Here is a 53,168-nt window from a genome sequence, read left to right on the forward strand (position 1 = left end):
GGGCGTGGCGTAGCGGACCGTCAGGTTTTCCGGCGTGATCGACGCGCCCATTTTGCGACCAGGTGTTCAACGGCTCTGTTGAGGTCGGCGAACGCAGCATGGTTCGGGTCGAAGTCTTTGGCGCCCCACCATTCGGCAAGCTCGGCGTGCCGCTCATGAGCGGGATCGGCAAGCGCCTCGCGGAACTCCTGGTATCCCCAAGGGCCGCCGACGTCTTCCGGCGGGCAGCGCCCCGTCGCCTCGATCAGCATGGGGTCTGCCAGCGCAACGATGGGGAACGTGCGCTCGATCTTGATGCTGTGCGTCCAGCCGTCACCGAAGTCGTAGTGGTATTTGAAGGATTTCGCGCCGGTGTCCTGGATTGCCGACAGGAGCGAGACCTTGCGCGCATCGATTGGGCCATCCCCCCATTCCTGGTCGGGCAAACCAAAACCGACATCGCGGATCTGGAACTCGTAGAGGTGGGTATTCGTCCAGCCCATCGCGGCTTGCAAGACCTCATGCAATCGGCTGAGCCGGATGCGCCAGGGCACGACAATGCGCCGCATCACCGTTGGTTCGACATGATCAAGAGTAACCTTCAAACGGACCAGGGAAGCTGCCATCGTCAGGCCGCCAGCATGAGGGCTGGACTTTCACCCTGGCGTAGCCGCTTCCACTCCCACGGAAGCAATTCCGGCAGACGCGAGATCGGCAGGTCAGCGATACGAGCAAGGATATCGGCGAGCCAAGCCTTGGGATCCACGTCATTCAGCCGTGCGGTCATGATGAGCGTGAGCATGATGGCCGCGCGATCGGCGCCACGGTCGGAACCGGCGAAGAGCCAGGCCTTTCTTCCGCAAGCCACACCGCGCAACGCTCTTTCCGCGCAATTGTTGGTCATGCAGATCCTGCCGTCGTCGGCATAGCGGGCAAAGTCGGCCCAGCGCGACAGCATGTAGTCGATCGGCCCAGCCACCGGCGATGAACGCGAGAGGCCGCCCCGCTCGGCGCGCAACCATTCCTCCATATCGTTCAGCAAGGGCTTGCTCTTCTCCTGCCGGACGGCAAGCCGCTCTGCCGCGCTCTGGCCGTTGATATCGCGCTCGATGGCGAACAGGGCATCGATGCGCTTCACGGCTTCGAGGGCCGCCGGCGAGATCGGCTTGGCCCCTTTGCCGCGCCGGGCGTTTCGCGCGACATCGGCCAGTTCGAAGAACTTCCGGCGCGCATGGGCGAAGCAGAAGGCGGGCGTTGCCGGCATTTGCTTTCTCGTCCGGTCGAACAACGGATTGAAGCCGTTGTAGCAATCAGCCTGAAGGATGCCGCTGAAGTCGGCCAGATGCCGTTGCGGGTGCTCGCCGCGCCGATCGCTGGAAGCATAGAAGACCACAGCCGGTGGTGCAGGCCCGGCGAATGGCTGATCGTCACGCACGTAAACCCATATTCGCCCGGTCGTGCATTGGCCCTTTGCCAGGATCGGGATCGTCGTGTCGTCGCCGTGAAGCCGCTCGGCCTGGAACACATGCGTCTCGATCAGGTCGAAGACCGGTTTGAGGGCGAAGGCGACGTGGCCGACCTGATCGGCCAACGTCTGGGTCGACAGGTCAATGCCCTCGCATTTGAACCGGGTGCTCTGCCGGTTCAGCGGGATATGCTGCCCGAACTTGTCGAAGACGATCGTCGCCAGAAGGTTCGGGCCAATAAAGCCGCGCGGTGTGGCATGGAACGGCGCGGGAGCCTGGCTGATCGCCTCACAATCGCGGCAGGTAAATTTTTCGCGCACCGTCTCGATCACCTTGAAGCGGCGCGGGATCTCCTCCAGCGTTCTCGTGATGTCCTCGCCCAGCTTCGATAGCCGCGATCCACCACAGCAAGCGCAGGCTGTCGGCGCGTCGAGGACGATGCGCTCGCACTCGATATCCTCCGGCCAGGGCTGGCGCACTGGCCGTTTACGCGTGAAGGCACGCACCGCCTGCGTTTTGGCCGTGGCCTCTTCGGCCGCCAGTTTGTCCTCGGTCGCCGACGCGGCGAGTTCTTCGAGCTGCAATTCCAACTGGTCGATCAGCCGCTGGGTGCGCTCACGACTCGGCCCGTGCTTGGCCCGTTCCAGCTTGCCGATCAGTAATTGCAGATGTGCGATCAGCGCCTCGGTGCTCGACAACCGCGCCTTTGCATTGGCGGCTTCCGCCTCGGCCTGCACACGCGCCGCGCGCTCGGCCAGCAGCGCCGCATGGGCGCTGGTAAGGTCCGAAGGCAGGGAAAGCGGCGGCAATGTCATGACGACATTCAACCAGATTTCCCAATAATCTCAATGCTTAAATGCAATCATACTCGCGTTGGTCGCCAAGTTTCCTGAGGCGCGCGCCAATCAATTCCGGAGAGCAGGTAGGAGAGCTGTGCCGACGAGATTGCCACCGCGCCACCTTCGGCCGAAGGCCAAATGAACCTTCCTCGTTCCAGCTTTTTCGTAAACAGGCAGGCACCCTGACCATCGTGCCAAACGATCTTGACCAGATCGCCGCGCTTGCCTCTGAAGCAGAACAGGTGGCCACCCAACGGGTCATGCTTCAGCACCTCCTGCACCCGCAGCGCCAGCGACGGGAACCCACACCGCATATCCGTATAGCCCGTCGCAAGCCAAACCCGAACACCTGTCGGGATCGCGATCATTCCAGCCCCTCAAGGCCACGGACGATCCGCAGCAACGCATCCACATCGACATCACGGTCGACAACAACGCGCCGGCCGTTCGCGATCACGACCTCCATGCGACCAGAACCAGACGCCGAAGGCTCCAGATCAGCAACCGGAACAGGATGCTCGGCCGCCGCGTCATAATCCGCAACAACGGGAACGAAACCAGCCAATGAACCACCCCCGAGCCGTCCTTCCCGCACCGCCTTGCGCCAGCTATTCAACTGAAAGCGCGTAATCTCATGGCGACGAGCCGTCGCCGATACCTGCTGGGGTCCGCTATAGCTCTCCGCGACAATCGCCAGCTTGGCTTCGTCACTAAAGTGCCGGCGACGACCTTTCTCTACAATCTCCAGCCGACTGATCTGCGGGCGACCGCTGCGAATGATATCCATGGGTAAAACACTGGCTATATTGACGTCGATATAGCCGGAGCCTCACCAAAATTCTCAAAACAGCAAGGCGTCCTTCCCCGGATGCGTACGGCCTTCGCAATGACGCTGAGCTTTGGGGCGCTTCTCATCGTCACACGCCGTAATCGAGCCCTGAATCTCATTCACGTGAATGCAGCAGGGGCGGCGTTGGGTGCGATTGCGGCATTCCCATTCTCATCCGGCCAGCTTCCGGGGGGCGGTGCGCTCGGATTGATATTCATGCTGGCCTTTCTCACGACCGCGCTCGCATTCCTGTTATTTCTTGCAGGTGGACGCCATGTCGCTTCGTCGGAGTCGGCTTTGATCGCACTTCTGGATGTGGTTCTCGGTCCGCTTTGGGTTTGGTTGGCGTTCGCCGAAGATCCGGGGAAATCGGCGATCGCAGGTGGTCTTATCGTAGTGGCAGCAGTGGTCTGGTATTTCTGGCCGTCCCTGCGCCGGTCTCGATCCTGAAGCGATCGACTATGCGCCTGATCGCGGGAAGCGCCTGCTCAAGATCTTCAGAGGATGGCGCACCGATACAAAGACGGATTCCGGAGCTAATGCCGTTTGCGGAGGTTGAAGACGGCGGCGTAACCAGAATGCCCAAGGCCTTCGCCGCAGTCTCGAGTGCCTCGGCATCGGAATGGCCTAGCGGAACCCACAGATGATAACCGACATGGACAGGTTGGCGTACAGCTTGCCCCAACAAGTCCGTTGCCATCGCACGGCGGCGAATGGCTTCTTCCTGTATAGCCGTGCTGATGGCATCGGCCGTTCCATCGAGGAGCCATTGTTCCATGACCGAGCAACTCAGCGGACTGATCATCAGCCCGCTGGCATGCATCGCGGTTTCCGCGCGGTCCAGCCATGCCGGCGGAACCACGAGACCGCCAATCCGCAAAGCCGGGTTGAGGGTCTTCGAAAGGCTGTTGATATAAAAGACATGCTCAGGCGCAAGGCTTGCGATCGGCGGATAGTCCGGGTCGGGCGCGAGGGCATAAACGTCGTCCTCGATCACGATGATGCCTGACTTGCGGCAGATTAGCGCGATCGCGCTCCTTCTCGCTTTGCTCATCGAACTCGTGGTCGGGTTCTGCATCGTCGGCGTGAGATAGACTGCCGCGTTGCTGCCGCGACTTGTCGCGAGTTCCCGTTCAAGCTGATCCGGCAGCATGCCTTCGTCATCCATAGCAATTGAAGTGAGCTTGACGCCGAGATGGCGCGCAACGTTGATCACACCGGGATAGGTCTGATCCTCCACATAGAGCGTACCGCCGGGACCACAGAGCGTGGAGAGGCTGACGGACAGCGCGTGCTGCGCACCATTGGTCAGAAGCAGGCAGGCAGGCTCGGCGTCCAGACCGAGACGGCGAAACCAGCGCGCCATTTCTTGGCGGAACCTCTGATGCCCGGTTACGGGCGGATAGGTATTGAAAACATCCGCGTCGATACGCCTGGCGATCGCGTTGAGAGATCGGGACAGAAGCCTCTCGCTAATGACGGCGGGCGGCGCGTTGCGCGAAAGATCGATGACGTCGCCTCTGCGGGCTTCGGTAACGGCCACGAACGTGCCCCGTCCCTTTACCGAGCGCAGCAGGCCGCGCCGCTCCAGGATTCCGTAGGCCTTCGTCACCGTGCCAAGGCCGATGCCGAGACGCCAGGCAAGATCGCGGTGGGCCGGAAGCCTGTCTCCAACCTCCAATCGCCCGGCTGCGATGTCCTCCGACACGGCGGCGACGAGCCGATCGCATGGAGAGTCCATGTCACCAGTAAGGCGAGGTTGCCAGGGTGATTGTAGACGCATGTGAGTAGCCCGATAGTGTCATGTTACGCTTTTGCATTTTACGGGAAGTGTAACATCAAATACTATTGGCTATCACGAAAAATCTTTTGCTCCGAGAAGAACGACATGGAGAACGCATCGAAACCCGGTCCTTTTGGCAAGGGTGTCCGCCTATGCGGGACATTGTTGGCGAACCGAGTTCTGAAAGTTGTCGATGAGGCTTTGGGTAAGAGGGCCAACGCTCCATTGGGCTCCAATCGCTGGCCCCTTGAGTTCGACGACGGGCTGGATCTCGATCGAAGTGCCGACAACGAAGACTTCATCTGCCGCGCACAACTCCTCCAGCGAGACTTTTCGCTCCTCGAGTTCCAGGCCAGCCCTCTGCGCGAGAGCGAAGACATGGCGTTTGGTGATGCTGTCGAGAAAACAGTCTGCTACCGGGGACACGAGCTTGCGACCCTCGACCAGTATGATGTTCGTCGCGGTCGTTTCGGCAACATCTCCGTCGATGTCGAGCAGCAGGGCATCGTCGAAACCCTCGTCATTTGCGGCATGCCGCGCGAGCGTGCCGATCATGTAGAGGCCGGAACATTTGGAGGCCGTCGGCGCCGTATCGGCACGCGGACGCCTCCAGGAGGAGAGCTGAAGGCGAATACCCGTCGTGCTCCTTCCCTCGGCGGCCGGCGTCGGCCAATCCCAGGCGGCAATCGCAACGTGGATAGTGGCGTTGCGGGCGGCCACCGTCACGCTCTCGCTGCCGCGCCAGGCAATGGGACGGATATAGGCATCCTTCAATTCGTTCGCCCAGAGAACGGCTTCACATGCTTTGAGGAGCTCAAGGCTAGAATAGGGAAGCGTGTACCCGACGATCTCGGCAGAACGCTGGAAGCGGGAGAAATGCACGTTGGACAGGAATATACCTCCGTCATAGGCCCGAATTCCTTCGAACACGGCCCCTCCGGCATGCAGCGAATGGGTCATGACATGGAGCCGGGCTTCGTTCCAGGGAACGAGTGCTCCATCGAGCCAGATCAGGCCATCGCGATCATCGAAAGCAAGCACGTCACTCATAGCAATTTGGCCCCTTTGAAAGACACCCCATTGTCACCCAACATCCGTGCCTGGCGAGTGAGCAATCCTCAGAGAAAGCTGAGATTTCGTTGTTCGATGCCAAGTGCAGGAGGAGAACGGCGGCATCCGGAGAGGACGGAAAATACGAGAGCGAGCGCGCCATGACCGAAACGATGCGATTGTCCGTGCCGCTGAATGCCCTGCGCGCTTTCGAGGCCGCCGCACGCCACATGTCGATCAAGGATGCGGCCGAAGAAATCGGCGTGACGCCCTCCGCCGTCAGTCATCAACTCAGGATCCTCGAGGATCTGCTCGGGGTAGAGTTGATGCGCCGCGTCGGACCGCGCCTTGAACTGACGGAGACCGGACGACTGTTGTCTCCGGATCTCACCGTCGGCTTCACGCGGATCATTCAGGCTGTCGCGACAGTGAAGCAGGAACGGAAGCTTGGTCCCTTGCGCCTGTCCATGCTGCCGACATTCGCGGTTCATTGGCTGTCGCCACGGATGGCGTCCTATCCATTTGCGAGGTCCGGCTTCGAACTTTTGATCTCTACGACCCAAACCGCCGTCGATCTTGGCGCCGGCGTTGCAGATGCTGCTGTGCGCCATGGTTCGGGGCAATGGGCTGGTGTTCTCTCCGAGCGCCTGTTCGACGAAAATGTGACGTTGCTTGGCCGTCCGGATGACTGGCAAACAAATGACGAAATCGATATTCGCCAAGCCATCTCGCAAACCAACCTGTTTCTGTCCCAGCATCGGCGCGAGGACTTCCAGCGGTGGAACGAAACGCTCCCGGGCGGTCCGACCCGCCCTGCGGCAGTCACAATCGTCGACTCTTCGGGCCTTGGCCTCAAGGCCGCGATCGACGGCGCAGGAATTACCTTTGCGGGCATCGAAATTGCCGCATGCGACATAGCCGCCGAAAGGCTCGGCCCGATCATGCCGCACCAAGTGCCGGCAAACGCAGGCTATTACCTCTGCTATCCGCCGGCCCTTGAGCGCGACCGCCGCATCAGGAATGTCAGGACCTGGATGCTGGCAGAGGCCGCAAAGACATGCCGACCAGCGGAGCGAGAGAAACGATAATGGCACCGGAGGAACCCGCCAACGCCACGCATCTTCCTGATTTTCCGATCTACTTGTCCTATTGGCGGGCGGCGCTGCTTCTTTTCTTTACGCTGCCGTTCCTACTAGGTGCTGTGAGCATGCCCATCGCCGTTTTCAAAGCCTGCTCTCTTTCAGAGTTTGCGATGGCGGCGATCTCGGCGGCTTTTTTTATGACAGGGACGCTGATGTCCCTGTTCGGGGTGTTCAGGTGCCGCCGGAGCCGTGGCCCGATGTATGTTTTTAAGGCCAACGGCCTCATCGTCGGGCGGTATTTTGGCGGCAAGCCCTTACCTTGGAAAGACGTCGATATCTCAACACCAACGCTGCTGTGGTCAGGACCTCTCCTCGTCAATGTGGACTATCGGAAGGCTGAGTTCCGGTCTGATCCAAACCGCCAGCCAATCACTTCCTTCTGTAAAGACAGATATAAAACCACCCGGCGTATTGTCATGCCGAACATTGCTACACTTGGGGGCAGAAATCTGGAACGCACCCTGATCGAGTACATCCGGGCCAGCGGCTGCTATGAAACCGAATAGCTCCCTATCTGAACATTTGTCCGCTGCACTGGTACGCCTTCTCGCGGTCAGCGCGGGTGCGACCGTCGCCAACAGTTACTATAATCAGGCATTCCTCGGTCATCTGACGGCAGATTTTGGGCTGGCCGCCGGCACTGCTGCCATCGTGCCGGTTCTCACCCAGGCAGGTAATGCCTTCGGCGTGTTGCTTCTCGCCCCACTCGGAGACCGGCTGGAGCGCAAATCTCTCATTCTCCGTACTTTCGTTGCGTTGGTGATCGCGTTGATTGGTGCGGCCTTGTCTCCGAGTTTTGTGTGGCTGGCGGTCGCCAGTCTCGCCGTCGGCTTATTTACCACCGTCACGCAGCAAATCGTTCCACTTGCCGTGCATCTTGCCCCACCTTCCGAGCGTGGACGCATTCTTGGCAAAGTGACGGGCGGCATATTGATCGGCATCCTGCTTGCCCGCACGGTCAGCGGCACAATCTCGGACCTTTGGGGCTGGCCCTTCGTGTTCTGGTTCTCGGCGGCAATGATGACGGTAATTGGTGTGGCGCTTGCGCTCTGGCTGCCTCGTGTGCCGCCAACAACTGACTTGAGCTATCTGCGACTGCTTGGTTCCTTATGGACGCTTCTGCGAACGCATGGTGTTCTCCGGCAAGCAGTCGCAGTGCAATTCCTGATTTTCGCAGCCTTTATTGGCTTCTGGTCGAATCTCGCGCTGCTGCTATCCGAACCACCTTATCAGCTTGGAGGAACGGCGGTCGGCCTTCTGGCGCTTGTCGGAGTCTGCGGGGCGCTTGCCGCGCCAATTGCCGGGGGTTTTGCGGATCGACGCGGACCCGCCGTCGTCGTGACAGTCGGCGCTGGCCTCGTAACGCTCGCCTTCTTCGTCTTCGGGCTTTGGCAAGGTTCTCTCATCAGTTTGGTATTCGGTATCCTAGTTATGGACCTTGCCGTACAGTCCTCGCAGGTTGCGAACCAGACGCGTGTCTATGCACTCGACCTGACCGCCCGCAGCCGGCTTAACACCGTGTTCATGGCGACCATGCTCGCTGGGGGGGCAGTCGGTGCCGGCGTTGGAGGCGCTGCGTATGCGACGTGGGGTTGGACTGGCACATGCGCCTTCGGCGCAACTTCGGCCGCCATGGCGTTCTACCTGTCGCTAAGATCATGACCCTTTTGCAGGGGTGAAAGGGAAGGGCTTCGATGAGGTAGATGCCCGCAAACCTTCTGAATAAAAGACTGAAGATATTCTCCCTCACCAAGGGGCGCTATCGCCCAACCACAACGCGTAGCTTTTCCAGGATGCTGCTTTGGCAAAGCGCTCATAGGTCCGAAGTGCAGCTTCATTGTCCTCTGGCACAAGCCATCTCAGATGAACCCAGCCGCGCGCTCTGCCGATCGCTGCGACCGCCTCTACCATTCGCTGGGCCAGACGTTGGCCGCGAGCGCCAGCAGCCACATAGAGGTCGTCGAGCTGTCCGGCGCGTCCGTTTGAAATTGCTTCCGGTAGATCGAAGAAAACGGCGAATGCCGACAGTTTACCGTCCAGGAAACCGCCCATCACCTCGGCCGTCTGGCTGGACAGCAAGGCGGCGGCAGCTTCCTGGCGGGGGGTCTCTGTCTGTGAGGCTGGATACATCTCCGCGCGATAGGCTTCGAGGAGCGGCGCGAGTTGGGCAGCGTCTTTGCTGGAGAGACGGCGTATTAACGGGCCTCTCGCGGTACCATCTTGTGAGCCCGACATTTTTCCACCTGGGATCTTTTTCTCGACCGCGCTTTGGGCTTATCGTCCAAAATATCCACTGATGCTTGTTTTGGCGAGCAAGTGGCTATTGATCATGAAGCCTGCCATCGCGCCTGAAGATAAATTATCCAGCGGCAGGCTGTCGACATCGAGCGCATAGACGGTGATGACGTAGCGATGCGGTTCAGCGCCGACCGGCGGACAGGGGCCGCCGTAACCGGCCATGCCAAAATCAGTCCTCGTGGCGATTGCCTTGCCCGGCCGTGCGCCTTCGGCCAGACCGGTCGCATCGGCGGGAATATTGACCAGCACCCAGTGCCACCAGCCGCTCCCGGTTGGCGCATCGGGATCGAACATGGTCACGGCAAAGCTCTTCGTCGCCTCTGGCGCGTCTTTCCAATGAAGGGCAGGCGAGACATTCTGGCCAAGACATCCGAGACCGCGCAACGCATGGCGGCCAGGAATCCTGCCGCCGTCATCGAAGGATGGACTGGTCAGTTCCATCGCAAGCGCTGATGTGGGCAGTAAAGCAGTGGCGGTGAGAAGCGTCAGAACCCAAACCGCAGGAATGGTAAAAAGTTCTCTTTTCCTGTTCTGACTCCACTTCATTCCTCCCCCTCCCAATATCCGACAGCAGCATTTTTCTTCACGGTTAGTTCCAGGCTTCGGGCTGCTTTTTCACCACCCGGCGCGGAGCCCGCGAATACCGTCACCTTGTTGCTATCGGGATATTCCAGGACGTCGGGCTCATTCATTGTGCTGACCGCTAGGTAGCGCAGCGGTTTGGAGCCTGCTGCCCGCAGTTGATGAGCTGTTTCAACGCCACCGGCGGGGCAAACGACGACATCACCAGCGCTTACGTCGTGTTCTTCCTCGCCATATCGCAGCACACCGGCCCCCGCCAGAATGACAAAGAGCTCGTCATTTGCATGGTGGCAATGAAAGGGCCAAGCCTTCTTGCCCGGGGGTATTTCAACGTAGCGAGCGCCAAGCCGCTTCGCGCCAGACGGCGCTGCGACGGCAGCCATGTGCGCTTCATAAGCTCCACCATGCGATTGTGTCTGAAGCGGTAGTTCTCGAAGGCGAACGATTGGATGCATCGACTTTCCTTGGCTGATTTCAAGCTTTTCGCCAAATGAGCCTGCAATCGATAACGAAAACAAATGAGCGCTTCTCACGCCATATGGAGGGATGCTCATTCGACAATCTCCATCCGGGCGAAGAAAAAACGGATACTTGAAAGTAACAATCGAGAGGCGTCAGCGTGATAAACCACGGACGCGGAACAGAGGTTGCTGGTGTCCGGGAGATGCCGAACCAAGCATTGTCAGTGTGCCTTGAAACAGACGATGGCCGGCTTCTCGGCGGGTTTCTATGGCGACACGGCGGTGTTGCGGCCGCGCGCCCGATCGTGATCATCAGCGCCGCGACGTCTGTAAGGTGCCGCTACTACTCGCGCTTCGCTGACTACCTGTTTCTCAACGGATTCGATGTGCTCACCTTCGATTACCGGGGGATCGGCGAATCCCGGCCAAAATCCCTGCGCGGTTTCCGTGCCGACTGGGTGGATTGGGGCGCGCACGATCTGGAGGCGGCGCTCGCATACGCTGAACGCACTTTTCCGGGGCAGGAAATCCATGTCGTAGGCCATTCGATCGGGGGCTTTGCGATCGGGCTTGCGCCCTCGAACCGGCGGATCGGGCGCATTCTCACCGTCGGATCCCAATTCGCCTATTGGCGGGATTACGGCGAAGCCGAACGCCCGCGCATGTATATCAAGTGGCACATCGTCATGCCGCTGCTGACACGGATGTTCGGCTACTTTCCGGCCAAACGGCTTGGCTGGATGGAGGATACGCCCGCAGGCGTGGTCCGGGACTGGAGCCGAATGAAGGCCCGGTTCGAGCATACCGTGCGGCAGGATCTTTTCATCGGTGGGGAGCGGGAATCCGAAATCATGCAAAGACGCTTCACCAGGGTGACGGCGCCCATGCTCGCGATTGGCCTTGAAGACGATCCGCACGGCACCCCGGCAGCCCTCAACCGGCTGCTCGCCTATTTCACGTCCAGCCACCGGCATCATTGGCGCATTGCCCCAGCGGACATCGGCGTATCATCCATCGGACACTTCGCCTTTTTCCATGACCGGTTCAGGGACAGTCTGTGGCCACTCGCGCTTGGCTGGCTGCGCGCGGGCGAGATCCCGGCCGACGCGCCCGGCCTTCTGCTCGATGAAGCAACTCCAGGGACAACGACATGACGATAACGATCAAGGCCGCAAGCCACGCAGACAGAAGCGGCTGGGAAAAACTCTGGGCAGAAAACCGCGCGCATTTCGGTGCTAGGGACATGGACGAGGCGGTCATCGCCGGGCTGTGGCAGCGCGTACGCGATCCTTCCTCACCGATGAATGCCTGGCTCGCGTTTCAGGCTGGAGAACCTGTGGGGCTGGCGCATACAATTCTCCATCCCCACACATTCTCGCTCCGCCTCGTCTGCTATCTCGAAGACCTTTGGGTTTCTCCCCTGCACAGGGGCCGGGGCGTTGCGACGAGGCTCATCGAACATCTGGAGGTTCTGGGCAGGCAGGAGGGCTGGCGTCGCCTCTACTGGGAAACGGCCGAGGACAACGCGGCCGCCCGACACCTGTATGACCGCGTGGCGACGCTGAGGCCGATGGCGACTTACCAGATCGAGCTGGCTAACTGAGGGTTGCCAATGGCGAGAACCACCCATGACCCATGCCACCGCCATCTTTGATCTGAGTCTTGCGTTGGAGGCGTATGGCGCCGGTCGCCTCGGCGAGGCCGAAAGTATCTGCCGCACTATCTGTGTGCAAGACCCGCCGCCAGTCGACGCGATGCACCTTCTCGGACTGATCGAAATGGCGCAAGGAAGGCTGGAGGCAGCAGTCGAAACGCTGACAGCCGTGACCAAATTTCAACCCGACGACGCAACGGCCCGGAACAATCTCGGCATTGCGTTGCGGAAGCACGGCAGATTGCCGGAAGCGATCGCCGCGTTCGAGAACGCCGTCGCCTGTCGCCCGACCTATCCGGACGCTCTCTACAACCTGGCTGTCGCATTGACCGACATGGGCAACAGAGGCTCGGCAATCGAACCCTTGCGCCGGTGCCTGTCACACGCGCCCGGCCATGCCGGCGCCCGCTTCCTGCTCGGGGATCTGCTGGTCGATGCCGGCGATCATGAAGAGGCCATCGCCCATCTGGAGAGATATCTGGGCGAAAATCCGGGTGATGTCGATGGCGCCCGGATGCGTCTGGCGCAAATGAACAGGGGGCCGGTCCCCTTTAGTGCTTCCGCGGCGCAGCTCGACCAACTCTATTCCTCCAGGGCGCGCGACTGGGATCGGGCGGAGGGCTATCTGGCGCATCGCCATGTCGGCGACGCGCTCGCCCGGCTGTTGCCCCGACACGGCAACCGGATTCTCGACATAGGATGCGGAACCGGACTGGTCGGTGGCCTGCTGCGAGATCGGGCCGCGCATCTGGCGGGCATTGATCTGTCCGAGGCGATGCTGTCAGTCGCAAGACAAAAATCGCTTTACGACACACTTGTCCGCGACGATCTGGCGTCGTTTCTCTCTGCCACCGCGCTTCGGTTCGATGCGGTCGCGGCTGCGGCCGTCCTGATCCATTTCGGAGACCTAGCCACAATCCTCCAGAGCGTCGCCAATATCCTGGATCCCGGAGGCCTGTTTGCCTTCACAGTCTATCCAAATGACAAAGGAGACCGTCTTGGCTTTGGTCCCTGCATCAACCCGGAACTCGCCAATGCGGGCTGTTTTTCCCACGGCTCCGCCTATATTGAGGCGATAGCCGAGCGCTCAGGCTTCAAGCTTCTTGAACAAGGCGAGGTTGTGCACGAATTCAGCGCAGGGCATATCGAAATGGGGCTGCTGACCGTTTTACAGTGCCGCTGATCGCACAACCTGATCACCAGAGGCAATTTTGCGTGACGATAGCCGTCGATCCAAGCTCAAGCCCCCCAATTCGTTGGGTCGGCGGGGTAGCGGTCACCGGATGTACTTGGGCTGGATGAGAGCAGGAATATAAGATCGGAAACGTCGTCGTTTCTGACCCAGTGCGGTTGCCCGGCCGGTATATGCATTCCTTGGCCCGGACTAATGAGAGTGACGCCGATGGGGGTGAGGATCGTCATTTGCCCATCCAGCACATAAAAGAATTGATGCGCCTCACGATGTACATGGGGCTCTTCAGCCGTCGCCGGCGGCATTGTTTCCTGCCTCACCTGAAGGTGCTCGAGGTCGAGCAGGCGCCAGCCCGAACAGCCGTTTCCCCAACGATAGAAATTCTCGCTTGAAGGTTCGACGGGTCTCATTGCGACGGCTCCGCAACATCCGCGCCATAAAACGCCTCGCCATAAACTTGCAGTCCATTCTCGAACCGCATGAGTTCGCATGCTCGAAGAGTCTTTCCACCGGCATGCGACACGTAGTGGACCAGAACGGTTTGCGCGTTCTCGTCACAGGTGATGGATTCAAGTCCAAATTCCAGGTCGGGAACGGCGGCGAGGGCTTTCGTCCAGTAGTCATAAAGCGCATCTCGGCCTCGCACCGTTGCGTCTCCGGTCACGATTGCCGCCCTCGGGCTAACGAATACAACCGACTTGGAAAATGGCGTGATCACCGCATCGACGTCGTGGCGGTTCCATGCTTCGATCCATGTAGTTGCATGATTTTCGAGATCTTTGCGTGAAAGAAAATTCATAGCCAAAACAATCCTGCTGTCAGTGCCGCGAGCGCGGACATGCTGCGATTTATGAGAAGAAGTTTCGATGGATCGTGAAGCACTTGTCGCAGTCCAGCCCCGAAGGCCGCCCACACTGCCAAGCATGGAATGCCGACAACGGTGAAAATCGCTGAGGCAAAGACAAGCTGGATCAGATAGCCGTTATCTGGAGAAATAAAGGCCGCGATGACGGTTACCGCAATCAGCCAGGCCTTGGGGTTTACGAACTGGAATGCGGCAGCCTGGAAAAAAGAAACCGGCTTTGCCAAAGAGGCATCGGGCATCTCGGCGGCACGCCAGAGTTTGTAGGCAAGCCAGAGCAGGTAAGCCGTGCCAATAATTTTCAAAAAAATCTGGATACGGGGTTCAAGTGCAAAGACAGCCCCAAGGCCAGCGCCGACCGACATCAATTGAACGGCAACACCAAAAGGAATTCCGAGAATATGTGGCCATGTTCGTGCCATGCCAAAGACAAGGCCTGATGTGGTGAGCATCAGGTTGTTCGGCCCCGGCGTGATCGTCATCACTAAAGCATAAAGTGCAAGGCCAGTAAGTGTTGCGGTTTCCATCCAGAGATCCGTTTGCAGGCCATCTCGATACTGAAAAATGGCCATACATACCTGTCATTGAATGGAGAGAGACGCTGCTGAGAATTCATCATGCAAAGATGAGCCTTTCTCTCTCGCTTGCCGGCCAACCAAATGCACGATGTCGGCAACACAATGAATTTCCAGCGCTTTCAAGGATCAGATGGACCCATGCCATTGGTTATAGCTGCACGATTGGACGATCACCTTTCCAAGACAATAGACCGGTTAAGGTACGATCTCCTCGTTCGGGCTCCGAACGCAGAAAAGCAGCTGGACTATCCACCACACATCACCTTGGCAGTGATAGAGGACGGTGAACGCGTTGATCCCATGATTCAGCAAATCGCCGCAGCTTGCCAAGACATTGGCCAGCTCAAATTAAAAATGAGTCACTTTGGAATATTTTCAGGGACCCCATCCTATGTTTTTCTTGCACCTGTCGTAACTCAATCGCTCCTTGCACTTCATGAGAATATTGTGGAAGCCGTTCGAGGGCAGCAAATACACGAACATCATTTGGTTGGTAGTTGGGTACCTCATGTCACGGTCGCCACGCTAAAAGGAAAGCCGGAGAAGGCTTTGGAAGCGGCGATGCGCAATTTCGACCATCACGACGGTCATATCACGGCGATCGAGCTTGTGCAGTTTCCGCCAGTCGAACTTCTGGCAAGTTTCCCTCTCCAGTAGAACTTTCAACGACGATGGTGGACGGAAAGAACCTGAGTTTTTCTCAGCATCCTGTCAGGGCTTTTCACTCCAGTATGTCGCCACCTCCCGGTAGTTTTGGCATCCAGGGTCATTGCTCCGGAGGTGTCATGAAAAGGGTTATTGGCAGTGCCGTAGACGCGAGCGTTGAGCAGCGGGTTCGTGACAGCTTTCGTCGCCAAGGGCTGATGAGCCATTTGGGCGCGACACTGTCCGAAATTCGCCAGGGACTGGTATCTGTCCAGATGCCTTTCCGGCCTGAGCTTTCGCAGCAGCACGGTTATTTCCATGCAGGAGGAACTTCCGCAATCGCGGATTCTGCCGGCGGCTATGCCGCTTTTACGCTTTTCCCAGAGTTCAGCTCGGTTCTCACCGTGGAATTCAAGATCAATCTGCTGAACCCGGCTCTAGGCGATAAACTCGAAGCGCTAGGCAAAGTGATCAAGGCCGGAAAGACGCTCACAATCTGTCAATTGGAAGTGTTTGCCGACTCTGCGGATGGCCGAACGCTTGTGGCAATTGGTCAGCAAACGCTCATTTGCATGATGGGCCGCCGGGATTCGCTGTCGCACGCTAACCCCAAATAGGTGGTTGCATTGTGTGTAGACGCAGGGTCTGAAAGGAACGAGTTGTGTGTGAAGTACCCCTTTCCCCCTCCTTGACACAGATGCCGAATGCCATCGCGCTACGTCACCTACGATACTTTGTTGCCGCAACGGAGGAAGGGAGCTTCCGCAAAGCGGCGCTATCATTATCGGTGCAGGAGTCATCCGTCAGTAGACGAATTCGTAATCTCGAGGATCAAATCGGCGCTTCGCTCTTTCACCGCCACAGCTCCGGCGTAGCTCTTACCGTAGCTGGTGAACGCTTTCTTCCTGCCGCCCGTAAGGCTCTCAGAACCCTGACGGAGGGAACTAGAGACATCCAAGTCATCGCGCGAGGCGACCTGGGATCGGTAAGGATCGGCATATTTTCTTCGCTGGCATCGGGATTTCTTGCAGACTTGTTCCAAGCATATGGAACCAATCACGTTCAGGTTCGGATGGACTTCATTGATGGCAGCCCTGCGGATCACTTATCAGCTATCCGCCGCCTTGAAATTGACGTGGCCTTTTTAACTGGAACTTCCAAACGTCCGGATTACGACTCCGCAGAGTTGTGGTCGGAGAAGGTGTTTGTCGCTTTGCCCGAGCATCATCACTTGACTGCCAAAACCGAAGTAAAATGGACTGATCTGACTGATTCAACGTTTATTGTCAGTGACGCGCCGCCAGGCCAGGAAATTCACGATTTTCTCGTGATGCGGTTGGCCGAACTAGGACATCATCCGCAAATCGAGCCCCAACGTGTAGGGAGAGATAATCTACTACCTTTGGTGGCATTCGGCCGCGGACTCACGGTTACAAGCGAATCCACGACAGCTGCCTGTTTTCCTGGTGTTGCCTACCGCCCTATCCAAGGAGAACGTCTGCCATTTTGTGCCGTATGGTCTCCTCGGAACGACAATCCAGCTTTTCGCAGGTTGTTGAGCTTGGCCAAGCATCTATCGAAATCAAAGATCTCTAGGCAGACGAACTTTGGCGCTTGGCCTTCGCAAAACCCCGGTCTGTCGCAATGAACCGCTCCAGCATGGGCACGATCAAGCGGACGGGATCGGCGGGCGCGTGCCCTCCCTCCCTGCCGAGAATTTCGGCATAGGCGGCGAGGTCGCGATGGAGACTCGCAGGCAGTTCCACCGTGACTTTGACCGGCTTGTCATCAGCGATCGGACCAAGTTTCAACTTCGCCATGTCAGCCTCCATAGGGTTCGAGCACGAGATCGTGGGTGACGATGACGCGAACGGGGAAGCCCGGTCGGATCGTCAGCGTCGGCGCGATGTTGAGCTGGCGGCTAACGATCTGCTGGCCGGTCTGACTGATACTGTCGCCAGCGCCCTGGCGCAGGGCACGGACGATTTCGCTTTCCTCGTCCGACGAACCGGCTTGCGAACCGATGCTGAGCAGCGTCGAGAGCGCGGCGGCCTTGAACAGTTCTCCCCAGTGATAATCGACGCCATCCTCCAGGCCGGCATAGCCTTGCGTATCCGCGCCCGGCTGGCGTTCCAGCACGATCGAACGGCCGTTCGGGAAAATCAGCCGGTTCCAGACGAGCAGGATGCGGCGCTGGCCGAAACCGATGCCGTTGTCATACTGACCGATGACGCGCGTGCCCTGAGGGATGAGCAGGATGCGCCCGGTCGGGCTGTCATAGATGTTCTCCGTCACCTGCGCCGTGATCTGGCCGGGCAGGTCGGAACGAATGCCGGTGATGAGCGCGGCGGAAATCACCGCGCCGGCCTGAAGGGTGTTTGCCGATGCCGGAGCGGCGACGCGATCGGTCGACACGGTGCGTTTGTCGGGCGTCTGGTTGAGGAAGGCGAGCTGCCGATCCTGCGCCGAGGGCGTCGCTGGCTGCGGCGCGAGGCCGAGACTGGTCAGATCCGGCAAGGGCGTCGTTGTGGTTGTTGTCGTGGTGGCGGGCGAGGCCATGTTGCGCGTCTCGGTCGAAGTGAAGAGGCGCGCGGTCCTAGCGGCCTCCAACTCCTGCAATCGGCGCTGTTCCTCGGCGCTGAGGCCGGGCTGCGCGGCGGGGGTGCCGATCCGTGACGACGTCACCGGCTGGCCGCGGTTCTGCGCATCGAGGATCGGGCGGCCGAGATCGCCTGGCAGCGGTGGGCCGAATACCGGGCCGGTATAGTCCTTCGGAAGCGTGTTTAGGCCATCGGGTGTCGGCCGGTTGTCGGTCGAATACAGCTCCTCGTTCGACCGGCCGTCATGCTGCACCTGAAGCGCATAGATCAGCGCGCCACCGATACCAACACCGGCGACCAGACCGAGACCAGCCAGCACTTTGCGCGAGAGCCGGGTGACGCGCGGCGGCTCCGGACGCAGCCGCATCGGCGCGGCCGGTTCTCCGGTCAACGGCCGGGCATCATCGTCGGACTCCGGCTGGGGTTCCAGCCCGGACTTGCGGCCTTCCTCCTTATCGGGATCGATCTCGTTCACGACGCAGGCCTCCCGTCAGTCCGGGAGATGCGCACGCGCTTCTGGTTCTTGGCTGCGCCGAAGCGTAGCTCGGCGGCGGCGAACAGCCGGTCGATGACCATGTAGTTGCCGCGCACCCGGTAGTTCACCAGCTCGGACGTGTCGCCTTCGGGGCCGACGACGAAGAGCGGCGGCATCTCGCCCTGACCGATGCCGCGCGGGAATTCGATGAAGACCTGTTTGCCGTCGTCGAAGGCGCGTAGCGGCCGCCACGGCGCGCGATCGCCCGTCACCTGGTATCGGAAATTGACGCGGGACAGATCGACGCCACTGGCGACGGGCTGTACGGCCTGCGCCTCCGTATTCTGGCGACGCAGCGCGATGAGTTGGTCCTGCGGATACTGCCAGGAGACCGAAGCCATGTAGGTCTTCTCGGTCGAGCGCAACTCCATATGATAGGTGCGCAGGCTGGTATTGATGACGAGATTGGTCATCAGCTCCGTGCGCGTGGGCTTCACCAGGATATGGATCTGCTTGGTCGCGCCTGTGCCGCTTTCGGTGTCGCCGATGATCCAGCGGACGGTATCGCCGGCGGCGACCGGGCCGGAGCCAACGAGGGTTTCGCCGGGCTGCAGCGCGATGTCGGTGATCTGACCGACGGCGGTGTAGACCTGATAGAGCGCGCCTTGAGTGAAGGGATAGACCTGCATGGAATTGATGAAGCCGTCACGGACGGGTTGGATGCGGGCGGCGGCGTTTGCCTGATTGACGCGGGCGGCGGGATCAGTCGGCTCCGGCGTCCGGCGTGAGGCTTCGACCGGCTTCATCTGACCGGGAAGCGGCAGCGGCTTTGGCAGTTCGACCACCGTGACGGGTGCGGGCGGATCGACTGTCTGCACGGCGGGCGCGGCATCGTCGTAGGAGATTTCCGGGGGCTTCTGCATCGTTGCGCAGCCTGCAAGCGCCGAGGTGCAAACGAGGAGAACCGAGAAAGCGGATTTGCGGAAAGCCGGCCTCCCGGCGGCGCGGAAGGTCGGTGTCATTGTCCAAGCTCCTTCGACCAGTTGATGGCGTTGACATAGATTCCAAGCGGGTTGGCCCGGAGTTTTTCGGGGTCGCGTGGTATCTGCACGGCGACGGTGAGGATGGCGGACCACCGTTCGGTGGAGGCGAGCGAGCCGTCCTGATAGCGGCGCTCGATCCAGGCGACGCGGAACGAGTTTGGTGAGGCCCGGATCACGCTGGAGACCTCGATGGCGATCTGCTGCTTGCCAACCTTGGTGAAGGGATCGTTGGCGCGGGCATAATCGTTGAGCGCGAGCGCCCCGGCCTGCGTGGTGAAGTCGTAGGCGCGAAGCCAGTTTTGCCGGACGATGATCGCGTCGGCCGGGATCGAGCGGACCTCTTCGATGAAGCGGGCGAGATGAAAGGCGATCTGCGGATCGGTCGGGCGATAGTCGGCGACGGCCGGTGCCACGGCTTGCGCTTGGCCGAGCTTGTCGACCTGAACCACCCAGGGAACGATCGAGCCGCTCATCGACTGCCAGACCAGTGCGGCCGACAATCCGGCTGAGAGCGCCAGTGATCCGAAGGCCATGAAGCGCCAGTTGCGGGCCTGCACGCGGGCGGAACCGATGCGGTCGTCCCAGACCTGGGCGGCGCGCTGGTAGGGCGTCTCGGGTTGTGGTGATTTACCGTAGTGAGTGGCGGGTCGTTTGAACATGGTCAGTCGCTTTCGGAGAGGTTGACGGAAGAGCCGCCGCCATGGCTGTCGCCCGACTTGACCGCGTGAGCTGCGGCCTGGACGCCGTGGGACATCTGCTGCGAACGCTTCATGCGCTTCGCCCAGGCGGGTGGGCCGTCGGTGGCGGGAGATGGTGATGCGGCGGACGCCGAAGCGGCCTCGGCGTCGGCTTCGCCGCCGATCGTGCCAGCGGTGGACGATCCGCCGGTCATTTCGAAGGCTGCGCGTGCCCCGGACTGGTAACTGGACTTGAAGCCATCAGCGGTTTGGGTTGCTGCGCGTTTCAACGGCGAGGTGGCGGCTTGGGCGCCGGCGCTGGCGACATTGCCGAGACCCGACGCCACAGCCGATGCGCCGGATTGGCCGGCAGCGCCCAGGCCGTAGGCGGTCGAGGCGCCGCCCGCGAGCGCAGCCCCGCCACGGGCAGCGGCAGCAGCGCCGCCGGCAAGGGCAGCGCCACCAGATGCGACGGCGCCTACCGTGGCCGCACCCGCCGCGACCATGCCACCAGCGGCGAGACCCGTGCCGACAGCGGCACCAGCGCCAAGCTGCGGGCCGCCGGAGACCAGGCCATTGGCGATGCCGGGACCGAAGATGCCGAGGCCGAGCAGCGACAAAGCGGCGAGCACGATCGCCATGGCGTCGTCGATAGATGGGGTAGCACCGCCGAATCCGGCGGTGAACTCGGAGAACAGCGTCGAGCCGATGCCGATGATGACGGCGAGCACCAGCACCTTGATGCCGGACGAAATCACGTTGCCGAGCACGCGTTCGGCCATAAAGGCGGATTTGCCGAACAGGCCGAAAGGGATCAGCACGAATCCTGCGAGCGTCGTCAGCTTGAACTCGATCAGCGTCACGAAGAGCTGGACGGCGAGGACGAAGAAGGCGAGCAGCACCAGCATCCAGGCAAACAGCATGCAGGCGATCTGGATGAAGTTCTCGAAGAAGGACCAATAGCCCATCAGGTTCGAGATCGAATCGAGCAGCGGGCGGGCGGCATCGAGGCCGGTCTGCGCCACCTTGCCGGGGCGAAGAAAGTCGGTGACGGTAAAGCCCGTGCCGGATGCCTTCAGGCCGAGGCCGGCAAAACTCTCGAAGACGATGCGGGCAAGATTGTTCCAGTTGCCGATGATGTAGGCGAAGACGCCGACGAAGAGCGTCTTCTTGACCAGGCGCGCGATGATGTCCTCATCGGCGCCCCACGACCAGAAGAGGGCTGCCAGCAACACATCGATGACGATCAGCGTGGTGGCGATGAAGGCGACCTCACCGCCGAGCAGGCCGAAGCCGCCATCGATGTAGCGGGTGAAGACCTCGAGGAAATGATCGATGACGCCGGTGCCGCCCATATCAGTGCGCTCCCGGCCGGACGGGTTCGGGTTGCGCGACCGGCGCGGTGTCCTTGGGCGCGGGCGCGCTTTCCTTGATGGCCGTATCTTCGGTTGGGAAGAGCGTCACCGGCGCCTCCGATGCGGGCGTCCTCGTTCCGCCCGGTTGGAAAGGTTTCGGGCTTTGACCCAGAAATCGGTCACGGGCCTTGGCCCAGACATCGAGGCAGGCGGGATCGCGGGTCGCCGCTTCGCCCATGTCGCGGCACCGGCGCAGGACCTGGCGAAGCGCATCGGTGTCGTCGCGCTCGTGGACGAGCGTGCGGACCTGCGTCTCCTCGGGCTTGCGTGTCACTTCTATGACCGTGGCGGTGATGGCGAAGCCGACGAAGACGACGGCGCCGAGCCGGGCGAGCATCTTGCCGTCCATGGCGATCTCCCCGTTCAGTTGCTGCCGGGGAACATCCGGGCGTTGCCCGGCTGGTAGCCCGTGCCTGGCGTCAGGAAACGGCGACGCTGTTCGCGGCCCTGTTCGGCCGCAGCCGCCTGTTCGGCCGATTGCAGCGCCTGTGCGCGACCGTTCGCTGCGACGACAGCGGTGAGGTCGGCGAGTTGCTGGGCCTGAAGGGCGAGGAGCTGGTTGCCGGCCTGGGTTGCCTGAAGCGCGCCGGTGGCGCCCTGGCTCTGGCCGACAAGCGCTGACATCTGGGCGCGGTTGGTGTCGATGTTGCCGACGACGCCGGCCTGTACCTTCATGGCGTCCTGCAAGCCACCGACCGTGTTCTGCCAGCGCGATTTGGCGTCGGCGACGAGTTGCGCGTCCGAGGCGGAGAGTGAGGCACTCCCGTATTTCTGCTGGAATGCCTGGTCGATCTGCTGGACGTCGTAGGCGATGTTCTGCGCCTGGCTCAGAAGCTGTTGCGTGCGGCTCACCGACTGCTGGAGCTGTTGCAGCGAGGAATACGGTAGATTCGCAAGGTTGCGGGCCTGGTTGATGAGCATCTGCGCTTCGTTCTGAAGCGAGGTGATCTGGTTGGAGATTTGCTGGAGCGCGCGGGCGGCCTGAAGGACGTTCTGCGCGTAGTTGGTGGGATCGAACACGATGATGGCGTGGGCCGGCGTCGTGATGATCGGCGACAGGGACAGCGGGACAGACAGGATGGACGCGGCAAGCAATGCCGCGCGTGAACGGCGCAGTTTCATGGCAGTTTCTCCAGGTTGGTGAGGTTGGGAATGAGGTCGGCGGCCCAGTCAGCGCCGCGCAGGCGCAGCCATGCGCCGAGGAAGCCATCCGGGCCGTGCTCGGCAGTGATGCGGGCGATGGCGGCCTGATCGGTCTTGGAGGATGCGGCGCAGAGCGCCAGCGCCACCTCCGACAGGCCGAGCTCGAACAGCCGGTTGCCGCGTCGGGACTGGCAGTAGTAATCGCGCTTGGGCATGGCCCGCGCGAGGATCTCGATCTGGCGATCGTTGAGACCGAACCGGCGATAGATGGCGGTGATCTGCGGCTCGATCGCCCGTTCGTTCGGCAGAAGGAGTCGGGTTTGGCAGCTCTCGATGATGGCGGGTGCGATGGCGCTGCCGTCGATGTCCGACAGCGACTGCGTGGCGAAGATGACGGAGGCGTTCTTCTTGCGGAGCGTCTTCAGCCATTCACGGAGCTGGCCGGCGAAGCCCTCATCATCAAGCGCCAGCCAGCCTTCATCGACGATGATGAGGGTTGGTGAGCCGTCGAGCCGATCTTCGATCCGGTGGAAGAGATAGGCGAGCACGGCGGGCGCGGCGTCGGTTCCGATCAGACCTTCGGTCTCGAAGGCCTGGACCGTCGCGGTGCCGAGATGTTCGCTCTCGGCGTCGAGCAACCGGCCCCATGCGCCGCCGATGCAATAGGGGCGGAGCGCCTGCTTCAGGTCGTTGGACTGGAGCAGGACGCATAGGCCGGTGACGGTGCGTTCTTCGACCGGCGCTGAAGCCAGCGAGGTCAGCGCCGTCCAGATATGCTCCTTCACCTCCGGCGAGATGGCGACGCCTTCGCGCAGGAGGATGGCGACGATCCAGTCGGCGGCCCAAGCGCGTTCGCTCGTCTCCTCGATGCGCGCCAGCGGCTGGAGGCTGACGGAGGTCTCCGAACCGTCCGTCAGGCCGCCGCCGAGATCGTGCCAGTCGCCGCGCATGGCGAGTGCGGCGGCGCGGATCGAGCCGCCGAAGTCGAAGGCGAAGACCTGTGCGCCAGCGTAGCGGCGGAATTGCAGCGCCATCAGCGCCAGCAGCACCGACTTGCCCGCGCCGGTCGGGCCGACGACGAGGGTGTGGCCGACATCGCCGACGTGAAGGGAAAACCGGAACGGGGTCGAGCCTTCGGTCTTGCCGAAGAGCAGTGGGGGCGCTGCAAAATGCTCGTCCCGTTCCGGCCCCGCCCACACCGCCGAAAGCGGGATCATGTGGGCGAGATTGAGCGTGGAGATCGGCGGTTGCCGGACATTAGCGTAGACATGGCCCGGCAGGCTGCCGAGCCAGGCGTCCACGGCGTTGATGGTCTCGGCCATCGCGGTGAAGTCGCGGCCCTGGACGACCTTTTCGACCAGCCGCAGCTTCTCGTCGGCGATGCGCGGATCGGCGTCCCATACCGTCACGGTGGCGGTGACATAGGCGATGCCGGCATAGTCGGCGCCCAGTTCCTGCAGCGCAAAGTCGGCGTCGGCAGCCTTGTTCGCCGCATCGGTATCGACCAGCACGGAGGCCTCGTTGGTCATCACCTCCTTGAGGATCGCGGCGATGGACTTGCGCTTGGCGAACCATTGCCGCCTGATCTTGGTGAGCAGCTTGGTGGCGTCCGTCTTGTCGAGCAGGATCGCGCGGGTGGACCAGCGATAGGGAAAGGCCAGCCGGTTCAGCTCGTCGAGCAGGCCCGGCGTGGTCGCGGTCGGAAACCCGGTGATGGTCAGCACACGCAGATGCGACGTGCCCAGTCGCGGCTCCAGCCCGCCGGTGAGCGGCTGATCGGCGAGCAGCGCGTCGAGATAGATCGGCGTCTCGGGGACGCGGACGCGGTGCCGGTGCGTTGAGACGCAGCCGTGCAGATAGGTCAGCGTCTCGCCATCATCGAGCCAGCGGCATTCCGGCATGAAGGCTTCGATCAACCGCAGCAGCCCGTCGGTGCGGTCGGCGAAGCTCGTCAATACCTCGTTGGGGTCGATGCCAGTCTTCTCGCGGCCTTCGTAGAGCCAGGTTTCTGCGCGGGCAGCGTCCTCGGCCGGTGGCAGATAGGTGAACGTCAGGAAATAGCTGGATTCGAAATGCGCGCCGGCTTCCTCGAAATCGGCCTTGCGCTCGGCATCGACCAGCGCGGAAGCGGGATCGGGAAAGGTGCTGGCCGGATAGATCGAAGCCGGATGGCGTTGCGCCTCCACGAAGATCGCCCAGTCTGAGCCGAGACGGCGGAAGGCGTTGTTGAGGCGGCCGGCGACAGCGACCAACTCGGCGGGCACAGCCGAATCCAGATCGGGACCACGAAACCGCGCCGTGCGCTGAAAGCTGCCGTCCTTGTTGAGCACGATGCCGGGGCCGATTAGGGCGGCCCAGGGCAGAAAGTCGGCGAGCCGTGCATTCTTGTCGCGGTATTCGGCGAGGTTCATCATTGCTGCGCTTTCCTCAGACCGTGAGATGCGCGGGGATGCGCAGATGGCGACGGCCAACCTCGACAAACAGCGGGTCACGCTTCGCCGCCCACACCGCCGCGAAATGGCCGATCGCCCAGATGGCGAGGCCGACCAGCCAGAGCCGCAGGCCAAGGCCGACCGCACCCGCCAGCGTGCCGTTCATGATCGCGATGGCGCGCGGGGCGCCGCCGAGCAGGATCGGCTCGGTCAGCGCCCGGTGGACCGGAACTGTGAAGCCCGGCACTTCGCCGTTCTGTTCGGCAGCGCCCGTCATCAGACGAGCGCTCCGCCACCGAAGCTGAAGAACGAGAGGAAGAACGAGCTGGCCGCGAAGGCGATCGACAGGCCGAATACGATCTGGATCAGCCGGCGGAAGCCGCCGGATGTGTCGCCGAAAGCCAGCGCCAGGCCGGTCGAGATGATGACGATCACGGCAATGATCTTGGCAACCGGGCCTTCGATCGACTGAAGGATGGATTGGAGCGGTGCTTCCCATGGCATGGACGAGCCAGAGGCATTGGCAGGCGCAGCCATCACCACGGAAAGCGTGGCGACGGATACGGTCATTGCGAGGCGTTGGCGCACAAGGCGCAGGCGCTGGATCACGGGTTTTCTCCTTCGAGGCTGGGGATGAGGATGTGGTTGGTGGGGGCCGCACCGCCGTCGCCCCCAAGAACCGGGGAGCTGACGGCGGGCGCGACGCGGTAATCGCCGTTCGGGCCAAGGCCCTCGACTCGGGCGAGTTCGGAGAGCCGGCGCGCTGAACCGCGGCCGGAGAGGACGGCCACGAGGTCGATCGTCTCGGCGATCAGCGCGCGGGGGACGGTGACGACGGCTTCCTGGATGAGTTGCTCCATGCGTCGCAGCGCGCCAATGGCGCTGCCGGCGTGGATGGTGCCGACGCCGCCCGGATGGCCGGTGCCCCAGGCTTTGAGCAGGTCGAGTGCTTCCGCGCCGCGCACTTCTCCGACCGGGATGCGGTCGGGGCGCAGGCGCAGTGACGAACGAACGAGATCGGAGAGCGAGGCAACGCCATCCTTCGTTCGCATAGCGACGAGGTTCGGCGCCGCGCATTGCAGTTCGCGCGTGTCTTCGATGATGACGACGCGATCGGAGGTCTTAGCCACCTCTGCCAGCAGTGCGTTGGTCAGTGTCGTCTTGCCGGTGGAAGTGCCGCCGGCGACGAGGATGTTGGCGCGTGTGGCGACGCCCTGCCGCAATGCTTCTGCCTGTCCAGCGGACATGATGCCGGCCGTGACGTATTGGTCGAGCGTGAAGACGGCGACGGCAGGCTTGCGGATTGCGAAGGCCGGAGCCGCGACCACGGGCGGCAACAGCCCCTCGAACCGTTCCCCCGTTTCGGGCAGCTCGGCCGAGACACGCGGAGCGCCAGCGTGAACCTCCGCGCCGACATGATGCGCGACCAAGCGCACGATGCGCTCGCCGTCCGCCGGTGATAGCCGCTCACCTGTGTCGGACAGCCCTTCGGAGAGACGATCGATCCAGATTCGACCGTCCGGGTTCAGCATCACCTCAACGACGGAGGCGTCTTCGAGAAATCGGGCAATGGCGGGGCCAAGCGCGGTGCGCAGCATCCGCGCCCCGCGCGCCAGGCCTTCCGAATTGTGGTGAGAAGCCGCCATCTGATCCCCGATCTCGCCGGGAGACATCAGACGGTCCCCGGACGGGGATGATTAAAAGAGCCCGATTTTGGGCCGCTTCAACAAGAAACTAGAGGCGTAGTAGTGTGGCGTACAAATACAGGAGAACGGCGGAGCAGGCTTTCCCGGTTGACCTTTAATCTCCGAGCCGCAAATCCTTCGTGATCGAGATGTCTCGACCTCGATTCGAAACGCTGATGATGGAGTAAGGATTGAGCGACGAACCCCAAGACATTTTTGACCAATTGTTGTCCGAGAATGCCTTATCGAAGGCTCCAAAAAACCCGAAAAGCTCAGCCCGACAAAAATACAATCGGCGAAAAAACTGGCTGGCACGCGCTCTTGATGAAATGGAAATCGCAATTGATGACATGCTTTCCCAAGACGGCACCGTCTACAAGCGCGACGAAATTGACACTCTGAAAAACGCGATTGGGAAATTCCGTAATGACACGGGCCTGACTTCACCAGAGCCACCTACACCGACACAGGAGGAGTTGGATCATCTCATGAATGTGTTGACGAATGCGCAGCCGTGGGAACCTCCATCAGAGGCAACGCTTGCCGAAATCTATGCTCTTCTGAAGTCCGCACCAGAAACTGGGGATGAGGCGACCGAGGATGACAGGTCGCGAGACGCTTAATCCTCCGAAAGGTTGTCAGCCGGGCTAACGATATCCTCCGAAACCTCCTGCCGGAGCTTCGGCCCCTTGGCGAGACGCCGACCGAGCGCAGTGACGAACTGGTCGTAGCGTTCGCCGGCCTTGGCGCGTGCTGCCTGCGCGGCAGGCTCGGGCAACGCAGGCGTGGTCGCGAGCCAGAACTTGATGAACACGGCCAGGCTCTCCACCGCGATGCCGCTATCGCGCTCAAGCCGGGTCATGCGGCGATCGAGCTGATCGAGACGCTTGGCGATCACTGCTTCCCGGCGCTCAGCCGCATCCGGTGACAGGAAGGACGCGATCGCAGCCTCGGCGATCATCGACTGCGACTGGTCCCGGCGCGCCGCATGGTCGGCAAGCATCGTCATGATCGCCGGATCGAGATAGACTGAGATCTGGGCCTTCTTCTTGCGGGTCTCCACGGCCTTCATAGCTCCATGCCGTCGTTCGGATCGAGCGAGACCTGTCGCGCCACGCCCTGCATGAGCCCGGTCATCCGCCTGTTGCGGGTAGCCGCGTCCTCCATCTCGTCATCACGATCAGCATCGATCTCAAACTCGTTTTCGATGGGAGGCGTCTTCTCGACCGACTGCACCCGATTGAGCTCCGGTTGATGGCGCCGCTCGGATTCGGTCGGGTCTTCATCCTGGGCGGCCTCGACCGGTTTCGCCTCGGCGAGCTGGGGACGTGGCGGAAGCGGCAGCGAGGTCCAATCGTCGGGGCGCCCCTGCTTCGGTGTGGTGAGGGCGGGAGGCGGCAGGATGCGCTCCTTGAACCTGTTGTCCTCGTAATAGCGCGCCTTCTTTGCCCGGATCGGCGGCGTGCCCGCGACCATGACGATCTCGTCACTCGGCGGAAGCTGCATGATTTCACCAGGCGTGAGCAGCGGGCGCGCCGTCTCGGAGCGGGAGACCATCAGGTGCCCAAGCCAGGGCGAGAGACGATGCCCGGCATAGTTCTTCATCGCCTTCATCTCGGTCGCGGTGCCGAGTGCGTCCGACACGCGCTTGGCCGTGCGCTCATCGTTCGTGGCGAAGCTCACGCGGACATGGCAGTTGTCGAGGATGGAGTTGTTCGCCCCGTAGGCCTTCTCGATCTGGTTCAGCGACTGCGCGATCAGGAAGCTTTTCAACCCATAGCCGGCCATGAAGGCCAGCGCCGACTCGAAGAAGTCCAGGCGCCCCAGGGCCGGGAACTCGTCCAGCATCAGGAGCAACCTGTGCCGCCCGGCTTTGGCCTGCAGATCCTCGGTCAGGCGGCGGCCGACCTGATTGAGGATCAGGCGGATCAGCGGCTTGGTGCGATTGATATCGGACGGCGGCACCACGAGATAGAGCGTCGTCGGCTGTTTGGCTGTCACGATGTCGGTGATGCGCCAGTCGCAGCGGCGCGTCACCTCGGCGACCACGGGATCGCGGTAGAGACCGAGGAAAGACATTGCCGTGGACAGTACGCCCGACCGCTCGTTGTCGGATTTGTTCAGCAGCTCGCGTGCGGCGCTGGCGATGACGGGATGCGGCCCGGCTTCGCCGAGATGCGCGGTTTTCATCATCGCGGCGAGCGTCGACTCGATCGGTCGCTTCGGATCGGAGAGGAAGGCGGCGACACCGGCCAGCGTCTTGTCCTCTTCGGCATAGAGGACATGGAGGATCGCGCCGACCAGCAAGGCATGAGAGGTTTTCTCCCAATGGTTTCGCTTCTCCAGCGAACCTTCCGGGTCGACCAGGATGTCGGCGATATTCTGGACGTCGCGAACTTCCCACTCGCCCCGGCGGACCTCGAGCAGTGGATTGTAGGCGGAAGATTTCACGTTGGTCGGATCGAACAAGAGCACGCGGCCATGCCGGCCGCGGAAGCCGGCGGTGAGCTGCCAGTTTTCACCCTTGATGTCGTGAACGATGGCCGAGCCCGGCCAGGTCAGCAGCGATGGTACGACCAGGCCGACACCCTTGCCGGAACGCGTCGGCGCGAAGCACAACACATGCTCCGGCCCGTCATGGCGGAGGTAGTCGCGATCAAGTTTGCCGAGCACCACGCCATCCGGGCCGAGAAGCCCGGCGGCTTTGACTTCTTCCGTCTCGGCCCAACGAGCGGAGCCATAGGTCTCGACCTTCTTGGCCTCACGCGCCCGCCAGACCGACATGCCGATGGCGACGCCCACGGCGATGAAGCCGCCTGATGCAGCGATGAATGCGCCTTGGGTGAAAATCTCCGGCGCATAGGCATCGTAGAAGTACCACCACCAGAAGAAGGCGGGGGGCAGGTAGAAGGGGAAGCCGAAGACCGTGAACCACGGCGGCCCGAGCTGCGCCTGAAAGCCGAGCTTCCACGCGACATATTCGGTTGCGCCCCAAGTGGTGGCGAGCACGATCAGAAAGACGGTGAGGATCTGACCCCAGAGGATTTTGGTGGCCGACATGGCGACGGTCCTTTCTTGGGAATGAAGGGCTAGAGGCCGAGCCCCCGTTTGCGGCCAAAACTCCAGTCGATGCCGCCGCCGTCGCGGACGACGCCGGAGACATGGCGGCCGAGCTGCTTTTCGAGCGAGGGCGTCCAGGGCACGAGTTGGAAACCGAGCCCGTCGTCGATCATCGCGAAACGGCCGGAGGCGAGCGTGAGGCGCTGACGATAGGTGCCGGCGACATATTCGCCGCTGCACGCCCGGTTGAAGGGCTGGCCGGTCTTAGCGGCGAGCTTGTCACCAGCCGCCTCCAGTTCCCGGCGGCGCAACGTGTCGATCAGGTTGCGGCCGAAACTGATGCGCTGGCCCTGCCGCTCGGCAAGGCCCTGTTCGACCAGATGCTCGGCACGGGCGGACATGGCTTGCCGCACCTCGGCGCCGAAGCCACCCTCGGAGAGAGCGACCGGCTCGCGCGCAATGTTCTGCCGGTCGAGCCAGGTGGCGCCCGACGCGGTGACCTGTGCATCAACGTCCAGATCGGAGCGCACGGCGAGCGCGACGCGGCGCTGGCCACGCGCGTCATCGAACTTTCTGAGTTCGACGATCGAGCCCGGCGCGCTGTCGCCGGCCGCATCGAGGTCGGGCAGTTTGATATGATGGGTGCGTCCGTCCACGCCATCCACCACGGCGTAGGCCGTCCCGTTCAGCTCGTCATCGAGACCGCGTTCGACCAGTCGCCCGACAACGGGCAGATCGAGGCTTTCCGCAGCCAGGACATAGTTGGTGGAGCCGCGGTCGATACCGCGCTCCGTCAGTGCCTTGTGCATCCGCTTGATAATGTCGCCGCGCTCACCCAGTTCGCGCAGCGTCTTCTCGACTTCGGGCTTGATGAACCATTGTGCGTTGCCGACCTGGCTGGCGAGTCCGAGGGTTTCGAGCTTGCGCAGACGACCGACCTTCAAGGCGTGGAACTCGTCGGGCTGTTGGCCTGGAACCGGCGCAAGGTCGATGATCCCCGCATCGCGCCCGTCGCGAACAAGCTGACGGTCGAGCTGTGTCCAGCGTTCGGTGTCGATCTGCCGCTCGAGGGTGCGGCGAATATCGAGATCGGTGCGTGGCCCCAGTTCCTGAGTGATGAGATCGCGCGCTCGGTCGCGCATCCCTTCCTTGATGTAGTCGCGCGCGATGACGAGGTCCTGGCCGTCGTCACGAACGCCACGGACGATCAGATGGACATGCGGATGCTCGGTGTTCCAGTGATCGACCGCCACCCAGTCGAGCCGGGTGCCGAGATCTTTTTCCATCTGCCCGACGAGATCGCGGGCGAAGGATCTGAGGTCGGCCATCTCCAGCGCGTCGTCGGGCGAGACGATGAAGCGGAAATGATGCCGGTCGTCCTGGCAGCGCTCGGCGAAGGCGCCGGCATCCGCGTTTTCGCTTCCCGGCCCGAACAAACGGGCCTTCTCCCCGTCTCGGGTCACGCCCTCGCGGCGCAGATAGTTGAGATGCTGCGCCAGCGGTGCGGTCCGGGCCGCATGGCGCACGACGCGCGCCTTGATGACGGCGCCACGCGAGCGCGAAGTGATGAGGCGGTTGGCCTGGATGCTGGCGCGCTGACCATGCCCGAAGCGCGAGCGATTGCCGGGCACGATGCGGCCCGAGCGCGACACGCCGCCGCCGGCCTTCTTCGCCGCTGCCAATGCCTGCGCGATGAAGGGCTTGGCCCGCTGCGCGCCCGACGAGCGGATGCGGCCCGGCCGGACACGGAATTCGCGCTCATCGGACATGGCGCGGCCCTGCAATGTGCGAAAGCTCTTTGAGATACAGCGGATTGGGCGTGTAGCGCACATTGCCGATAAAGGCAGCAAGGTGCGGAACCTTCGGGAAAATCCAACAAAAACAACCAACCGACCGAAGCGCAATGTGCGCCCTTTTATCCTGCCCTCCTTCGGTCGTGTTGCCCGGTCCCCACCTCAGCGCCTTCCATACTGCGCCAGAGCTCGACAGGATGCGAATGGGAGGCAATACGGTCATGGGACCGGCCTTTCCGCAGGGCGCGGCACGAACAGGCCGCCGGACTGCGGCGCGATGGCGGAGACATCGCGCACGGCAACTGCCGCAGGTACTTCGTTCGGTGGACGATCTGCCGACACGGGATCGGCAGCCGTGGCGCTTATCCGTTGCGCTACAAACAGCGGCGCGCGGGTCCAGGCGAGCGGCTCAACCGAGGCGACGAGGACAGGGTTGACGGTTTCGCTGCCGTCGATGACCGGCGCGATGGCTGCGACATAGGCACGGGTTTCGGCGGGCAGCGTGCGGCCGGAAAGCGAGGCTTCGTAACGGCCGGGACCGGCATTGTACGCTGCGAGAAACCCCGGGGAGCCGTAACGGTCGTAGAGTTCGCGCAGGTAAGCCGTGCCCGCCAGGATGTTGTCGCGCGGGTCATAGGGATCGCTGCCGAGCCGGTGCCGCACGCGCAGTTCCGCCCAGGTGTCGGGCATGATCTGCATCAGCCCCATCGCGCCGGCCGACGAGATTGCCTGTCGGTCGCCCGCGCTTTCGACCCGCATGACGGCCTTGATCCATGCGGTCGGGATGCCGAAACGCTGCGAGGCCTCCGCGATATAGGCGGCATAGGGGGTGACAGGCGCCGGACGTTGCACCGGCTCCGCCTGCGCGAGCGCGGAGGCCGTCCAAGGGGCGGCGAAGATCAGGCCGGAAAGGAGAAGGAGGTCGGGACGGCGCATGGCGTCAGTCCTTCCCGCCGCGCGCCTGGGGGCGGCTCCAGTGCAGTGACCACGCGTTGCCGGCATCATCGTCGCGGAACAAGTTGGCGCGGATCGGCTGCGGGAAGGCCGGATCGTCGATCAGCAAGGCGATGTATTCGCCTGCGCGTTCGCCGGTACGCTTCCAGCCCGCTCCGATTTCCGGGCCAGTCTCGTTGTTCATGCCGTCGAAGACATGGACCCGATAATTGCGGGCGTTCTCGGCGTCGGACGATTCGGCTTCAATGATGATGACGTCTTGGTTCAAGACGAGCGTCGTCAGATGCCCGATGAAGCCGGATGGCTCGCGGGTGAATGTACCGATCTGTGGCATGATGGTTTCCTTGGCGGTGGCGTTGGAAAACCGTCGGCGAGCACCGCTCCCGCCGATGGGGAAGCGGTCAGCGCGTAGCGGCACGCCCGACGTAGCGGCCGTCGCCGTCCTCGTCGGTGTAGAGCGGCGTTGCCTTGCCGATGACGGCGTGCGCCGGGATCGGGCCGAAGTAGCGGCCGTCCAGGCTGTCGCGGACATCGGGGTTCATGAGGAAGATGTCGCCGTCCGCGATGCGACGGCAGCCGTGCCAGATGGGCAGTTCGCGGCCATGCCGGTCTCGGTCGAGCGCATCGCCGAGCGGCACGGCATCGACCGTGATGGTGTTGCCGGTGCGGCAGACCTGTTGGCCGTGAAGTCCCATGACGCGCTTCATCAGCGGCACGCCTGGGCCGATATAGCCGCGCTCCACCATGAAGTCGGCGAGCGGCTTGTCCGGCATGACCGCGACAAGATCGCCGACCGCCAGATTGCGCGGCGGGTCGAGGTCATAGAGGCCGATCGGCACGCTGGCTGAGGCATTCCAGACGAGGCGGAGCGGCGTCGGAATGAACGAGGCCAGCGCCACGCCCATCACCGAGAAATACGTCACCATGACGTAGCCGAAGCGGGTCATTGTTCGATCTCCCGCCGCTTAAGCCACGCCTGATGTCGATCCATCGTGTAGGCCCGCGGCGCGTGGCCAGCGCTCATCCGGTTGGCGACGTGCCGCCAATGATCGGGCGCGACGTCGCAGGCGTCGATGCCGGCGGCCTCCACCGCATCGATGTGGTGGAGCACCTGTTCGACTTTCGGCCAGCCCTCGATCTTGAGCAGGATGTCGCCGCCGGGCCGCACGAAAGGCAGCGTCTGGTAAGGCTCACCTGGTTCCACGGCGCGCACGATATCGATGCGCGAAATGATCGTGCCGAAGTCGTTGGCCGCCCACCGCACGAAGGCGAAGACGCTGCCGGGCCGGTAGGAAAAGATGCGACGGCGGCGGTCGAGCACCTGTTCGCTCGCCTCGCGACCGAACCTGATCCAGTTCTCGATCCGCTTTTCGATATGGGTCAGCTCGACATGGGTAAGGCTGTCGGCGGAATGCACGCGCGGCACCGGGCCGCCGCGCGCGGAGGGAACCGCGGCGCTGGTCATGATGGGTCTCCTTCGGAGGTTGGGGGATATTCGCGCGCGAGCAGGTCGCGCAGCATGTCGGCGACGGTCTGCCCGCGCCGGAACGCGATGATCTTGATCCGGCCGCGCAATTCCGGGGTCACGTCGATGGTGAGCCGCGCGGTGAAGCCGCCCGCGTCGCTGTCGCGTGGTGGCGTATCGGCCGCCTTGATCCAGTGTTCTGGATCGGCAGGCCTGGAAGCGAAGCCGCGACGGGTTGGGCGCTCGCTCATCGTGCAGCCCTTCCGATACCGAGCCGGTCGATCTCGTCGGCCAGTGCCGCGATCTCGCGCGTGGCGGGTGTGTTGTCGTCGAGTTCCGAGACCAGGCGGCCCGACTGCGCAGCCGCCGCAAAGGCGATGCGCTGACCGATCGTGCTGGCGAGCACGGGTGGATCGTGGTCGGCCAGCGTCTCGGCTGTCTCGCGGGCGAGGACAGTTCGGGCGCCGCAACGGTTGAGGACGAACCGCGCGGCGAGTTCGGGCCGGTAGATGCGCGCCTCGGTGACGAGCGCCAGCATCTCGGCCGCGGCCCAGCCGTCGAGCGGCGAGGGCTGCACCGGGATCAGCACGAGATCTGCGGCGAGCAGCGCTGAGCGCATCAGCGCGGCGACGCGGGGCGGGCCGTCGATGACGACATGATCGACATCGCGGGCCAGTTCTGGCGCTTCCCGATGCAGCGTATCGCGTGCCAGGCCGACGACGCCGAACGAGCGGGCCAAGCCCTCGCGGCTGCGTTGTTGCGACCAGTCGAGCGCCGAGCCTTGCGGGTCCGCATCGATCAGGGTGACGCGCTTTCCCTGCCGAGCCCATTCGCCTGCAAGGTTCAGCGCCAGCGTCGTCTTACCGACGCCGCCCTTCTGGTTGAGGAGCGCGACTATCATGACGCGCTCCCGATCGTCGGCGAGCGGTTATCCGCAATCGTAGAAACGGCGGAGTGCGTTAGAAGAATTCCATAGGAATTCTGGTTAGATAAGTTACGGGCGCTGCAAGCTTTTGATTCAAAGCGAGGAATCGACGATTCCGGTCCCCGATAGCACGAGGATACGGTCCCCGATGGCACGATAGGTGCGGTCCCTGATAGCACGAGACTATTCACAGCTTATCCCCAGGGCGAGCGGTTGCACGGCGACGGCGAAGCCGCGGCACGCCGAAGGGGGCCGGGTCGGTCGGAGCGAAGGAAAGGCGTTCGGGAAGACCTGACGGCTGCTCGATCACGAGCCGGTAGCCGGGCAGCGGCTGGCGCCGGACGATGTCGCGCAGGTCGTAGGCGAAGTGCTTGAGAGGCGAGAGCGACCCTGACTTGGCGTGCAGGTGGAGGAGATCGAAGCTCCAGCCATATTCCTGGCGGCCGCCATGCTTGCGCACGAGCCGATAGAGCCAGCGTTCGAGCCCGCCAGTCAGGTCGAAATAAGCCTGGTCGATGGTCAGCACGAGCGCGTCGTCGAGGACAGCGGCGTAGAACCAGTCGGGCAGGATCAGTTCGAGCCCGAGCGGGCGACCACGATGATCGGCCTTTTCCTTCCACTCGTTGATCCAGGAGAAGCGGTGCATGCGCCGCTCGGTCGGCTGGCGGATCGATGTCGCCACGGTGGTTGACTGAAGCCGATCGAGCGCCGCCTTGAGGCGGTCGTAGTCGCGCAGGCTGACGCCTCGGCCGATGAAGGTCAGGATTTCGTAGGGCGTCGTCGCCATCAGGCGGGACGGCCGCAGACCCAGATCACGTGCTTCGACGATCTGGGACGCCGCCCAGATCAGCACATCCGCGTCCCAGATGGTCGCCATGCCGTGTTCGGCAACGGCTTCGACTCGGATCACGATCGACCCGGCCTTGAAGTCGATCGGCGCCAGGCGCTTCGATTTGGCGAGCGAGAAGAACGGATAGGCCATGAGATCCTGGGCGTCGCGCGGTGCAAGATCGCCCGGCAGCGTCCGGAAGAGATCGAGCTGATCGCGCTCGTTGCTGTGACGGTGAAACGTCATGGCCGACCGCTCAGCGGGCGTAACGGCCGGCATGGGCCGGCTGCGTCGGCTCTTGCCGCTTGGCGGGCAGCACCGCGCCGCGCGGATCGGAGGTCGAGGTGACGGCGCCACGCTCGGCCCAGGCTTGTAGGTCGTCGACCGCGTAGACAACGCGGCCGCCGAGCTTGCGGTAGGCCGGGCCAGTCCCATAGGTCCGGTGCTTTTCGAGCGTGCGGGCTGAAAGACTGAGGAATTCGGCGGCTTCCTTGGTGCGCAGGAAGCGCGGCGGCAAAACGGCGAGTTCGGGTCGCATGGATCGGGCCTCCGTGGGCTTCGTTAGGGCCGTCGAGGATCGGCGGCGGACGAAGAGCACGGTGGCGAAGAAGGCCCGGCAGGAGGGAGGGCGAAGATGGGAGGGCTAAATTCTCCCCCCTCCCGGAAAGGGGAAATTCGCTAGGATCGGCGACGATGACGCAGAAGCTGACGATATCCGCCCTGGATCATGGCAAGGCCGTCGCGGACGAGATCCTTGACGGTGTCTCTAAGCGCAGATGTTTTCCAGGGCTGGTCGGCGACACGACGCACGCCGAAGAGGATTTCGGCGATCTCGCGATAACTCGCGCCGTCGGTCCGGCCATCGACGGCTTGCAGCATATGGCGCGCGCGGCGCAATTGCTGGCCGGTCAATCGGGCGTCCTGTGGAACGACACGCCCATGAAGCGCCTTGAGAAGGCGAGTAACCGCTTCGGCACGATCGAGACCATCCGCGTCGATAGGTACGAGGGCAGCCAGAGGCTGGGCTCCATCGACGCCGCTCAAGCGGACCAGGTGCAGCGACTGCCCGTTGCCGAGATCATAGAGGAAGTGCGCGCCGGCTCCGTCGAGGCGGGGTTCGTTCGTATCGAGGGCGGTGCTGAAATTGCTGTCGGACGGAAGAAGCGATGGAACGTCCGTCAGGACGATAACGCTGCTGTCTTCTTCAGGCGACCAGAAGACGGGAATCTCAACGGCGGTGAAAATAGGGTGGACAAGGAAATTGCAGGCCCCAGCGGCGCCGCACTGCGTTCACAAGCAACTCGGACTCATCCGTCTGGCCTTCGACCTTGGAATAGTCATGCTGATACTCGCTGTTGCGCCGCAACCATTCCCAGGCGAGATCGGGCGCCACTAGGCGGTCGATATAGTCGTAGTTCGGTGAAGCTCTCCAGTTCGATATATCGGGAGTCATGTTTCCTCCAGGCTCGCATCATTCGTGCGTATCGCGGCCTGTGATGATTCCCGGTTGCAATGCTGGTCGGAAGTCCTGAAGGTTGCAACGTGCGATGCCGCGACTGCATCGCCATTCGATCAATGAAGCCGGCCTTCGCGCACCAACAAGCGATAGCCGTGCTCCGTCATCCAGCGCGCGCGGGCCAGATGGGTGTCATGGACATGGCGCGCACGTTCCGGCTCGTTCGTGGGGTCGAGGCCGAACAGGATCGTAACGACTTCACACCAATCGGCGCCGTCAGTCGCTGCGTCGAGCAGGCGCAGATAGAGAACCATGTGCTTACGGTCATATGCCGTGAGCACCGCGCTTTCCGGCGGTTCGTCGAGAAAATCTATGTCCGTCATATTGTGCCCCAGTACCCATTTATAGCTGTTCTAAATCCCCGTGTTAACCATTGTATTTGGGTGCGAAGCAGCGAGTATCGCGACGCATCAGGCGATGCGCCGTGTGTATCGCCTGTTAGTTCAAACGGGCAGAAATCACGAAGACTTGCGGCTGTCGATTTTCGCACGGACAAGCATCACACCTTCACCCTGGTCGGATGTGAGGAGAACGATGCCGTTGCCTTCAAAGGCCCGACGAACCTGATCGCGCGTCGTCTCATACACCTCGAGGCCACTTTCGGATTCGAGGCGCTTCAACGCGGTCAGTGATACCTGGGCCTTGTCAGCGAGCGTCTCCTGTGTCCAACCCAGCAACGCGCGTGCGGCCCGTGATTGTCGGGCGGTGATCATGCATGATCACCTCCCACTCACGCCGGCACGCGCGCCAGAACTACGACTTCTCTATTCGGGCCAATCGGATAGCGAGGCTTCCCGCGCGCTCCGCTGGCTCATTTACATACTATAGTTGATAAACTCAAAGTATGTAAATCACGATCCTCCTGCGCATGGATATGCGCAAATTGGTCGGCCGGAACTTCGCCCGCCTGCGTCGGGAGAAAGGCCTGACCCAGGAAGAGGTCGAAGCGCGCTCCGGTTTCAGTCAACAGTATCTCAGCAGCCTTGAACGCGGCCGGAGGAACCCGACCGTGATCACGCTTTATGAATTGGCTCAGGCCCTCGGCGTCAGCCACATGGAATTGGTCCGGCCCGACGATCAGCTTTGAGCCGTATTCCCGCGAGGATCATGCTTCTCTTCGTGGTCGGCACGAGGCCGCCACAGGATGGGATCAGAAGAGCCGGCGGAGCAATCTATAATGCGGCTTCGCGTTGGACATGCCGACGCTGCCAAGTCGTATTTGCGAACTCACCGTCCCTCGTCCCCTCGCAGGGAGACGCCTCAGTCAGACTTGCGCCTGACCGAACCTATGTCAGAGGAGCGGCGGCCTCTGGCCGCTTACCCCAGTCGAACTCAGTTCCATCCACCCACATGCGATGCAGTATGACACCGATGCGGCGAGCGAGGGCGACGATCGCCTTCTTGTGGCCTCGACGTCGCGAGACCTGAGCAGCCCAAGCCTTTAGGGTGGACCAGCGTTTTACGCGAGTCAGTAGCACCTGTGCTGCCTCGTAGAGCGCGCTGCGCGTCATGGCGTCACCCCATCTCGAAATGCGGCCGGTGCGATCCACTTCGCCGGATTGGTGCTTGCGCGGCGTCAGACCAAAATGGGCACCAACGGTTCGCGACCGAGTGAAGCGAGATGGGACATCGACCGTTGCCCGGAAGATGAGCGCTACGAGCGGGCCGACCCCCGGCACCGTCATAAACCGGCGCGAAACAGTGTCGTCCCGCGCGAGACGGACAAGCAAATCGTCCAACCGACCGAACTGCTCCCGCAGCGATCGCCGCGCCAACAGGAGCGTATCAGCGACTATGTGTAGGTCGCTTCCTGCGATCAGTTCCCGTACTCGCGGCTCGAAATCGCGCGCCGTGACTTTGCCGAGGTGATATCCGAAGTTTCGGATGAGACCACGGATTTCATTTTCAACATCCTGGAGCTTGTTTCGCAGGAGTTGGCGGGCCGTCAGGACGGTCCGAAGGCGCTGGCTTGTCGGCGTCTTGACGTGGACGGGTTTGAAGAGGCCGACGCGCATCATCTGCGCGATTCCGCGCGCATCATGCCGGTCGGTCTTGTTGAGTTGCGCGGAGAGAGCCGCCTTCATGTGCCGGGTCTCTACACACACGATGGGAATGCCGGCTTCGGCTAAATGCCCATAAATGTGCTGAGACAGCATCCCTGCTTCGAGACCGACGCGGACGACTGGAAGCGGGAGCGACAGGATATGCTGCGCAATCTCTTCCGGATTGGATGAAAGCTTTCGTTCATGCGCTACCTGCCCATCGGCGTTGACAACGCAGAGATTGATTGTTCGGGCGGAAACATCCAGCCCAATATAATAGCTTTGAGACATGCCGAACTCCTCCGAATCAAGAGTCGACACGTCTCATAACCAATCTACAGACCATTTTGTAAACTACGACTATTTCAGTCGTTCTCGGGACTAGACTGGCCCTTGGGCCGCGACGAGCCATCACCTATTGCATCGTGCGCCTCCTTCAGGATATTCCAGCCACCCTTGAGCACGATGCCGCCAACCAGCAACCCGATGATTAGGTCAGGCAGCGGGGACGCGAAGAACATGACCGCGGCACCCGACGCGACAATGCCGGCGTTCGCCAGCATATCGTTCGTCGTAAAGATCCAGGACGCTTTGAGATGCACACCTCGATCCCGATGCGACCGCAGCAGTTTTAAGCAAACTACATTAAGCGCGGCATTGGCGAGAGCCGTGACGATCATGGCGAGGCCGATTGGCTCGGCACCCACGAAGAAACGGCGAAGCACCTCCACGAACAATGCAAGTCCAAAGGCGATCAGAAGCAAACCCGAAAGACGCGCCACTCGCACCTTTGCCACGATCGTCCGGCCGACGGCATAAAGGCTGACGGCATAAACGCCGGCATCTCCCAAATTATCCAGGGCGGCACCCAAGAGACCTGTCGAGTCTGCGATAACGCCGACGACACCGGCCACGATCACCTGCAAGAAGTTTATGGCAAGAACCCAGATAAGAGTCCTGCGTTCGGCGGCATTGCTCGCGTCAAGCTCGATTTCACCTTCTTCTTGTTGTTTTTCACTCATACACGTTTCCGATATTTTGCATCTCAAGTGAAATAGCCCAAAGCAACCGCCCAGATGAGTACGATACCGAGAACACCTCGGTAAATAACAAACGGCCAGGCGGAAAAACGCTCGAGAACGCGCATCAGCCCCCAAATCGCACAGAACGCGGAAATAGAAGCCACGACGAGCCCGACAAGAAGTAGTGACCAGCCGTCGGCGGAAAGCTGCACTTTGTGGAGTTCCCAGAGCTCCTTGAAGCCAGCCAGGGCGATTGCCGGCAGGCCAAGAAGGAATGAGAACCGCGCCGCCTCATCTCGCTTCAGGCCGAGGGCGAGCGCCGCAGTCAAAGTCGAGCCTGAACGCGAAACGCCAGGAATCAGCGCTCCGATTTGAGCAATTCCCACGATCATTGCATCGATGGCCGATGTGTTCTCAAGCGTTCGTCGGTGCCGGGCAAAAATCTCCGCGAGCGCCAGGAGGACAGCCATGACGATGCACGCCCAGCCGATGACTTCGAGAGTACGAAGCGGCGAGCCGCACGCGTTCAACGCTCCAGACAAGGAAAGGCCGGCAATACCGATCGGGATCGTGGCAAGGAGAATTCCGACCGAGAAGCGGAAGTGTCGATCTCGGAAATCCCGATTTGCGACGGCACGCAGCGAATTGGTGGCTAGTTGGCTCACGTCGCTCCAGAAATAACTGACGACTGCAGTAAGCGCTGCAAGCTGCATGGCGGCTGAAAAGGCTGAGCCAGGATCCTGCCAACCGAGCAGCGCAGGCACGATCCGCATATGGGCGGTCGAAGAGATCGGTAGCAACTCGGTGATGCCTTGGACAAGTCCGAGCAGGGCGACCTTGCCATAGCCTAGCGCCACGAATCCGGTGTCGACGCCTTGAGTACACGCTCCCGTCATTCTGGCTCCCGGTTGTTGCGCGGCGCGGGCGCGCCCCGATGAATCACGCGCCAAAGTTCGGCGGGGGTTCTGAAGCCGACTGACGAGTCGCAGCAATTCGCGGCAGCCAGCGAGTCCCTCAACCGATCGCTCCCAGCATCGGAAACGTCATCAGCATCCAAATGGCGATCTCCTGCAACCTCCCGGTCATCATCAAAACGCCGACGCCGATCATGACCGCACCACCGCCGATGTTCAGCGCGGCACCGACGCGGCGCATGCGCTTCAATGCGGCTGCCGCGTTTCCCATGAAGAGGGCCGTGAGGAGAAACGGCACACCGAGGCCGAGGCCGTAAGTTCCGAGAAGAATCGCGCCGTTGCCTGATGACGTCGCGGTTACCGTGAGGATGGAGCCCAATACCGGGCCAATGCAGGGCGTCCAGCCGAAGGCAAAGGCGACACCCAGCAGGAAGGCGCCGACCGGTCCATTGACCTGGCGCGGTCCGTTCCATCGGCGGTCGGTCATGAGTATCGGGAGGCGAAGGAGCCCCGTCATCGCCAAACCGAAGACAATGACCAGAGCTCCGCCGATCAGGTTGGTTTCCATCTGGAAGCGTTGGAGAAGGCCGCCGAGGGCCATCGCGCTGACTCCAAGCAGCACGAATATGGTCGTGAACCCGAGCACGAACAGCAGCGCAGGGCGGAAGATGTGAAGCCGGGATACCGCATCACTGCTGCCGGTCGTGCCGGCGCCACCAGCGACATAGGACAGGTAGCCCGGCACGAGCGGCAGGACGCAGGGTGAAAGGAAGGAGATAGCGCCGGCAGCGGCCGCTGTCGCCAGCCCGAGCAACGATATTTCCAGCGCCGCCATGCTCAGCGCTTCCCGTTGCTAAGCGGCTCCTGCGTGCGAAGCACCGGTTGGGTCGAAAAAAGCGATCCAGCCAGGAGCAGCGCGACGCCAATGCTGATTGCAACATCCGCCATGTTGAAGGTCGGCCAATGCCAGTTGCCTATGTGAAAATCGAGAAAGTCTGTCACCGCGCCTTGATGCACGCGGTCAACGATGTTGCCGGCGGCGCCGCCGGCGATCAAACCGAGAGCCGTTGCTTCAATGGTCCTGCGGGTCCGCATTGCCCAAACGAGAAGACCGACCGTGATCGCCACTTTGATCCCGGCCAACACCAACGGATGCTCGAGGAAGACATCTTGGAACATCCCGAAGCTGACTCCGGTGTTGAAGCCGAGCGTCAGGTTGAAAAAGGGCACAACCTCGATCACGCGTGGCGGGACCATGACGGCATTTATGATCAACCACTTCGTAGCAACGTCGAAAAGAAGCGCGGCCACAAATGCGCCGCCAACCCATATCGCGATATTTCTAGCGGGACGTTCGGCCACGATGATTCCTTGTGTTCTTCGGGTTCTGATCGGCATTTCTGTCGTCAGCGGCCGCCCCAATACAGGGCGGCCGCTATTGGCTCAATGCGCAGTTGCAGGGCGAGCCACAGTGGAATGCTGGCGCTCCTGTGCTCGAACCTTTGCGCCGCCGACTGGGCCACCATCTCTCTGGCGCTGTTCCCGATTGAGGAGCCGCAAACCGTTGAGAACGACCAGCAGGGAGGCCCCAACATCGGCGGCGATCGCGCCCCAAAGGGATGCGAGACCGATCACCGTCAGCACTGTGAACAACAGCTTCACGGCGATCGAGAAGGCGATATTCTGCCGAATGACGGCGAGCGTGGCTCGTGAATGGCGCACGAGCCAGGGAAGTCTGGAGAGGTCGTCCGACATCAGGGCGACGTCTGCCGTTTCGATGGCTGCGTCGCTCCCCATTGCGCCCATGGCAATGCCGAGATTGGCGCGGCCCATGGCAGGGGCGTCATTGACCCCGTCACCCACCATGGCGACGACGCCATAGCGCCGAACCAGGTCCTCGACGGCCGTGACCTTGTCGCCGGGCAGAAGTTCCGCGCGAACTTCATCAATGCCGGTCTGCTTGGCAATCGCCTCGGCGGTGGCCCGATTGTCGCCTGTCAGCATCACCACTTTTTCCACGCCCGCCCGATGCAGCGCGGTGACGATATCCTTGGCTTCAGCCCTCACAGCATCGGCAACAGCGATCAGTCCCCAGACTTCCTGGCCGTCGCCAACGGCGACAATGGTCCGGCCAGCGCCGGAAAGTGTGTCGGCGCGTTCCAGGATGGCCGGTGAGCCGACCGCGCGTTCATCGAGGTAGCGGCGTGACCCAAGCCAGACTTCGCGACCGGAGACGCGGCCGGTCATGCCGCGACCCGTGATGGCCTGGACGGCCTCGGCCGGTTGTGCGGCAATGCCGTTTTCTGTTGCCCTCGCCAAAATAGCGCGGGCGATGGGGTGCTCGCTGCGCGCCTCGAGGGCTGCTGCTAACCGAAGAAGGTCATCCTCGTTTCGGCTGCCGAGCGCCAAGATCTCCACGACCTGAGGACGTCCTTCGGTGAGCGTCCCCGTCTTGTCCATGGCGATTGCTTTCAAGCGCGCCGGCGTCTCGAGATGGACGCCGCCTTTCACCAACACGCCCTGCTTCGCAGCTCCCGCAAGGGCAGCCACAATGGTCACGGGCGTCGAGATGACAAGGGCGCAGGGGCAGGCGATCACGAGCAATACGAGGGCGCGATAGAACCAAACCTCCCAGCCACCACCGAGCAACAGCGGCGGCACCAAAAAAACGGCTATCGCGAGCGCCATAACGACGGGCGTATAGACGCGTGCAAATTTCTCGACCCACTGCTCGCTGGGAGCCCGCCGGCCCTGCGCGGAGCCGACCATGCGGATGATCTGCGCGAGCGTGGTATCGCTTGACGCCTTGGTGGTCACGACGTCCAGCGCGCCTTCGCCGTTGATGGTGCCTGCAAAAACGTCGTCTCCTTCCGATTTGAAGACCGGGACGCTTTCGCCGGTGATCGGTGCCTGGTTGACCTCACTCTCTCCGGCGGCCACACGGCCGTCGAGCGGTACTTTATCGCCAGGTCGAATAATGATGTGCGAACCGACACGGACTTCGGCTGCCGGCACGTCTCTCTCCGTGCCGTCTTCAAGCATGATGCGCGCGGTCGGCGGCGCGAGCTCCATCAGGGCCGCCACGGCCCGCCGCGCTCGGCCGAGGCTCCAGGCCTCGAGAGCAAGGGCGAGCGCGAAGAAGAACGAAACCGTTGCGGCTTCGAACCAAGCGCCAATTCCGATCGCACCCACGACGGCGATCACCATCAGGAGGTTCATGTCGGGACGCAGGCGCCTGGCCGCGAGCCAAGCCTTCGGGGCCACGTAACGCACAGCACAAAGCGCGGCGAGCGTATAGAGAATGACGCTTAGCAGCGGCGTTGCACCTGCACCATGTTCGCCTGCCTCGAAGGCCGCGATGATTCCACCTCCGACCCAGGCGTGAACCGCAAATCCGATCGCGACGAACAGGCCGCTCGCAGCAGTCAGCCATGATTGAATGCGTCTGCGCCGCTCTTCTGCCCGTGCCCCTTCGCTGGTGGCGCCCTCGGTCCAGGGCTCCGCCTGCAGGCCGGCGCGTACAACGGCCTTCTCGATCTTGGCCTCCAAGGCGGCGTCAGGCGCCATGTCGATCGACATGCGGCCGTTAAGAAGGTCGAAAGCGAGCTTGTCCTCACCAACGAGCGGGCCGACTTCGCGCTTCAGGGCGGCGATCTCGTCGGCACAATCCATGCCATGGATTCGATAGACAACGCCGCCAGGCAGATTGATCGGCGGCGGGCTGAGGGCTTCCTTCACGTTGGTCGCGCAACCGCACGCGGATCCTGCGGCATCGCAGGTTGCCTGCTCAGCAACGGCCGGCGCTGTCCACAGCTCAGCCCGCATCCCGGTTCGCGCGACCGCCTGTTCGATCTCTTGGAGGGTTGTCCCGCTCTGAGGTGCAATGGTCATCGCACCCTGCGAAGTGTCGAAGGCGAGCTTATCCTCGCCAACGAGCGGTCCCAGTTCCCTGGTCAGAGCAGCCACCTCATTCTTGCAGTCGAGGCCGCGCACACGCAGGAGCATGGTTTCGGCCGAACCATCCTGGATGAGAGAGCCTGACATCCCGGTTCTTGAGATGCCGCTCACGAGTTCGTCGATCGAGGCACGGTGCTGAGGCGCGACCGTCATCAACCCCTTTGCTGTGTCGAAGGCGAGCCAGTCCTCACCGCCAACCAGAGGGCCGATTTCGCGCTTGAGCATCGCGACCTCGTTTTTGCAATCGAGGCCCTCGACCTTGAACAGCCACGCCGACGCGGAGGACTTATCCAGCTCAGCCAGCAATTGTGCCCTCATTCCAGTGGTAGCGACCGCCTGCTCAATGGTATCGAGTGCCGGAGCGGTCAGGCCCGCGACCTCCATGACACCGCCCTTGGTGTCGAACGACAACTTGTCCTCGCCACCGACGACGGGACCGACCGCGGCACGAAGCATCCGAACTTCGTTCTGACAATCCAAGCCCTCAACCTTGAAGCGTAACGTGCCTAAGGTGCTTCTAGCCTCGGCTTCAATAGTCATTGCGGTCTCCTAAATTTGCTTATTCTCTCGAGCCCGGCTCGAATCCTTTCACGCACCATACATTCTGTAGTGGCTACAGGAGCAAGAGGCCTTTCAATCGTTTTTTGCCGTCCAAGCGAGCGACAGACGTCAGCGTCCGGCGGCTATCAGCCCGACCACAATTCCATAGCTCGCGATTATTGAGGCGCCGGTGAGCGCCATGCCAAAAGCCCGGCCTGAGACTCGTTTGGCGTAGCCGAATGCAAAGGTGATGCGGCCAACCAGAAACAGAGCAACCAGCAGCGGTATGAGCACCAGTTCGGTTTCTCGCAGAAGCGCTGCTAGGGTCAGATGTGCGCCAAAAGCCAGTACTGTCTGCTCCAATGAATTCTGCAGCACCGCGGCACGCACGGCGATTGCCGGGCTGGGTTTGCCGAACGCCGAGCCCCGTATATCCGCCGGCGAATAGAACCTGCCTCTGCTCACCGCGCCGACGCAGCCGGCCAGCCAGAGAAACATGAGAATACTCGCCTTCAACGTGAACGCGATCCGCTCACCGAAGTCCATCTCTGGGCTGAGGCCGAACAATTCAGGAGGCAGCCAGGCATAGCCAACCACAAGGACGACCGCCGCGAAGGCGAGCGCGACGGCTGAGGCTCGGACAATGCCCACCTGGTCAGAACTGAGCCTCTTGAACACTGTCCTTGCTCCTTGTCGTCCTCCGCCGCCTGCCTGTGGTGATGAAAGACCGGGGGCGACCACTCATCGCGCGTGGGTTCACACGCCCCGATCATAGGTATATAAATCCTGTAGTAACTACAGAATCAACCCTTGCGAGGGGTCGAGGCCGTGACTGAACCCGGTCGCCGTAACAGCGGTCACGGCCACTTGGTGCCGAGATCGGGCACCGCAAGAACACGAGATGAGACCGGCGGATGAGCTTCTATTCGATTTATCAGCAGGGTTTCGTTCGCGTGGCTGCCTGTACACCGAAATGCGAAGTCGCCGATCCCAGCTACAATGTCGCTGAGACGCTCGCGCTCGCCCGCGACGGTGCGCGCCAGGGTGTTGCGCTGATGGTGTTCCCGGAATTGGGCCTCTGCGGTTACGCGATTGACGATCTTCTCGGCCAAGCCGCGTTGCTGCAGCGGGTGGAACAAGCGATCGAGGAAGTCGCGGCCGCGAGCCGCGAGCTTTCGCCGGTTCTGCTCATCGGCGCGCCGCTGGTGCGGGAAGGACGACTCTACAATTGCGCTGTCGCCGTCCATCGTGGGCGCATTTTGGGTGTTGTTCCCAAAGGACATCTGCCGAATTATCGGGAATTCTACGAAAAGCGTTGGTTCGCTTCGGGCCGAAACTTGAAAGGCGCTACCATCGAGATCGCTGGTCAGTCCGTCCCCTTCGGAATGGATATGATTTTAGCGGCCGAGGATTTGCCAGGCTTCGTCTTCCACGTCGAGCTGTGCGAGGACGTATGGGGACCGGCTCCGCCCAGCGACTTTGCCGCGCTCGCTGGCGCTCTCATCCTTACCAACCTCTCGGCCAGCAACATCACTGTCGGCAAGGCCGAAACCCGCCGGCTGCTCTGCGCAACCCAATCGGCGCGGTGCTGGGCTGCATACATCTATTCCGCGGCCGGTCCGGGCGAGTCGACGACGGACCTCGCTTGGGACGGTCAAGCCTGCATTTATGAACTCGGGCAGCTGCTGGCAGAGACCGAACGGTTCCCGCAGGACTCGCAAATGGCCATCGCCGATGTCGACGTTGATAGGCTCAGACTGGAGCGCCTGCGCACCGGCACCTTCAACGAGGCGGCCATCGCACAAGCTATGCCTGAAGACAGGTTCCGGCGTATCGGCTTCCGGTTCGAGCCGTCGATGACGGACCTCGGGCTGCGCAGGGCCGTCGCGCGCTTCCCCTATGCTTCAGCCGATCCGGCACGCCTCGACCAGGACTGTTATGAGGCCTACAGCATCCAGGTCCAGGGGTTGATGAAGCGCCTTCAGGCGACGGGCATCCGCCGCGTCTGCATCGGGGTCTCCGGTGGTCTGGACTCCACTCACGCGCTGATCGTGGCGGCGAAAGCGTTCGACCGGCTAGGCTGGCCCCGGTCCGACATTCTCGGCTTCACGATGCCGGGCTTCGCGACGGGGGAGGCCACCAAGGCAAATGCCTGGACGCTGATGCGTAGTCTCGGCGTCACCGCCGAGGAGATCGACATCAAGCCGTTGGCGCAGCAGATGCTGGCGTCACTTCAGCATCCGTTCGCGCAAGGCGAGCCGGTTTACGACGTGACGTTCGAGAACGTGCAGGCGGGCCTGCGCACGGACATCTTGTTCCGTGCAGCCAACCAGCGAGGCGCCATGGTGCTTGGCACTGGCGATCTGTCCGAAATCGCGCTCGGCTGGTCGACCTACGGTGTCGGCGACCATATGAGCCACTACAACGTCAACGCGTCGGTGCCGAAAACACTCATCCAGCATTTGATCCGCTGGGTGGCACAGTCAGCCGCCTTCGATGAGGCAACGAACGGCACGTTGCTCTCCATTCTTGACACTGTGATTTCGCCAGAACTCGTGCCGGCCGGCGAAGGCGGCGCCTTACAAAGTACGGAGGAGAAGATTGGGCCTTATGAACTGCAGGATTTTACCCTGTTTTATTTGACGCGCTATGGCCTGAAGCCGTCGAAGATCGCTTTCCTGGCCTTCCATGCCTGGCGTGACGCCACCGCCGGAGCTTGGCCTCCACAGTATCCGGAAGAGCGCCGTCGCGCATATGATCTGCCCACAATCAGATCGTGGATGGAGGTGTTCCTCTATCGCTTCTTCACGATCAGCCAGTTCAAGCGCTCGGCGTCGCCGAACGGCCCCAAAGTCACTGCTGGCGGCTCGCTGTCGCCGCGCGGCGATTGGCGCGCTCCGTCGGATGGCAACGCCCGCCTCTGGTTGGAGGAGTTGCGCGCTCACACGCCGTCGGAATGAACGTGCCCTGAGGGTTGGCGCTCAGCGGCCAACGGCAATCGGCGCACGGATGCCGATGACGCTTCCGCCCAGTTGTTATCCCTACTCGAACCACCGTTACGGAATGAATTCGCCATGATCACCATCGGAGCCTTGTCACAACGGACAGGCGTCAATATCGAGACAATCCGCTACTACGAGCGGATCAATCTCATCCCGCCGCCGCCCCGCACAGAGAGCAGGCGGCGCCTCTATGAAGCAGAGGATGTTCGGCGACTGACGTTCATACGCCATTCCAGGGATCTCGGCTTCGACATCCCGGCTATTAAGACGATGCTCGCTCTGCAGGAAAGGCCAGAGTCCTCTTGTGAGCAGGTGAGCCGAATTGCCACCGATCAGCTCGAAGCCGTCGAGGTGCGGATCCGACGCCTTCTCGGACTTAAGAGCGAGCTCACTCGGATGATCAAATCGTGCGACAATGGGAAAGTCGCATCGTGCCGGATCATAGAAGTTTTAGCTGACTCACCCAACTCGCATGATGCCCCCTGAATCGCTGAGGAATTCAGGAACATCCACGACTTTGTTGGCTAGGGAGTGCCCGAATACCCCATCTATAATAGTCGTTCTTGGGGCTGCGAGCCAAGCAATTTCTGCTGATTGGCTAGCTTCAGCCGTTGTTCCGGCTTAACTGATTCGGTTGCGGCGGCAGCGCTTCGGCCCCGCCCGGATTATCCGGGCGGGGCGGCTGCGGCCCTCAGTCGCCATTGCGGCGGTTGGGGCGGGACCAGATCAGCGAGTGGGTGTCGCCTTCTTCGTCGTCGAAGAGGTTGGCGTAGATCGGGGCGTTGAAGCTCGGATCGTCGAGCTTGAGGCCCAGATAGTCGCGACCTTCGTTCGAGGTCTTGGACCAGGCGGCGCCGATTTCGGCGCGGCCGACGAGGACCCGGTGGCTGGGGGCGTTTTCGCCGGTGGAGCGCGTGTCAGGGACGATGCGCACGCCCTTGGCCTGGACGCTGAGGGTGACGATTTCGCCGGTGAATTCGTTCGAGCCGGTCTTCTTGAAGGTGCCGATGGTCGCCATTGTAAGTCTCCGTTTTTCGTTTTCGAGCCCGCTCCATGCGGCCTCGATGGCGATCGGTTGGCCGGAGACGACCGACGACGCATCGCTTGCGACCGGAGCGAAGCGGAGGATGGCGCAGGCACGAGTTTCTTGTCTCGCGAGGAATGACGGCCATGGCCGGCAGGGGAAGAAAGTCGGGACGCGCCGTTGCGGCATAGGCGGTCGAGGCGAAGCCGTTCTTCGGCCAGATCAGCCCATTGGAGAGGCCGTTTGGAGCGGTCGGCGGACGGATGTCTCGCGGAGATGATGGCGACCTGACGCGACCGGCACGGAGATTGTTCGATCTCTCACCGGCTCATCCCTCCCTACCGGCTGGCCGGATGCGCTTCTCCGCCGCCATGCTCTTCCGCGTTATGAGCGCCCGCCACTACGCCATGGTTGGTTGCGTCGGGCCGTGGACGCCGCTGGTCCAGGCGATCAGCAGGATTGCAGATTCTGGGCCTCTTGCCGCCACGCTGCCATCGCCGCCTTGCCACGTCTTCGACGACGAGGCGGGCGCGCGGATCAGCCGTTTGGTCTGGCGAACCATCGCATGGAGAAACGATCAGGCCCGCATCGTGCCTTGACCGGCCGGGGCGGTGGCCGCCATGCCTGTGACCCGCATGAGTGCAGTGATGCCGACAGCGATCGCGCCGATGACGGAAAAAGCGATCTGCCAGGTCTCCGACGGCATGGTGTGTTTCACGATACCATGCGTGGCGTGATAGCCCGCCATCACTGCGGGCGCGACAAAGACGAGCGCGATCAGCAGCCGCGCCCACATGGGACGGACGATCACGAACAGGAGCTGGCCGATGCCGAGCGTGAGCCCTGCTGCGACAATGCCGACGATGATCGCTCCGAGCCAACCCGCGCCGGTGTGCCAAGCCCAGGTTCCGGCGCTCAGCCCTGCGAAAAACGGAAGCGCGAAGACGGCGAGTGTGAACAGAAGCCAGCAGAAGAAGCCGATGGCTGCGATGGAAAGAAGAATGCCGAGAAAGATCATGGTGGTGTCTCCGTGAGGAAAGCTCTGACGGTCGCGCCTCCACCACCACCACGGCGCGAAACAGAGAGTAGCAAAAGATAACCGTCAGGGGGAGCGGAAACCCGCAAGGTTTTCGTCTCGGCCACGAAGATCTTCGCCCCTCACGGGGCGAAAGGATCGATCTCGCTGACGATTTCGGCGGCATCACCGTCGTATTCGGTTGCGGGCGTGACCGAGAGCGTGCCGTCGCCGGCGCGGAAGATGACGATAGCGACCATGAGTGTTGCGGCGAGGCTGAAGGCGAAGGCGTGAGCGTCGTTGGGGGACATCGATCCGGCTCCTGCTTGAGCGGAGGACCATCCCCCGCTGACAGGCGCCCGATGTGTCCGGCCGATGGCCGCAATCACCGCGAAGGTGAAACCGCAGCGGCGGCACGCGTTTCGCGTAGTCCGACCCCTTGAGGGTTGATGGCGTCAGGCCACCGGCCGAACCAAGGATCAGTGCCGATAAGCGGGGGTGGTTTCCGATAGGCCGGAGTTGCCGAATGATGGCCCCGTAGGACGCATTGCGGCGTGGATGCTGCAATGGAGTCAAGCGTCGGAAGAGTTCTTCCGGCGCAGTTACAGGACGGCGTTCAGAATCTCTTGATGCAATTCGCCGTATTATTTCAGAATTGAGCGGGAATGGGGAAAGCGAACTGATTGTCCGACACGCCGAAAACATACCCTGGGGAATCCGCCACGCCTGAGCAAATACTCCGGTTGGCAGAAGAATACAGAAAAGCGGCCCATCTGCTGCTGCAACTCGGACGACGCGGAGATCCACTATCACGCGCTCCTTGCCGGTTGTCGGCCATTCACGCGATCGAACTTTATCTGAACGCGCTGCTTCTCTTCATGGGACAGGAAACATCCCGGATAAGGGGGCTGCAACATAACCTTGCCGCGCGATCCGAAATGGCGATCGCGAATGGCCTCCAACTGCGAAAGCGCACTGCTGCGCATCTGTCGGCCATGGCTGGGAACAGAGAATATCTCGTGACGCGGTATGGGCCGGAAATGACGGCAACGATCTCGCAGATCAACCGGCTCACGGCGACTCTGGATGAGGTCGCCAACAAGGTTTCTGCGATGATGGCCGTACCGAATAGAACTCGTGCCTGATGCCAGACATGGGATGGCCGTAAGAGGCAGGTGGCGCTCACGCGCCACCTGAGCCGAACCGGTAGACCGGGATACCGAGTTTGCGGGCCTTGTCGGCAAGATTGTCCTGAATACCCGTGCCGGGGAAAATTATAACGCCGATCGGCATGACGGCCAGCATCTGGTCGTTGCGCTTGAAAGGGGCGGCCTTGGCGTGCTTCGTCCAGTCGGGCTTGAAGGCGACCTGTGACACCTTGCGCGTGTCGGCCCAGCGGGCGGCGATCTTCTCGGCGCCTTTGGGCGAGCCGCCGTGCATCAGCACCATATCAGGGTGCTTGGCGTGAACCTGATCGAGCTTGGCCCAGATCAGCTTGTGGTCGGTGCTGTCGCCACCGGAGAAGGCGATCTTTGGCCCGGCGGGCAACAGGACTTCGGCCTCAGCGCGGCGTTTGGCGGCGATGAAGTCGCGGCTGTCGATCATCGCGGCGGTAAGGTTGCGATGGTTGACCATGGAGCCGGTGCGCGGTCGCCAGCTTGACCTGGTATGCCGCTCGAAGTGGTCGGCGGCTTGATCGCGCATCAGTTCGAAGGCGTCACGGCGTTCGAGAAGAGTCTGCCCCTCGGCGGTCAGGCGCTCCAACTCGACCGATTTCACCTCGCTGCCATCCTGTTCGCGCTGACCGCGGCGCTGTGCCTGCTCGTTGTCGTCCAGTTCGCGTTCGATCCGCTCTGAGGCGCGATGGAAGAGATTGACGGTCGACCAGAGGAGATCGTCGAGGTCGGGTTCGAGGCGGGTGTCTTCGAGCGTCGAGATCAGGGCATCGAAGATGTCGGCGATGGCGCCAGCGATGCGATCGCCTTCGGGGAGTGGCCGGGGATCTGGTTCATCCTCGAAGGGACGATAGCCGTAGAGCTGAAGCTCGTGCAGGACGTGGGCGGTTGGGGATTCGCTGTGGTGGGGTTCGTAATCGTCGTGCCCGTTCATGGGATGCTCCGTCGGTGTGGACCGCGACCGTCGCGGCCTTCATGGCGACGAAGCCCATGGGCGGGACGGCCTTGCACCTTGACGCGAAGCGTCAGGGCCGGAGCGTTAGCGGAGGATGGCAGAGGGCGACTATTTTGCTTCGCGATGGAAAGGCGCGGGACGCGCCGCCGG

At 62.1% G+C, this 53,168-nt stretch carries 65 protein-coding genes; 16 read left to right on the top strand and 49 right to left on the bottom strand.

Annotated elements, in window-relative coordinates:
* Positions 1–20: 20 nt before the first annotated feature.
* Genes STARVERO_RS14570 through tnpA form a run of 4 tightly spaced genes read right to left on the bottom strand, consistent with a single transcriptional unit; the run spans position 21 to position 3,071 of the window.
* Positions 21–605, bottom strand: a complete 585-nt coding sequence (locus STARVERO_RS14570) for a plasmid pRiA4b ORF-3 family protein (protein ID WP_050746939.1) — start codon at positions 603–605, stop codon at positions 21–23.
* Positions 606–607: 2 nt separating this feature from the next.
* Positions 608–2,260 carry an IS66 family transposase gene (gene tnpC / locus STARVERO_RS14575; protein ID WP_159601799.1) on the bottom strand — a complete coding sequence of 551 codons (1,653 nt, stop codon included), beginning with the start codon at positions 2,258–2,260 and terminating at the stop codon, positions 608–610.
* A 47-nt stretch (positions 2,261–2,307) separates the two neighbouring features.
* Entirely contained in the window at positions 2,308–2,652 is a 345-nt protein-coding gene (gene tnpB, locus STARVERO_RS14580) for an IS66 family insertion sequence element accessory protein TnpB (protein WP_050746938.1), read from the bottom strand.
* Positions 2,649–3,071, bottom strand: a complete 423-nt coding sequence (tnpA, locus tag STARVERO_RS14585; RefSeq protein WP_064334523.1) for an IS66-like element accessory protein TnpA — start codon at positions 3,069–3,071, stop codon at positions 2,649–2,651. The genes tnpB and tnpA overlap by 4 nt, the downstream gene beginning before the upstream one ends.
* A gap of 99 nt (positions 3,072–3,170) precedes the next feature.
* On the opposite strand from tnpA, the gene STARVERO_RS14590 reads away from it, so the two are divergent.
* Positions 3,171–3,563 (top strand): EamA family transporter, encoded by a 393-nt coding sequence (locus STARVERO_RS14590; RefSeq protein WP_159599664.1) that lies wholly within the window; start codon positions 3,171–3,173, stop codon positions 3,561–3,563.
* On the opposite strand, the gene STARVERO_RS14595 is transcribed toward STARVERO_RS14590, so the two are convergent.
* A complete protein-coding gene (locus tag STARVERO_RS14595; RefSeq protein WP_159599666.1) occupies positions 3,502–4,896 on the bottom strand; it encodes an aminotransferase-like domain-containing protein in 1,395 nt (464 codons plus the stop codon). The two genes, STARVERO_RS14590 and STARVERO_RS14595, sit on opposite strands and share 62 nt — an antisense overlap.
* A 150-nt stretch (positions 4,897–5,046) precedes the next feature.
* Entirely contained in the window at positions 5,047–5,946 is a 900-nt protein-coding gene (locus STARVERO_RS14600) for a branched-chain amino acid transaminase (protein WP_159599668.1), read from the bottom strand.
* A gap of 89 nt (positions 5,947–6,035) precedes the next feature.
* On the opposite strand from STARVERO_RS14600, the gene STARVERO_RS14605 reads away from it, so the two are divergent.
* The 3 genes from STARVERO_RS14605 to STARVERO_RS14615 are packed head-to-tail and all read left to right on the top strand — an operon-like array spanning position 6,036 to position 8,750.
* A complete protein-coding gene (locus tag STARVERO_RS14605; protein WP_244616777.1) occupies positions 6,036–7,034 on the top strand; it encodes a LysR substrate-binding domain-containing protein in 999 nt (332 codons plus the stop codon).
* Complete coding sequence (locus STARVERO_RS14610) at positions 7,034–7,594, top strand: hypothetical protein (RefSeq protein ID WP_159599670.1); 561 nt, start codon at positions 7,034–7,036, stop codon at positions 7,592–7,594. The genes STARVERO_RS14605 and STARVERO_RS14610 overlap by 1 nt, the downstream gene beginning before the upstream one ends.
* The gene (locus STARVERO_RS14615; RefSeq protein WP_159599672.1) at positions 7,581–8,750 is read left to right on the top strand and encodes an MFS transporter; all 1,170 of its coding nucleotides are present in this window, start codon (positions 7,581–7,583) and stop codon (positions 8,748–8,750) included. Before STARVERO_RS14610 ends, STARVERO_RS14615 begins: the two co-directional genes overlap by 14 nt.
* An 84-nt stretch (positions 8,751–8,834) precedes the next feature.
* Here STARVERO_RS14615 and STARVERO_RS14620 read toward each other — a convergent pair whose 3' ends face one another.
* The 3 genes from STARVERO_RS14620 to STARVERO_RS14630 all read right to left on the bottom strand — a co-directional run bounded on the left by STARVERO_RS14620 (position 8,835) and on the right by STARVERO_RS14630 (position 10,522).
* A complete protein-coding gene (locus STARVERO_RS14620) occupies positions 8,835–9,323 on the bottom strand; it encodes a GNAT family N-acetyltransferase (protein WP_021239553.1) in 489 nt (162 codons plus the stop codon).
* A gap of 39 nt (positions 9,324–9,362) precedes the next feature.
* Positions 9,363–9,827: a YbhB/YbcL family Raf kinase inhibitor-like protein gene (locus tag STARVERO_RS14625; protein ID WP_021239554.1), complete on the bottom strand. Its 465-nt coding sequence runs from the start codon at positions 9,825–9,827 to the stop codon at positions 9,363–9,365.
* 101 nt (positions 9,828–9,928) lie between these two features.
* The gene (locus STARVERO_RS14630; RefSeq protein WP_201766655.1) at positions 9,929–10,522 is read right to left on the bottom strand and encodes a cupin domain-containing protein; all 594 of its coding nucleotides are present in this window, start codon (positions 10,520–10,522) and stop codon (positions 9,929–9,931) included.
* Positions 10,523–10,632: 110 nt separating this feature from the next.
* Here STARVERO_RS14630 and STARVERO_RS14635 point away from each other — a divergent pair, with 110 nt between their 5' ends.
* The 3 genes from STARVERO_RS14635 to STARVERO_RS14645 are packed head-to-tail and all read left to right on the top strand — an operon-like array spanning position 10,633 to position 13,266.
* A complete protein-coding gene (locus STARVERO_RS14635; RefSeq protein ID WP_021239557.1) occupies positions 10,633–11,583 on the top strand; it encodes an alpha/beta hydrolase family protein in 951 nt (316 codons plus the stop codon).
* Entirely contained in the window at positions 11,580–12,032 is a 453-nt protein-coding gene (locus STARVERO_RS14640) for a GNAT family N-acetyltransferase (RefSeq protein ID WP_021239558.1), read from the top strand. The genes STARVERO_RS14635 and STARVERO_RS14640 overlap by 4 nt, the downstream gene beginning before the upstream one ends.
* A 25-nt stretch (positions 12,033–12,057) precedes the next feature.
* The gene (locus tag STARVERO_RS14645; RefSeq protein ID WP_159599674.1) at positions 12,058–13,266 is read left to right on the top strand and encodes a tetratricopeptide repeat protein; all 1,209 of its coding nucleotides are present in this window, start codon (positions 12,058–12,060) and stop codon (positions 13,264–13,266) included.
* 56 nt (positions 13,267–13,322) lie between these two features.
* On the opposite strand, the gene STARVERO_RS14650 is transcribed toward STARVERO_RS14645, so the two are convergent.
* From STARVERO_RS14650 to STARVERO_RS14660, 3 genes are read right to left on the bottom strand one after another with little or no spacing between them, the layout of a single operon-like run.
* Positions 13,323–13,685 carry a cupin domain-containing protein gene (locus STARVERO_RS14650; protein WP_084466028.1) on the bottom strand — a complete coding sequence of 121 codons (363 nt, stop codon included), beginning with the start codon at positions 13,683–13,685 and terminating at the stop codon, positions 13,323–13,325.
* Entirely contained in the window at positions 13,682–14,074 is a 393-nt protein-coding gene (locus tag STARVERO_RS14655) for a nuclear transport factor 2 family protein (protein WP_021239562.1), read from the bottom strand. The genes STARVERO_RS14650 and STARVERO_RS14655 overlap by 4 nt, the downstream gene beginning before the upstream one ends.
* Positions 14,071–14,709, bottom strand: coding sequence for a LysE family translocator (locus STARVERO_RS14660; protein ID WP_021239563.1), 639 nt, complete (start codon positions 14,707–14,709; stop codon positions 14,071–14,073). Before STARVERO_RS14660 ends, STARVERO_RS14655 begins: the two co-directional genes overlap by 4 nt.
* Positions 14,710–14,796: 87 nt before the next feature.
* Here STARVERO_RS14660 and STARVERO_RS14665 point away from each other — a divergent pair, with 87 nt between their 5' ends.
* From STARVERO_RS14665 to STARVERO_RS14675, 3 genes are all read left to right on the top strand, one after another.
* Positions 14,797–15,372, top strand: coding sequence for a 2'-5' RNA ligase family protein (locus STARVERO_RS14665; RefSeq protein ID WP_159599676.1), 576 nt, complete (start codon positions 14,797–14,799; stop codon positions 15,370–15,372).
* Between the two features lie 128 nt (positions 15,373–15,500).
* Complete coding sequence (locus STARVERO_RS14670) at positions 15,501–15,977, top strand: PaaI family thioesterase (protein WP_159599678.1); 477 nt, start codon at positions 15,501–15,503, stop codon at positions 15,975–15,977.
* 80 nt (positions 15,978–16,057) lie between these two features.
* A complete protein-coding gene (locus STARVERO_RS14675) occupies positions 16,058–17,008 on the top strand; it encodes a LysR family transcriptional regulator (RefSeq protein ID WP_159599680.1) in 951 nt (316 codons plus the stop codon).
* Here the strand turns inward: STARVERO_RS14675 and STARVERO_RS14680 are convergent.
* Genes STARVERO_RS14680 through trbB form a run of 11 tightly spaced genes read right to left on the bottom strand, consistent with a single transcriptional unit; the run spans position 16,953 to position 26,791 of the window.
* Positions 16,953–17,180 (bottom strand): DUF2274 domain-containing protein, encoded by a 228-nt coding sequence (locus tag STARVERO_RS14680; protein WP_159599682.1) that lies wholly within the window; start codon positions 17,178–17,180, stop codon positions 16,953–16,955. The genes STARVERO_RS14675 and STARVERO_RS14680 overlap by 56 nt on opposite strands.
* A 1-nt stretch (position 17,181) precedes the next feature.
* Positions 17,182–18,435 (bottom strand): TraB/TrbI/VirB10 family type IV secretion system protein, encoded by a 1,254-nt coding sequence (locus STARVERO_RS14685; RefSeq protein ID WP_422802147.1) that lies wholly within the window; start codon positions 18,433–18,435, stop codon positions 17,182–17,184.
* A complete protein-coding gene (gene trbG / locus STARVERO_RS14690; RefSeq protein ID WP_021239568.1) occupies positions 18,432–19,457 on the bottom strand; it encodes a P-type conjugative transfer protein TrbG in 1,026 nt (341 codons plus the stop codon). The genes STARVERO_RS14685 and trbG overlap by 4 nt, the downstream gene beginning before the upstream one ends.
* A complete protein-coding gene (trbF, locus tag STARVERO_RS14695; protein ID WP_021239569.1) occupies positions 19,454–20,137 on the bottom strand; it encodes a conjugal transfer protein TrbF in 684 nt (227 codons plus the stop codon). Before trbF ends, trbG begins: the two co-directional genes overlap by 4 nt.
* Before the next feature lie 2 nt (positions 20,138–20,139).
* Positions 20,140–21,510 (bottom strand): P-type conjugative transfer protein TrbL, encoded by a 1,371-nt coding sequence (gene trbL, locus STARVERO_RS14700; protein ID WP_159599684.1) that lies wholly within the window; start codon positions 21,508–21,510, stop codon positions 20,140–20,142.
* Between the two features lies 1 nt (position 21,511).
* Positions 21,512–21,919 carry a putative entry exclusion protein TrbK-alt gene (trbK-alt, locus tag STARVERO_RS23705; RefSeq protein ID WP_159599686.1) on the bottom strand — a complete coding sequence of 136 codons (408 nt, stop codon included), beginning with the start codon at positions 21,917–21,919 and terminating at the stop codon, positions 21,512–21,514.
* A 14-nt stretch (positions 21,920–21,933) separates the two neighbouring features.
* Positions 21,934–22,692, bottom strand: a complete 759-nt coding sequence (gene trbJ, locus STARVERO_RS14710; protein ID WP_159599688.1) for a P-type conjugative transfer protein TrbJ — start codon at positions 22,690–22,692, stop codon at positions 21,934–21,936.
* The gene (gene trbE / locus STARVERO_RS14715; RefSeq protein WP_159599690.1) at positions 22,689–25,127 is read right to left on the bottom strand and encodes a conjugal transfer protein TrbE; all 2,439 of its coding nucleotides are present in this window, start codon (positions 25,125–25,127) and stop codon (positions 22,689–22,691) included. The genes trbJ and trbE overlap by 4 nt, the downstream gene beginning before the upstream one ends.
* 13 nt (positions 25,128–25,140) lie before the next feature.
* Positions 25,141–25,422, bottom strand: coding sequence for a VirB3 family type IV secretion system protein (locus STARVERO_RS14720; RefSeq protein WP_021239868.1), 282 nt, complete (start codon positions 25,420–25,422; stop codon positions 25,141–25,143).
* The gene (locus STARVERO_RS14725; protein WP_021239869.1) at positions 25,422–25,754 is read right to left on the bottom strand and encodes a TrbC/VirB2 family type IV secretion system protein; all 333 of its coding nucleotides are present in this window, start codon (positions 25,752–25,754) and stop codon (positions 25,422–25,424) included. Before STARVERO_RS14725 ends, STARVERO_RS14720 begins: the two co-directional genes overlap by 1 nt.
* Entirely contained in the window at positions 25,751–26,791 is a 1,041-nt protein-coding gene (gene trbB / locus STARVERO_RS14730) for a P-type conjugative transfer ATPase TrbB (RefSeq protein ID WP_041208771.1), read from the bottom strand. The genes STARVERO_RS14725 and trbB overlap by 4 nt, the downstream gene beginning before the upstream one ends.
* 230 nt (positions 26,792–27,021) lie before the next feature.
* On the opposite strand from trbB, the gene STARVERO_RS14735 reads away from it, so the two are divergent.
* Positions 27,022–27,453 (top strand): hypothetical protein, encoded by a 432-nt coding sequence (locus tag STARVERO_RS14735; protein WP_152522118.1) that lies wholly within the window; start codon positions 27,022–27,024, stop codon positions 27,451–27,453.
* On the opposite strand, the gene STARVERO_RS14740 is transcribed toward STARVERO_RS14735, so the two are convergent.
* From STARVERO_RS14740 to STARVERO_RS14805, 15 genes are all read right to left on the bottom strand, one after another.
* On the bottom strand, positions 27,450–27,893 hold the full coding sequence (locus tag STARVERO_RS14740; RefSeq protein ID WP_152522119.1) for a CopG family transcriptional regulator: 444 nt from the start codon (positions 27,891–27,893) through the stop codon (positions 27,450–27,452). The genes STARVERO_RS14735 and STARVERO_RS14740 overlap by 4 nt on opposite strands.
* Before the next feature lie 5 nt (positions 27,894–27,898).
* On the bottom strand, positions 27,899–29,890 hold the full coding sequence (locus STARVERO_RS14745; protein WP_021239873.1) for a conjugal transfer protein TraG: 1,992 nt from the start codon (positions 29,888–29,890) through the stop codon (positions 27,899–27,901).
* 29 nt (positions 29,891–29,919) lie between these two features.
* On the bottom strand, positions 29,920–31,659 hold the full coding sequence (locus STARVERO_RS14750) for a relaxase/mobilization nuclease domain-containing protein (RefSeq protein WP_159601805.1): 1,740 nt from the start codon (positions 31,657–31,659) through the stop codon (positions 29,920–29,922).
* A gap of 243 nt (positions 31,660–31,902) precedes the next feature.
* Positions 31,903–32,619 carry a lytic transglycosylase domain-containing protein gene (locus STARVERO_RS14755; RefSeq protein WP_159599692.1) on the bottom strand — a complete coding sequence of 239 codons (717 nt, stop codon included), beginning with the start codon at positions 32,617–32,619 and terminating at the stop codon, positions 31,903–31,905.
* Positions 32,620–32,623: 4 nt separating this feature from the next.
* The gene (locus STARVERO_RS14760; RefSeq protein ID WP_021239876.1) at positions 32,624–32,971 is read right to left on the bottom strand and encodes a DUF736 domain-containing protein; all 348 of its coding nucleotides are present in this window, start codon (positions 32,969–32,971) and stop codon (positions 32,624–32,626) included.
* 67 nt (positions 32,972–33,038) lie between these two features.
* Complete coding sequence (locus STARVERO_RS14765; protein ID WP_021239877.1) at positions 33,039–33,584, bottom strand: S26 family signal peptidase; 546 nt, start codon at positions 33,582–33,584, stop codon at positions 33,039–33,041.
* The gene (locus tag STARVERO_RS14770; RefSeq protein ID WP_021239878.1) at positions 33,581–34,102 is read right to left on the bottom strand and encodes a DUF2840 domain-containing protein; all 522 of its coding nucleotides are present in this window, start codon (positions 34,100–34,102) and stop codon (positions 33,581–33,583) included. Before STARVERO_RS14770 ends, STARVERO_RS14765 begins: the two co-directional genes overlap by 4 nt.
* Complete coding sequence (locus tag STARVERO_RS14775; protein WP_021239879.1) at positions 34,099–34,353, bottom strand: hypothetical protein; 255 nt, start codon at positions 34,351–34,353, stop codon at positions 34,099–34,101. Before STARVERO_RS14775 ends, STARVERO_RS14770 begins: the two co-directional genes overlap by 4 nt.
* Complete coding sequence (parA, locus tag STARVERO_RS14780; RefSeq protein WP_021239880.1) at positions 34,350–35,003, bottom strand: ParA family partition ATPase; 654 nt, start codon at positions 35,001–35,003, stop codon at positions 34,350–34,352. Before parA ends, STARVERO_RS14775 begins: the two co-directional genes overlap by 4 nt.
* A 211-nt stretch (positions 35,004–35,214) precedes the next feature.
* A complete protein-coding gene (locus STARVERO_RS14785) occupies positions 35,215–36,135 on the bottom strand; it encodes a replication initiator protein A (RefSeq protein WP_021239881.1) in 921 nt (306 codons plus the stop codon).
* On the bottom strand, positions 36,113–36,394 hold the full coding sequence (locus STARVERO_RS14790; protein ID WP_021239882.1) for a helix-turn-helix transcriptional regulator: 282 nt from the start codon (positions 36,392–36,394) through the stop codon (positions 36,113–36,115). The genes STARVERO_RS14785 and STARVERO_RS14790 overlap by 23 nt, the downstream gene beginning before the upstream one ends.
* A gap of 140 nt (positions 36,395–36,534) precedes the next feature.
* On the bottom strand, positions 36,535–36,900 hold the full coding sequence (locus STARVERO_RS14795) for a DUF2285 domain-containing protein (RefSeq protein WP_236613080.1): 366 nt from the start codon (positions 36,898–36,900) through the stop codon (positions 36,535–36,537).
* A 184-nt stretch (positions 36,901–37,084) separates the two neighbouring features.
* Positions 37,085–37,309 (bottom strand): transcriptional regulator domain-containing protein, encoded by a 225-nt coding sequence (locus STARVERO_RS23555; RefSeq protein ID WP_201766666.1) that lies wholly within the window; start codon positions 37,307–37,309, stop codon positions 37,085–37,087.
* 119 nt (positions 37,310–37,428) lie between these two features.
* The gene (locus STARVERO_RS14800; RefSeq protein ID WP_021239885.1) at positions 37,429–37,695 is read right to left on the bottom strand and encodes a DNA -binding domain-containing protein; all 267 of its coding nucleotides are present in this window, start codon (positions 37,693–37,695) and stop codon (positions 37,429–37,431) included.
* 135 nt (positions 37,696–37,830) lie between these two features.
* Positions 37,831–38,085 carry a helix-turn-helix domain-containing protein gene (locus STARVERO_RS14805; protein WP_031304938.1) on the bottom strand — a complete coding sequence of 85 codons (255 nt, stop codon included), beginning with the start codon at positions 38,083–38,085 and terminating at the stop codon, positions 37,831–37,833.
* Between the two features lie 155 nt (positions 38,086–38,240).
* Between STARVERO_RS14805 and STARVERO_RS14810 the strand changes: the two genes are divergently transcribed.
* Positions 38,241–38,459 carry a helix-turn-helix domain-containing protein gene (locus STARVERO_RS14810; protein WP_024343470.1) on the top strand — a complete coding sequence of 73 codons (219 nt, stop codon included), beginning with the start codon at positions 38,241–38,243 and terminating at the stop codon, positions 38,457–38,459.
* Between the two features lie 199 nt (positions 38,460–38,658).
* Here STARVERO_RS14810 and STARVERO_RS14815 read toward each other — a convergent pair whose 3' ends face one another.
* The 7 genes from STARVERO_RS14815 to STARVERO_RS14845 all read right to left on the bottom strand — a co-directional run bounded on the left by STARVERO_RS14815 (position 38,659) and on the right by STARVERO_RS14845 (position 46,525).
* The gene (locus STARVERO_RS14815; protein ID WP_024343494.1) at positions 38,659–39,705 is read right to left on the bottom strand and encodes an IS110 family RNA-guided transposase; all 1,047 of its coding nucleotides are present in this window, start codon (positions 39,703–39,705) and stop codon (positions 38,659–38,661) included.
* A gap of 74 nt (positions 39,706–39,779) precedes the next feature.
* Positions 39,780–40,436 carry a cation efflux transmembrane domain-containing protein gene (locus tag STARVERO_RS14820; protein WP_024343495.1) on the bottom strand — a complete coding sequence of 219 codons (657 nt, stop codon included), beginning with the start codon at positions 40,434–40,436 and terminating at the stop codon, positions 39,780–39,782.
* A gap of 23 nt (positions 40,437–40,459) precedes the next feature.
* Positions 40,460–41,332 (bottom strand): undecaprenyl-diphosphatase UppP, encoded by an 873-nt coding sequence (gene uppP, locus STARVERO_RS14825; protein WP_024343496.1) that lies wholly within the window; start codon positions 41,330–41,332, stop codon positions 40,460–40,462.
* Positions 41,333–41,450: 118 nt separating this feature from the next.
* Positions 41,451–42,185: a cytochrome c biogenesis CcdA family protein gene (locus STARVERO_RS14830; protein WP_024343497.1), complete on the bottom strand. Its 735-nt coding sequence runs from the start codon at positions 42,183–42,185 to the stop codon at positions 41,451–41,453.
* 2 nt (positions 42,186–42,187) lie between these two features.
* Entirely contained in the window at positions 42,188–42,712 is a 525-nt protein-coding gene (lspA, locus tag STARVERO_RS14835) for a signal peptidase II (protein WP_044411231.1), read from the bottom strand.
* Positions 42,713–42,793: 81 nt separating this feature from the next.
* Positions 42,794–45,847, bottom strand: a complete 3,054-nt coding sequence (locus tag STARVERO_RS14840) for a heavy metal translocating P-type ATPase (protein ID WP_097142796.1) — start codon at positions 45,845–45,847, stop codon at positions 42,794–42,796.
* Between the two features lie 129 nt (positions 45,848–45,976).
* The gene (locus tag STARVERO_RS14845; protein WP_024338471.1) at positions 45,977–46,525 is read right to left on the bottom strand and encodes an MAPEG family protein; all 549 of its coding nucleotides are present in this window, start codon (positions 46,523–46,525) and stop codon (positions 45,977–45,979) included.
* A gap of 236 nt (positions 46,526–46,761) precedes the next feature.
* On the opposite strand from STARVERO_RS14845, the gene STARVERO_RS14850 reads away from it, so the two are divergent.
* A complete protein-coding gene (locus STARVERO_RS14850) occupies positions 46,762–48,807 on the top strand; it encodes an NAD(+) synthase (protein WP_159599694.1) in 2,046 nt (681 codons plus the stop codon).
* A gap of 114 nt (positions 48,808–48,921) precedes the next feature.
* Entirely contained in the window at positions 48,922–49,335 is a 414-nt protein-coding gene (locus tag STARVERO_RS14855; protein ID WP_024338473.1) for a MerR family transcriptional regulator, read from the top strand.
* Between the two features lie 205 nt (positions 49,336–49,540).
* On the opposite strand, the gene STARVERO_RS14860 is transcribed toward STARVERO_RS14855, so the two are convergent.
* Positions 49,541–49,867: a DUF736 domain-containing protein gene (locus tag STARVERO_RS14860; protein ID WP_021239887.1), complete on the bottom strand. Its 327-nt coding sequence runs from the start codon at positions 49,865–49,867 to the stop codon at positions 49,541–49,543.
* Between the two features lie 359 nt (positions 49,868–50,226).
* On the opposite strand from STARVERO_RS14860, the gene STARVERO_RS14865 reads away from it, so the two are divergent.
* Complete coding sequence (locus tag STARVERO_RS14865; protein WP_159599696.1) at positions 50,227–50,472, top strand: hypothetical protein; 246 nt, start codon at positions 50,227–50,229, stop codon at positions 50,470–50,472.
* On the opposite strand, the gene STARVERO_RS14870 is transcribed toward STARVERO_RS14865, so the two are convergent.
* Both STARVERO_RS14870 and STARVERO_RS23385 read right to left on the bottom strand, forming a co-directional pair.
* Complete coding sequence (locus tag STARVERO_RS14870) at positions 50,451–50,891, bottom strand: hypothetical protein (protein WP_159599698.1); 441 nt, start codon at positions 50,889–50,891, stop codon at positions 50,451–50,453. The two genes, STARVERO_RS14865 and STARVERO_RS14870, sit on opposite strands and share 22 nt — an antisense overlap.
* A gap of 140 nt (positions 50,892–51,031) precedes the next feature.
* On the bottom strand, positions 51,032–51,199 hold the full coding sequence (locus STARVERO_RS23385) for a hypothetical protein (RefSeq protein WP_021239890.1): 168 nt from the start codon (positions 51,197–51,199) through the stop codon (positions 51,032–51,034).
* 372 nt (positions 51,200–51,571) lie between these two features.
* On the opposite strand from STARVERO_RS23385, the gene STARVERO_RS14875 reads away from it, so the two are divergent.
* The gene (locus tag STARVERO_RS14875) at positions 51,572–52,033 is read left to right on the top strand and encodes a HEPN domain-containing protein (protein ID WP_031304994.1); all 462 of its coding nucleotides are present in this window, start codon (positions 51,572–51,574) and stop codon (positions 52,031–52,033) included.
* Positions 52,034–52,070: 37 nt separating this feature from the next.
* Here the strand turns inward: STARVERO_RS14875 and STARVERO_RS14880 are convergent, their stop codons facing one another.
* A complete protein-coding gene (locus STARVERO_RS14880; RefSeq protein ID WP_021240077.1) occupies positions 52,071–52,997 on the bottom strand; it encodes a DUF2493 domain-containing protein in 927 nt (308 codons plus the stop codon).
* Positions 52,998–53,168: the final 171 nt, after the last annotated feature.

This window comes from Starkeya nomas (genome assembly GCF_902703545.1).
Lineage (GTDB): Bacteria > Pseudomonadota > Alphaproteobacteria > Rhizobiales > Xanthobacteraceae > Ancylobacter > Ancylobacter moscoviensis.

Excerpts from the sequence above, each read along its gene's own strand:
- STARVERO_RS14855 (WP_024338473.1), top strand. The coding sequence starts at position 48,922 with ATGATCACCATCGGAGCCTTGTCACAACGGACAGGCGTCAATATCGAG.
- STARVERO_RS14675 (WP_159599680.1), top strand. The coding sequence starts at position 16,058 with ATGCCGAATGCCATCGCGCTACGTCACCTACGATACTTTGTTGCCGCA.
- STARVERO_RS14750 (WP_159601805.1), bottom strand. The coding sequence starts at position 31,659 with ATGTCCGATGAGCGCGAATTCCGTGTCCGGCCGGGCCGCATCCGCTCG.
- STARVERO_RS14570 (WP_050746939.1), bottom strand. The coding sequence starts at position 605 with ATGGCAGCTTCCCTGGTCCGTTTGAAGGTTACTCTTGATCATGTCGAA.
- STARVERO_RS14620 (WP_021239553.1), bottom strand. The coding sequence starts at position 9,323 with ATGTCGGGCTCACAAGATGGTACCGCGAGAGGCCCGTTAATACGCCGT.
- STARVERO_RS14785 (WP_021239881.1), bottom strand. The coding sequence starts at position 36,135 with ATGCCGGCCGTTACGCCCGCTGAGCGGTCGGCCATGACGTTTCACCGT.
- STARVERO_RS14680 (WP_159599682.1), bottom strand. The coding sequence starts at position 17,180 with ATGGCGAAGTTGAAACTTGGTCCGATCGCTGATGACAAGCCGGTCAAA.
- STARVERO_RS23555 (WP_201766666.1), bottom strand. The coding sequence starts at position 37,309 with ATGACTCCCGATATATCGAACTGGAGAGCTTCACCGAACTACGACTAT.
- STARVERO_RS14600 (WP_159599668.1), bottom strand. The coding sequence starts at position 5,946 with ATGAGTGACGTGCTTGCTTTCGATGATCGCGATGGCCTGATCTGGCTC.
- STARVERO_RS14650 (WP_084466028.1), bottom strand. The coding sequence starts at position 13,685 with ATGAGACCCGTCGAACCTTCAAGCGAGAATTTCTATCGTTGGGGAAAC.
- STARVERO_RS14745 (WP_021239873.1), bottom strand. The coding sequence starts at position 29,890 with ATGTCGGCCACCAAAATCCTCTGGGGTCAGATCCTCACCGTCTTTCTG.
- uppP (WP_024343496.1), bottom strand. The coding sequence starts at position 41,332 with ATGACGGGAGCGTGTACTCAAGGCGTCGACACCGGATTCGTGGCGCTA.
- STARVERO_RS14880 (WP_021240077.1), bottom strand. The coding sequence starts at position 52,997 with ATGAACGGGCACGACGATTACGAACCCCACCACAGCGAATCCCCAACC.
- STARVERO_RS14610 (WP_159599670.1), top strand. The coding sequence starts at position 7,034 with ATGGCACCGGAGGAACCCGCCAACGCCACGCATCTTCCTGATTTTCCG.
- trbJ (WP_159599688.1), bottom strand. The coding sequence starts at position 22,692 with ATGAAACTGCGCCGTTCACGCGCGGCATTGCTTGCCGCGTCCATCCTG.
- STARVERO_RS14630 (WP_201766655.1), bottom strand. The coding sequence starts at position 10,522 with ATGAGCATCCCTCCATATGGCGTGAGAAGCGCTCATTTGTTTTCGTTA.
- trbG (WP_021239568.1), bottom strand. The coding sequence starts at position 19,457 with ATGACACCGACCTTCCGCGCCGCCGGGAGGCCGGCTTTCCGCAAATCC.
- STARVERO_RS23385 (WP_021239890.1), bottom strand. The coding sequence starts at position 51,199 with ATGTCCCCCAACGACGCTCACGCCTTCGCCTTCAGCCTCGCCGCAACA.
- STARVERO_RS14850 (WP_159599694.1), top strand. The coding sequence starts at position 46,762 with ATGAGCTTCTATTCGATTTATCAGCAGGGTTTCGTTCGCGTGGCTGCC.
- STARVERO_RS14810 (WP_024343470.1), top strand. The coding sequence starts at position 38,241 with ATGGATATGCGCAAATTGGTCGGCCGGAACTTCGCCCGCCTGCGTCGG.
- STARVERO_RS14805 (WP_031304938.1), bottom strand. The coding sequence starts at position 38,085 with ATGATCACCGCCCGACAATCACGGGCCGCACGCGCGTTGCTGGGTTGG.
- trbB (WP_041208771.1), bottom strand. The coding sequence starts at position 26,791 with ATGGCGGCTTCTCACCACAATTCGGAAGGCCTGGCGCGCGGGGCGCGG.
- trbK-alt (WP_159599686.1), bottom strand. The coding sequence starts at position 21,919 with ATGGACGGCAAGATGCTCGCCCGGCTCGGCGCCGTCGTCTTCGTCGGC.
- STARVERO_RS14800 (WP_021239885.1), bottom strand. The coding sequence starts at position 37,695 with ATGACGGACATAGATTTTCTCGACGAACCGCCGGAAAGCGCGGTGCTC.
- STARVERO_RS14660 (WP_021239563.1), bottom strand. The coding sequence starts at position 14,709 with ATGGCCATTTTTCAGTATCGAGATGGCCTGCAAACGGATCTCTGGATG.
- STARVERO_RS14870 (WP_159599698.1), bottom strand. The coding sequence starts at position 50,891 with ATGATCTTTCTCGGCATTCTTCTTTCCATCGCAGCCATCGGCTTCTTC.
- STARVERO_RS14830 (WP_024343497.1), bottom strand. The coding sequence starts at position 42,185 with ATGGCGGCGCTGGAAATATCGTTGCTCGGGCTGGCGACAGCGGCCGCT.
- tnpA (WP_064334523.1), bottom strand. The coding sequence starts at position 3,071 with ATGGATATCATTCGCAGCGGTCGCCCGCAGATCAGTCGGCTGGAGATT.
- STARVERO_RS14665 (WP_159599676.1), top strand. The coding sequence starts at position 14,797 with ATGCACGATGTCGGCAACACAATGAATTTCCAGCGCTTTCAAGGATCA.
- parA (WP_021239880.1), bottom strand. The coding sequence starts at position 35,003 with ATGATAGTCGCGCTCCTCAACCAGAAGGGCGGCGTCGGTAAGACGACG.
- STARVERO_RS14615 (WP_159599672.1), top strand. The coding sequence starts at position 7,581 with ATGAAACCGAATAGCTCCCTATCTGAACATTTGTCCGCTGCACTGGTA.
- STARVERO_RS14625 (WP_021239554.1), bottom strand. The coding sequence starts at position 9,827 with ATGGAACTGACCAGTCCATCCTTCGATGACGGCGGCAGGATTCCTGGC.
- trbF (WP_021239569.1), bottom strand. The coding sequence starts at position 20,137 with ATGTTCAAACGACCCGCCACTCACTACGGTAAATCACCACAACCCGAG.
- STARVERO_RS14820 (WP_024343495.1), bottom strand. The coding sequence starts at position 40,436 with ATGAGTGAAAAACAACAAGAAGAAGGTGAAATCGAGCTTGACGCGAGC.
- STARVERO_RS14815 (WP_024343494.1), bottom strand. The coding sequence starts at position 39,705 with ATGTCTCAAAGCTATTATATTGGGCTGGATGTTTCCGCCCGAACAATC.
- STARVERO_RS14860 (WP_021239887.1), bottom strand. The coding sequence starts at position 49,867 with ATGGCGACCATCGGCACCTTCAAGAAGACCGGCTCGAACGAATTCACC.
- STARVERO_RS14645 (WP_159599674.1), top strand. The coding sequence starts at position 12,058 with ATGACCCATGCCACCGCCATCTTTGATCTGAGTCTTGCGTTGGAGGCG.
- STARVERO_RS14590 (WP_159599664.1), top strand. The coding sequence starts at position 3,171 with ATGACGCTGAGCTTTGGGGCGCTTCTCATCGTCACACGCCGTAATCGA.
- STARVERO_RS14760 (WP_021239876.1), bottom strand. The coding sequence starts at position 32,971 with ATGCCACAGATCGGTACATTCACCCGCGAGCCATCCGGCTTCATCGGG.
- STARVERO_RS14755 (WP_159599692.1), bottom strand. The coding sequence starts at position 32,619 with ATGCGCCGTCCCGACCTCCTTCTCCTTTCCGGCCTGATCTTCGCCGCC.
- STARVERO_RS14775 (WP_021239879.1), bottom strand. The coding sequence starts at position 34,353 with ATGAGCGAGCGCCCAACCCGTCGCGGCTTCGCTTCCAGGCCTGCCGAT.
- STARVERO_RS14840 (WP_097142796.1), bottom strand. The coding sequence starts at position 45,847 with ATGACTATTGAAGCCGAGGCTAGAAGCACCTTAGGCACGTTACGCTTC.
- STARVERO_RS14640 (WP_021239558.1), top strand. The coding sequence starts at position 11,580 with ATGACGATAACGATCAAGGCCGCAAGCCACGCAGACAGAAGCGGCTGG.
- trbL (WP_159599684.1), bottom strand. The coding sequence starts at position 21,510 with ATGGGCGGCACCGGCGTCATCGATCATTTCCTCGAGGTCTTCACCCGC.
- trbE (WP_159599690.1), bottom strand. The coding sequence starts at position 25,127 with ATGATGAACCTCGCCGAATACCGCGACAAGAATGCACGGCTCGCCGAC.
- STARVERO_RS14655 (WP_021239562.1), bottom strand. The coding sequence starts at position 14,074 with ATGAATTTTCTTTCACGCAAAGATCTCGAAAATCATGCAACTACATGG.
- tnpB (WP_050746938.1), bottom strand. The coding sequence starts at position 2,652 with ATGATCGCGATCCCGACAGGTGTTCGGGTTTGGCTTGCGACGGGCTAT.
- STARVERO_RS14765 (WP_021239877.1), bottom strand. The coding sequence starts at position 33,584 with ATGACCCGCTTCGGCTACGTCATGGTGACGTATTTCTCGGTGATGGGC.
- STARVERO_RS14635 (WP_021239557.1), top strand. The coding sequence starts at position 10,633 with ATGCCGAACCAAGCATTGTCAGTGTGCCTTGAAACAGACGATGGCCGG.
- tnpC (WP_159601799.1), bottom strand. The coding sequence starts at position 2,260 with ATGACATTGCCGCCGCTTTCCCTGCCTTCGGACCTTACCAGCGCCCAT.
- STARVERO_RS14720 (WP_021239868.1), bottom strand. The coding sequence starts at position 25,422 with ATGACGGGCGCTGCCGAACAGAACGGCGAAGTGCCGGGCTTCACAGTT.
- STARVERO_RS14670 (WP_159599678.1), top strand. The coding sequence starts at position 15,501 with ATGAAAAGGGTTATTGGCAGTGCCGTAGACGCGAGCGTTGAGCAGCGG.
- STARVERO_RS14865 (WP_159599696.1), top strand. The coding sequence starts at position 50,227 with ATGCGCTTCTCCGCCGCCATGCTCTTCCGCGTTATGAGCGCCCGCCAC.
- STARVERO_RS14595 (WP_159599666.1), bottom strand. The coding sequence starts at position 4,896 with ATGCGTCTACAATCACCCTGGCAACCTCGCCTTACTGGTGACATGGAC.
- STARVERO_RS14770 (WP_021239878.1), bottom strand. The coding sequence starts at position 34,102 with ATGACCAGCGCCGCGGTTCCCTCCGCGCGCGGCGGCCCGGTGCCGCGC.
- STARVERO_RS14790 (WP_021239882.1), bottom strand. The coding sequence starts at position 36,394 with ATGCGACCCGAACTCGCCGTTTTGCCGCCGCGCTTCCTGCGCACCAAG.